The organism is Arenibacter latericius DSM 15913 (genome assembly GCF_000424985.1).
Lineage (GTDB): Bacteria > Bacteroidota > Bacteroidia > Flavobacteriales > Flavobacteriaceae > Arenibacter > Arenibacter latericius.
Map to the genome: position 1 here is coordinate 115,343 of NZ_AUKX01000001.1, position 57,671 is coordinate 173,013.

The following is a 57,671-nucleotide window of genomic DNA, read 5'->3' on the forward strand; positions in this document are numbered from 1 at the left end:
ACACTAATATTTTCTACCAATAATTTCTCGGCATCCAAGCGCGAATCACCAGCAGCAAACATGATATTAAAACTAATAGTTTTCCCTCTTAAATTAAAATATGCCATCCCGTTAGAGATAATATTTACTTTATTGGAATCTAGATTTAAAATAAATTCCCCACTAGTAAATTTAGCTTCCGGATTGTTAAAATTCTCCGATATTAACGCCAAATTAGGAAAGGATAAAACCCCATCGCTTTTAATAGCAAGACCAGTACTGCTTCTTATTTCTGTAATATTAGGCACCGTAACAAACACATGGGTAAGCCCATATTTACGAGTAAAATTACAGGAATTGGTATCGCGAAGCAATAAACGCCCTTCCTCTACAGTAACGGATACATCATTACGTAGATATTTCCCAGTTTCTACTTCTACTTTGGTTTCTTCTCCCTGTTTAATGGTTAGCTTAACATTTTCAAAGACGGTAATTTTTGTAAAATTGGGTACTTCTATTGTTTCCTTGGTAATAGTTCCTGCATTCTGAAAGCAATCAGGGGCACTTTCACTATTGCAGTTCCACAATAGCAATGGCAGAAACATAAGCAGCCCTAATTTTATAAAATCGACTATATTTAAATTCTTCATATCAGTACACCTATCACAATCTTATTCCTACTCCGAATTCTACAGCTTCGGCTTTGGCACCGTGCGATTTTAACGTAATAGCTCCATAAATTTTATCCGAAAAATATCGTTTAAGTCCAATCCTATTATAGACCCTTCCTTCAAAATCAAACGGATAATAGAAATAATAACCCAACTGGGAGATAATCGACATTTTATTGATAAACAATTCATGTCCTACAAACACTCCAACACGCTTATAATCATCCGTAGCCTTAACGCCATACTCTGGAAAGGAAATAGACCTATATCGTATTAATTCTTTTAAAAAGTTTGAAAAGTAAAGATCGGCCCCCAATTGCAAGGCACTCAACCTACTAAACCGTTTATCGGCATAAGCAGAAAATATATAAAACGGAAACTGACCAGACCCTACTATATCACTCTCATTTATACCAGTTCTAAAGGCCATATTTAATTTCACTGGCTCGGTCACCTTCTCCCTTTTTTCTGTTTTTATATACTCTTTCTCCAAGCCTCCATCTAAATCGTAGGTAAGCCCAACATTTAACGCTAAAGTATTAGTAGAGGTATTGGGCGCTTTTACATTTGCATTAGAATAATGGATTAAAGACAATCCAGCTTTAAACCCTAGCCCATCAATAATATTCTCCTTATGATAGTTCAACATCAGGTAGGTAGAACTTAATAAATGCGTTCCATAGGCATTATTCCTAAAATTATGATTCTTATCAAATGGATTGGAATTGTAAGCTATACCCTGCCCTAACCTAAATTGAAGGTTTCTATTTAAGAAGTAAAAATTATAATGTGCATATATCCCAAAATTTTCCCCCAAGGTGCTATTGTTCATATTTTGATAGACAAAAGAAACCCCAGTATCGGGATAATTAAATAGTTGATGCCACTCCTTATCCCCATAAGTCTTACGATTAAAGCTTGCTATGAGTCCGCCTGGATGGGAAGTTATTAAGTGAGAGATATAATTATTATGCAAGAGTACAGATCCATAAAATTGGCTAATATCCAAGGTATATTTCTTGGCATCCTTCCCGTCCTGTGAAATGCAAAATGCCGTCCAAAGACAGCATATTAGAAAAAAGCGTAGTTTCATGAATAGCAAATGTAGGGAAAATTTAAAAAGAACCTCTTTTATTACATACTCAGCTTTAGCTCCTTAATTAAAACCTAAACCCCCGGACTTATCCAGGGGTTGTAAAAAAAAATATGAGTGCTATTTCCAAATATGGCAATACCTATTCAGCGGAGCAATTCCAACAAATTCATACTACCACTAATAGAAGTATCTGCCTTAGCCCAAAGACTTCTAAAACAGCTCTTTAGCGATGGATTTTATATTGTCCGATTTTCCCATGGAGTAGTAGTGCAGTACAGGAACTCCGGCCTCTTTTAGCTCCTTAGATTGCTGAATGGCCCATTCAATTCCCACCTGCCTAACAGCAGCGTTATTGGCACAAGCATCCACAGCATCTACTAAGTCTTGCGGCAAGTCTATTTTAAATACCTGAGGCAATATTTGCAAGTGTCGCTTTACTGCAATTGGTTTTATACCTGGAATAATAGGGACTTCAATTCCCATCTTTCTAGCTGCATCTACAAACTGAAAAAATCGATTATTATCAAAAAACATTTGGGTCACCACATAATCGGCACCCGCATCCACTTTTTCCTTCAATCTTTTTAAGTCCGACTTTAAGGAAGGGGCCTCCATGTGTTTCTCGGGATACCCAGCCACCCCAATACAGAAATCACCACAATTTTCGCTCTCCACGGTTTCATGTAGATATTTCCCAGAATTAAGGTCTCTAATCTGCCCAACCAGTTCGGAAGCATAACAATGGCCGCCAGGTGTAGGAGTATAATATTGCTCCCCTTTACGTGCATCGCCTCTTAGAGCCATAACATTATGAATTCCTAAGTAGTGGCAATCCACCAGTAAATATTCAGTTTCTTCTTTGGTAAAGCCACCACATAGCACATGGGGAACCGTATCTACTCCATATTTATGCTGTAAAGAAGCACAGATCCCAACTGTACCCGGCCGCATCCGCGTTAACTTTTTATCGAATAACCCATCTTTTTTCAGATACACAATCTCCTCTCTGGAGGTAGTTACATCAATAAAAGGCGGATTAAACTCCATTAACGGATCAATGTTGTCATACAATTCCTGAATATTTCTCCCCTTAACCGGTGGGATAATCTCAAACGAAAACAAGGTTTTACCCTTGGCCCTTTCTAAATGCTCTGTTACTTTCATGCTCTTTCCCATTGCCCTCCAAAAAAGAGGGTGTTTATTTTTATAAATTTAATCTCTCTTAATCTCCTTTGCCCCAAAATGGATCTATTCTTATTAATTCTCACAAGCCGAATTTGGATTTGGGCGTTTCCCAAAAGGGACCGGGCTATCCACTTAATTTTTTTAGGCAGAAAACCTAAAAAAGATATCGTTCCTATCCCTAACGCAGTGAAAAATCATTAAATAAAATCAATAACCTATTTAAATTATTGACCTAATTATATGTATTGAAATTCCAATATCTCCAAATCAACACCTTAACTCATTATCAAATTAATCATCTGCAATATTAGGAGCCAGCCATTTACTAGCCTCTTCCACAGGGATATTTTTTCGGGCGGCAAAATCGGCCACCTGATCTTCCTTAATTTTTCCTAGTCCAAAATAACGCGCTTCTTCATTAGCAAAATAGTATCCACTAACACTAGCTGCAGGCCACATCGCCAAACTATCTGTTAATTTCACACCTATTTTTTCCTCTACCTGCAACAGTTCCCAAATGGTTAATTTCTCCAAATGGTCTGGACAGGCAGGGTAACCAGGGGCTGGTCTAATTCCTTTGTACGATTCTTTAATTAATTCATCATTAGTTAGCCCTTCATCGGAAGCATACCCCCAATGTACCATTCTCACTTCCCTATGTAAATATTCCGCAAAGGCTTCAGCAAACCTGTCTGCTAAGGCTTTCACCAAAATACTGTTATAATCGTCCAAATTCTCACGGTACTTATCGGCCAGCTCATCGGTACCAAATCCGGCAGTAACACAAAAACATCCTATATAATCTTCAATATCATTTTCTTTTGGCGCTATAAAATCGGCTAAAGCAATATTAGGTTTACCTACGTATTTTTTAGACTGTTGCCTAAGGGTTCTAAAAAAAGTTTTCTCGCCATTATGGGTCAATTCTATATCATCTTCATTAACCATATTAGCCGGAAACAGACCAAAAATCCCCTTAGCTTTAAAAAGCTTTTCATCCAAAATCTTATTCATCATAACCTTGGCATCAGCAAATAGCTCCTTCGCCTGTTTCCCAACTACCTCATCCTCCAAAATATTTGGGTACCTACCATGCAACTCCCAGCTTCTAAAGAAAGGAGACCAGTCAATATAGGGCACCAAATCCCTTAGATCCATATTTTCAATAACTTGAATGCCTAAATGATTAGGCTTCACAATAGTAGTATTATCCCAATCTACTTGATACTTGTTTGCCCTAGCAGCTTCTAATTTTATATACTCCCTACGCCTACCTCTTTTTAGGAAACTCTCCCTAAATTCAGCATAGTCCATTTTAATATCTTCCTTGTATTTGGCAGCACTATCTTTCTGCAAAAGATCTCCAACCACAGTCACCGCTCGCGAGGCATCGTTTACGTGTACCACCGCATTCTTATACTGAGGGTCTATTTTAACTGCTGTATGTGCCTTACTTGTTGTAGCCCCTCCAATTAATAAGGGAACGGTAAAGTTTTGTCGCTCCATCTCCTTGGCAAGGAATACCATCTCATCTAAAGAAGGAGTAATAAGGCCACTTAATCCAATGATATCTACCTTCTCTTCTTTGGCTGTTGCAATTATTTTTTCTGGCGGCACCATTACTCCAAGGTCAATAATTTCATAATTATTACAAGCCAAAACAACACTTACAATATTCTTTCCTATATCGTGTACATCCCCTTTTACGGTAGCCATTAAAACTTTCCCGACAGCGGTTTCCTCTCCTTCTGGAACCGGATTTTTTAATTTCTCTTCTTCAATAAATGGCAATAAATAAGCTACCGCCTTTTTCATTACTCGGGCCGATTTAACTACTTGAGGCAAGAACATTTTACCGCTTTGGAACAAGTCTCCAACCACGTTCATTCCTTTCATCAAATTCCCTTCAATAACTTGAATAGGTGCAGCAACGTTTAGTCTTGCTTCTTCAACGTCTTCTACAATAAATTGATCTATCCCCTTTACCAAGGCTCTGGTAATCCTATCTTGTAAAGGTTCTTCTCTCCAAGAGAGATCTATCTTATTTTCTTTGGCTTTCCCAACTACAGTTTCAGCAAAATCTAATAACCTTTCTGTGGCATCTTCCCTTCGGTTCAGCATTACATCCTCCACATGCTCTAAAAGGTCTTTAGGAATATTGTCATATATCTCCAACATACTGGGATTTACGATCCCTATATTCATACCTGCTTTTATGGCATGGTAAAGAAAAACCGAATGCATAGCCTCTCTAACTGGGTTGTTACCCCTAAAACTAAAGGATACATTACTCACCCCACCACTAACACTACAGTATGGCAAGTTTTCCTTTACCCAGGCTGTAGCCTTTATAAAGTCTAACGCATTAAGCTTATGCTCATCCATTCCTGTAGCTACTGGGAAAACGTTAAGATCAAAAATTATATCTTCAGGAGGAAAGTCAACTTTATTCACCAATATATCATAAGAACGCTTAGAAATTTCTATACGTCTCTCATAATTATCGGCCTGCCCTACTTCATCAAAAGCCATCACAATAACGGCGGCACCATAACGTCTAATTAGTTTTGCATGACGGATAAACTCTTCCTCTCCTTCTTTAAGGCTTATAGAGTTAACTACACATTTTCCCTGCACTACTTGCAGCCCAGCTTCTATAATTTCCCATTTAGAACTGTCTATCATTATGGGGACTCTAGCAATATCGGGTTCGGAAACAATAAGGTGTAAAAATTTCACCATGGCTTCCTTTCCATCAAGGAGGCCATCATCCATATTTACATCTAAAATCTGTGCTCCGTTTTCTACCTGTTCTCGAGCAATATCTAATGCTTCCTCAAACTTCTCTTCTTTAATAAGCCTGAGAAATTTTTTGGAACCAGCCACATTGGTACGCTCCCCTACATTAACAAAATTGCTGTCCGGAGTAATCACTAAAGGCTCTAACCCGGAGAGCTTTAAATATCTATCTGCATTTTTCTGCTCAGTATAGCCCATGTATTTTTATATAATGTGATTTTAAAATCGCAACTAGCGATTCAAAAATGATATTTTTAATAAATCCACATTCCCTCCAGAGAGGATAATGCCTATATGTTTATTTTTAAATAGTTCCTTCTCTCGTAATACGGCGGCAAAGGGAACAGCGCTCGAGGGTTCTATTATAATTTTCATTCGTTCCCAAATCAGCCTCATAGCATCTGTAATCTCTTCCTCATCCACTCTAATAATCTCTGATACTAAGGACTTTATAATAGGAAAATTAATATCGCCCAAATGGGTTCTTAAACCATCTGCTATGGTATTGGTGTTTGTATTATCCTCAATCTTCCCGCTCCTTAAAGACCTGTAAGCATCATCTACTGCAAATGGCTCCCCGCCTATCACCTCACAATCTTTTCCAAAATAATGGGCTGCAAGTGCGGTACCAGCAATAAGTCCGCCTCCACCAACAGGAGTCAATATACAATCTAAATCTGGGTAGTCTTCTAGCAACTCCAAAGCTGCGGTACCTTGACCAATAATAACATTTAAGTCATTAGAGGGATGTATAAATACAGCTCCCGTTTCCTTTACAATCTTGTTTGCTTCCCGTTCCCTAGCTTCTAAAGTAGGTTCAGAAATTACTATCCTTGCTCCATAGGCCTTAACGGCTTCTATTTTCACTGCCGGTGCACTGCTTGGCATAACAACATAGGCGGTAACCCCTAAATTATTTGCTGCCAATGCTAGAGCCTGACCGAAATTCCCTGAAGAATGGGTAACCACTCCTGCTTTTCTTTCTTCCTCTGTTAATTGCTGAATAGCATTAATGGCACCCCTCATTTTAAAGGCTCCCATTTTCTGAAGATTCTCACATTTGAAATATAGTTTTGCTCCAGCAATATCATCCAATAATCGGGACGTTAGCACCGGAGTTCTATGAACATACGGAGCCACGCGATTACCGGCCTCTAAAACCAATTCCTTAGTGGGTATCATTAGTTTAACGCTATCAAAGAGTTTAATGTTCTAGGACTATAATCCTTTACTATATCTGCCATTGCTGTAATGTGCTCTGGAGTAGTTCCACAACATCCCCCAACAATATTCACCAATTTCTTTTCTGCATATTCCTTAATCTGAGCGGCCATTTGCTCTGGAGTTTCATCGTATTCTCCAAATGCATTAGGCAACCCCGCGTTAGGGTGTGCCGATACAGCATGTTCTGTTTTAGTAGACAAAACTTCTAAATGAGGAACTAGCTGACTTGCTCCCAAGGCACAATTGAATCCTACTGATAAAATAGGAATGTGACTAATGGAGATTAAAAATGCTTCTGCAGTTTGCCCAGATAAAGTACGTCCAGAAGCATCGGTAATAGTTCCACTAACCATGATTGGAATAGTTATATTTCGTTCTTCCTTAACTTCTTCAATAGCAAATAATGCTGCCTTAGCATTTAGAGTATCAAATATCGTTTCCACCAGTAGTATATCACAACCACCGTCTATCAATGCTTCTACCTGCTGTTTGTACGCCACTCGTAGTGCATCAAAAGTTATTGCTCTATACCCAGGGTCATTTACATCTGGAGACATACTAGCAGTTTTGGTTGTAGGTCCTATACTGCCCGCAACAAATCGTGGCTTATGAGGTTCTTTTGCTGTAAATTCTTCGGCTACCTCTTTAGCTAATTTGGCCGACTCGTAATTTAGGTCATACACTAGCTCTTGCATTCCATAATCTGCCATACCTATTGTAGTACTACTAAACGTATTTGTTTCCACAATATCGGCTCCAGCCGCAAAATATTGACGGTGTATATCGGCAATAGTATCTGGCTGGGTAAGAGACAAAAGATCATTATTCCCTTGCACTGGACTTGGCCAATCCTTAAATCGGTCTCCTCTAAAGTCCTCCTCGGTAAACTTATGGCGCTGAATCATAGTACCCATAGCCCCATCCAAAATCAAAATCCGTTCTTTTAATACTTCCTGAATATTCTTCATCTACTTTATAAATATAATCGGCCCAAATGGCATCTAACTTAAAAATGAAATTCCCCCTATATTTCCTAAGAACTATAGAGAATATCCCACCATCTATTAATCATGGCATACACCATGTTAAAAATTGTATTGGAATAGTACGTAATCAAGTAAGGAAGAGTTTAGGGCAAAGGCCTTTCTTTCCGTTATCTATTCCGAATTTAAAACGGATACCATCGTCTTTCGTACGGATTAGAACGTAGCACCTTCTTTATACTTCCTAAAAGCTTGGGAAAAAACAAAGGGTTGCTAAGGCTTCATTGGGTCTAGTCCCTCCGCCTTTCTTGATAACGTTTTCAATTTGATAATGAACAAAGTACAAAGTAACGCAACAGTATCTGCAAAAACAAGCAAAGCCCTACTTTTTTTGACCCAGAGGGCTGTCAACTGAATCATAAAAATCCCGTTGAATTCTAAACATCCAACGGGATTAATTATATCTCTTAAAAGGATTTGTTACCTATTAAGTACAGGACCTAATTTGCTTAAGCAGTGATACTTTGGACGACTTCTTTTTTAGCCTCCTTTTTACTACCGTCAAATCCTTCTACTCCGCCAACGGTAGTATATTTCATAACATAACGTTTCCCTGGATTTATTTTTTGGTAGGCACTTTGGCACATAACTGCCGCCTCATGAAATCCAGAAAGAATTAATTTTAGTTTCCCAGGGTACGTATTCACATCACCTATGGCATACACACCGGCGATATTAGTCTGATAATCATAAGCATTGTTTACTTTAATAGCGTTCTTTTCTATCTCTAAGCCCCAATTCCCTATAGGCCCAAGTTTAGGTGACAACCCAAATAATGGAATAAAGTAATCTGTTTCCACATAAGATTCCCCTTTTCCTTCATCGTTGTGTTTTACCACCACAGCTTCTAGATTATCATCTCCATATAAACGAACCACCTCTGCCTGGGTAAATAATTTAATTTTCCCCAACTTGGCTAATTCAGAGGCTTTTTCAACCGAATCTAAAGCACCCCTAAATTCATTTCTTCTATGCACCAATGAAACTTCAGAAGCTACATCTGCCAAGAAGATAGCCCAATCTAATGCAGAATCCCCACCCCCAGAGATCACCACCTTTTTGTTGCGATAAACTTCAGGGTCTTTTATCATATAGACTACTCCTTTGTCTTCAAAATCAGCTAAATTAGAAATTAGGGGTTTCCTTGGCTCAAATGACCCCAATCCCCCGGCAATAACTACCACCGGAGCATGGTGTTTAGTTCCTTTATTGGTAGTAACTATAAAACTTCCGTCATCTAATTTCTCTAAAGTTTCTGCCCGCTCTGCAAGAGTAAATCCCGGCTCAAAAGGCTCAATCTGCTGCATTAAGTTCTCTACCAAATCTCCTGCTAATATCTCGGGAAATGCAGGGATATCATATATAGGTTTTTTAGGATAAATTTCTGCACATTGCCCTCCAGGTTGCGGTAGTGCATCTATAATATGTGTACGTAACTTTAACAATCCCGCTTCAAAAACGGTAAATAATCCTGTTGGCCCTGCTCCTATTATTAGAATATCTGTCTCTATCATTTTGCTATAATTAACTCTTGTTATATAAAAACCTTTTCGTGAACTAAATTCTTTTGATGTTGTGATCTACTTATTATATGCTCTGCATGTTCCATTACTATAGATCGATGTCTTACTACTTCCCCAATAATTATGATTGCCGGATTGCTTAATTCCTTTTTGGCCCCTACCTCTTGGATGGTGTCAATAGTCCCAATCCCTACCTTTTCGTTTTTACAAGTTCCGCTTTGTATTATAGCAATTGGAAGCTTGCATTTCCTCTCTCGTCTAAACAACGCTACTATCTCCGGAAGTTTACTCATCCCCATCAAAATTACTACCGTAGCACTAGACTTTGCCGCCAATGCCACATCAGTAGACAACTTATGATCTTTTGTCGTCCCAGTGATTACCCAAAAACTTTCGGAAGCCCCTCGCTTAGTAACAGGTATATTTTGCAAAGCCGGTACAGCCGTAGAGGAGGATATTCCTGGAACCATAGCTACTTCTAAACCATTGTTAGCAGCATATTCCATTTCTTCGGCTCCTCTTCCAAAAACAAAGGGATCACCACCTTTTAACCTCACCACATGTCCATGCGTTAGAGCCCTACTCACAATAAGTTCATTAATTTGATCTTGCTGATAGGCATAACACCCCTTCCTTTTCCCCACAAAAATATGCTCGGCATTAGGGGCGTATTCTAACAATGAGGTGTCTACTAGAGCATCATATAGAACAACATTAGCTGCCTTTAAAGCGTTTATTGCTTTTATTGTTATGAGTTCTACATCACCTGGACCAGCACCTACTACCGTTAATTTTGCAATACCTGTGGCACTTTCAACAGGCAAGGTGTTTGCACCTGCTATTCTTTCTATTTTACTTATCATAGTCTTAGGCTGTTGTTAGTTCCAATTGTCTATACGCTTCCACTCCATTTAAAAAAGCTTCAGCATCTTTTAAGTACGATTTCGCAAATGCTTCTGTAGGGGCATTTTCTTTTAGCTGAAGTACAGTTTTCTCAAATCCTTCCTCTAGCTTAAATTTCCCTGTGGCTACAAACAACCTATCAAAATCCTTGATAATACTGATATGTGTATTCACCTTGGTTTTTTCTGAGGTTAAAAGTGCTTTTGCCGTGTTTACCATAGAAGAATAAGAATGGTAGATACTTGCCGCCCATTTTTCCTCGTCCAAATTTAATTTTGCCGTTTCTAGTTTTTCCTGACTATCAAATAATAGCGTCGCTATTAAATCGATTACCACCCCTGCACATTCTCCTACACCAATAGCTTGCTTATATTTTTCCGTATTTCCCCAATCAATGAAATCTGAGGAGGTGAGGTCGTCCACATTAGACAAAGGCTTTAGAAAATCATAAAAATACATTTGTCCTTTTTCTTCATAATAATCCACGAAGGCCTGCCCTTCTCCATTTTTATCAAAATCATCTAATATTAAACGTAGCGCCTGGGGTCCACGTTTACTAGGTATTTTGATAACTTTATCTGCATATCGACCATTACCATTTCCTAGGTTTCCACCTCCCAATAATACCTGTAAAGCTGGAGCCACTAATTTATCTTTGGTTCTAATAGACATTCCTTGGAATCCTATATTGGCCATATTATGCTGCCCACAAGCATTCATACACCCACTTATTTTTATTACAACATCTGGATTATCAATGTAATGTGGATATTCTGCCTTTATCACTTGCTCCAATTTTTCGGCAATCCCCGTACTACTTGCAATTCCCAAGTTACAGGTATCGGTTCCAGGACAGGCGGTAATGTCTACTGCTGAATTATATCCAATCTCTACAAAACCAAGCTTTTTCAGTTCCTGATAAAAGAAAGGCAATAAAGACTCCTTTACATAGGGTATTAATATATTTTGACGCAATGTCATCCTAAACTCACCAGCTGCATATTTCTCCACTAAATCTGCTAACTGCCTTGCCTTATCTATATAAAAATCGCCCAGCAGAACTTTAATTCCGATCGCCACATAGCCCTTTTGTTTCTGTGGTACTATATTAGTTGATTTCCAAAGCTCAAAATTGTTTGGATCTTCTATAATCACCTCTGGAACCTCTACCTCCGGAATAGAAACTTTTGGATAGGAATCGGCGTCAATTTCATAGGTTTTAAATGGAATTGCTAATTGCTCTTCTTCTAGCAATTTTTTAAATCCGTCCAAACCAACATCCTTCAGTAAGAATTTCATTCTTGCCTTAGCTCTACTTTTACGTTCCCCGTAGCGATCAAAAACACGCACAACACCTTCCATTAAGGGAATAATCTGGTCTGCTGGTAAGAAAGAATACATTTCATCGGCATGCCTTGGTTGAGACCCTAAACCACCGCCCAACATCACTTTAAAGCCTCTTACACCATTTTCAATTTTAGCGATGAAGCCAAGATCGTGCATATAGGAAAGACCAGAATCAGCATCCGAAGCGGAAAAAGAGACCTTAAACTTTCTTCCCATTTCCTGACTTATAGGATTTCTTAAAAAGTACTGAAACAAGGCATGCGCATAAGGAGAAACATCAAAAGGTTCGTTTATATCTATACCTGCCGTTTCACTAGCCGTAACGTTACGTACAGTATTACCACAAGCTTCTCGGATAGTTATGGCATCCCTCTCTAACTGAGCCCATAGTTCTGGAGTACGATTAATATCCACATAATGAATTTGAATGTCTTGCCGAGTAGTGATATGCAAACGTCCAGTAGAATACTCCTCGGAAACCTCACAGATTCTTCTTAGCTGTTGGGAAGTGACTTTTCCATATGGTAATTTTATCCTAATCATTTGGACCCCTGGTTGCCTCTGGCCATAAATTCCCCTGGCTAAACGCAGACTACGGAATTTCTCCTCGTCTAGCTTTCCTCCATTAAATTCATGGATTTTTTCGGCTAGGGCGATGATGTCCTTTTCTACTACCGGATTTTCCAATTCTGTCCTGAAACTTTGCATGATCCTAAATTTATGTATTCAAATAATTAATATTTTCATTCGTATTGTTATCCTATAGACTTAATAGATTTATGAGACAACAACTTCAGCCTTAAGATTAGGCTTAGAGTAACAGTTACTCAATAAACCCTACTCCAGCTGTGTTATTGGTCTGATTATCTATAAGGATAAAAGAGCCATTCGTACGGTGCTCCTTAAAAGTATCGTAGAAAATAGGCTTGTTCAATCTAAATGTTACCTGCGCAATATCATTCATTGCCAAACCACTTACCTCAGTATCTACACCCGAATAGTCAGGCTTTATTTTGTGATGGATATTCTCTACTTTGGCCAATACTTTATTCACTCCATGTTGTAGCACATATTTATTTCCTAGGCTTAAATTTTGGGAATCCATCCAAGAAACTGTTGCGGTAAATTGCTTATCTATAGTTGGTAAATCACCCACTTTCACTAACATATCTCCCCTACTCACATTCACCTCATCTTCTAAGGTTATGGTTACGGACGATCTTCTTGTAGCGGTTTGGTACTTCTTATCATAAAAGTAAATCTCCTTTATTTTAGATCTAGTCATAGATGGTAGTACTACAACTTCATCCCCTACGCTTAATTCACCTCCATAAACCTTTCCCGCAAAGCCTCTAAAATCATGAAATTCCTCTGTTTTAGGTCTTATTACGTATTGTACAGGAAATCTTGGCGTACCAATATTATAAACATCATCCTTATCCAAGGCTTCAAAATGCTCCAACAGCGTCTGCCCCTTGTACCATGGCATATTAGTAGAAGGATTTACCACATTATCACCTTTAAGAGCACTAACAGGAATAAAAGTAATTTTCTGATCCTGATAATCACGTTTCCCCATCAACTCTTCAAAATCGGACTTAATTTCCTGGTAGCGTTCCTCTGAAAAATCTACCAAATCCATTTTATTTATGGCAACAATGACCTCTTTTATCCTAAGCAAGTTATTTATAAAGAAGTGTCTGTTAGTCTGATCTATCACTCCTTTACGTGCATCTATCAAAATAATTGCCGCTTGGGAAGTAGAGGCACCAGTAACCATGTTCCTAGTGTATTCCAAATGACCAGGAGTATCGGCTATAATATAACTCTTATTAGGAGTAGAAAAATAGATATGGGCAACATCAATAGTAATTCCCTGCTCCCTTTCTGCCACCAAACCATCGGTCACTAAGGAGAAATCTAAATAATCATAACCTTTTTGTTTACTAGTTTTTTCTATAGCCTCTAACTTATCGTCAGTAAGCGATTTTGTATCGTACAACAGACGCCCAATAAGGGTACTTTTCCCGTCATCTACACTTCCTGCTGTTGCTATTTTTAGTACTTCCATTTTTATTTCTTAAGTAATGAATAGTTAGTTTTAAATATTAAGAGACTTTTAAAAGTATCCTTGCTGCTTTCTTTTTTCCATGGCAGCTTCGGATCGCTTATCATCTATCCTAGCCCCTCTTTCCGAAATCTTAGATTCTCTTATCTCTCCTACCACTTTTTCTATAGTATCAGCATCGGAGAGTACTGCAGCAGTACAACTCATGTCACCCACTGTTCTAAAACGCACTATTCTTTCTTCTACCAATTCATCCTCGGCACGAAAAACTACATCATCCTCTGCAGACCAAATAAAGCCATCCCTTAAAAACACTTTCCTTTTATGGGCAAAATATATCGATGGGATCTCTATACTTTCTTTTTGAATATAGCTCCACACATCCAATTCTGTCCAGTTGCTAATAGGAAAGACTCTAACATTCTGCCCCAATTCAATTTGCCCATTCAGCATATCGAAAACTTCTGGCCGTTGGTTTTTTTCATCCCATTGCCCAAAATCATCACGAACAGAAAATATACGTTCTTTAGCACGGGCTTTCTCTTCATCCCTTCTAGCGCCACCAATACAAGCATCAAACTTAAACTCTTCTATAGCATCTAATAAAGTGGTTGTTTGCAGCGTATTCCTACTAGCATACTTTCCTGATTCTTCTACTACTTTTCCTTGATCTATGGAATCTTGTACATTTCTCACTATCAATTCTAGGTCTAGCTCTTTTACCAATTTATCTCTAAAGGCTATAGTTTCAGGGAAATTATGTCCTGTATCTATATGCATTAAAGGAAATGGGATTTTGGCAGGATAAAACGCTTTTTGCGCCAGTCTTACCAAGGTAATGGAATCCTTACCGCCTGAAAAAAGAAGAACAGGCCTTTCAAATTGAGCTGCCACCTCTCTAAAAATATAGATCGCCTCATTCTCCAAGTCGTTATTTCTAAGTGCTCCATGCACCTTTGATTGCTCAACGTCTATTACTGTGTCCAAATCTGATTCTATTATGCTCAAAATAGTATTGTTAATTGTTTGATTCTAATTCTTAAAATATATACATCCAAGGTTTCATTTATCCTTAGGTATGCAATCCACACTCCCTATGTTCTAACACCTTAGTTGGGTCAAAATACGTATGTTCATTGGGTAGGTTTCTTACATTTAAATACCCATCTAATTGAACATCGCTATAATGATAAAACGGGCTAACTTTTAAAACCCCATCCTTACTAAGGCTTAGGATATCCAAGGAATCTCTAAGAGCGGTCTGCCCCTTCCTTAGATTAGTAAACCAAACATCGGGCTTATACTCTTCCATTGCCCTTTTAAAAGGCTCTAGTTTCACTTGTTCAGTAAAAAGTGAATGTCTGGGATCATCTATTCCAGGAATTCCCATTACGGCATCTCTATGTGCCGATGTTTGTTTTGGCACATATAATTTTATATTCAATTGTAGCCTATCTATCAATTCCTCAGCATGCCTATAAGTTTGCGGGGTATTATACCCCGTATCACACCAAATTACCGGTATATTAGCATCCACCTCAGTAACAGCGTTAAGAATAGCCACCTCGTAAGGCCTAAAATTAGTAGTTACTACAGGCCTTTCTGCGTATTGTATGGCCCATGAAATAATCTCTGCTGGCGGTATGCCCTTAAATTGCAGATTTAAATTATGTAGTTGTTCCTCTGTAAATGCCATGCTCTAATTGTTTTAACCCTTATTTTCTTTTCATTATTACTTTCCCCATTGGATTTTGTTCCACATTCTTTCATGAAAAAAATACAATATCATCTTAGTAAAAAGTTCAACCACTCCTATAGAAAATGCTACCGTTAGTTCCCCTGTAACTATCCAAGAGATTAACATGGTATCTAAAGTTCCTATTACCCTCCAACTAACGGACTTTACAATACTCCGCTTTGGATTTTCAGATCTCTTATCTGCTTTATAACTTTTTGAAACCGACTTACTATTGGCTATTAATTGTTCTGCAATCATGTGCAAAAAAGTATTTCTTATTATCCTATCGATTTAATAGAGTAAGCAAATGTAAAATTATTTTTATAATGAAAAACTAAAAAGGGAAAAAAAATTCCAATTACCCTATAGTTTTAGTAGATTAATAGAATTTAGATACAGAAATTATAGATTTAGCACCACAATAATGGAATTAAACCTTAATCATCTAAAAATAAAACACATATAGGAGTGCCTAATTATGGCACTAGATCAGCTAGGGTATTGTTTTTATACACTTCTAAGGCACTATCCCTTACCTGAAGCATTAACATATGCACGGAACAACTTGCCTCATCTGGACAGTCGTCGCATTTTTCGTAGAAATTTAAGCTAACACAAGGGACCATTGCTATAGGACCTTCCAAAACCCGCATTACTACGGTCATAGGAATATCTTTAGGCTCCTTAATAAGATAGTATCCCCCACCCTTTCCTTTTTTTGAACCAAGGATGCCCGACTTTCTAAGAGTAAGAAGAATACTCTCCAAAAATTTTCTCGAAATATTTTCTTGTTTCGCTATTTCTGAAATTTGCACGGGCTGACGTCCTTTTTGTGACGCAAGAAACGTAAGGGCCTTTAATCCGTATTTAGTTTTTTTGGAAAGCATGGAGCGAAGATAAGGAAAATTGGATATTTAAGGTGTAAAAATTTAAACCCTAGAATATACAACATTCCTTATCGTTTACAACGCAATTAACTAGCCAACGCTTGTTTAATATCGGCAATAATATCATCTATATGCTCTAGACCTACAGACACCCTAACCATTCCATCTGTAATCCCGGTCGCCATTCTATCTTCTGAAGATAATTTGCTATGGGTGGTAGATGCTGGATGAGTAACTATACTTCTAGCATCTCCTAGGTTAGCAGACAAAGAAAGCATTTTTATAGCATCAAAGAATTTACGTCCGGCAGCTACTCCACCATCCACTTCAAATGCCACTACACAACCCCCGGCCTTCATCTGCCGTTTGGCAACTTCATGCTGAGGATGCGATTTTAGAAAGGGGTATTTTACCCAATTTACTCTAGGATGCCCCTCTAAGTACTCCGCTAATTTTAGCGCGTTCTCACAATGTTTGTCTACCCTAAGAGAAAGAGTTTCCAAACTTTTAGAGAGCACCCAAGCATTAAAAGGTGATAAAGAGGGACCTGTAATTCTTGAAAAGCGGTATATTTTATCGATTAGCGCTGCACTCCCTACTGTAATTCCTGCCAATACTCTACCTTGACCATCCATCAATTTAGTTCCGGAATGGATTACTAAATCTGCACCAAATTTTATAGGCTGTTGCAAATAAGGCGAAGCAAAACAATTATCAACTATAAAAATTAGATTATGTTTCTTAGCAATCTGCCCCAATAACTCTAAGTCTAATACATCTACTCCTGGATTAGTTGGTGTTTCGGCAAATAGAATTTTAGTATTAGAAGTTACTAACTCTTCAATCTTATCTAGTTCATCTATTTGAAAGTAACTATGGTCTACATTCCATTTAGGAAATACCTGAGCAAACAGGCTATGGGTAGATCCAAAGATATTTCTAGAGGAAATAATATGATCCCCACTATCTAATAAAGCTGCAAAGGTAGAGAATACCGCTGCCATCCCCGAGGCAAAGGCAAAACCGTTTTCCGCACCTTCCATTTTGCAAACTTTATTGACAAATTCAGTGGAATTTGGGTTCCCATATCTAGAGTATATATCACGATCTTTTTCTTCTGCAAAAGAGGCTCGCATATCCTCGGCGTCTTCAAACACAAAACTAGAGGTTAGATAAAGAGGGGTTGAATGCTCCAAAAACTGACTCCTTTCTGTTTGTGTCCTTATTGCCTCTGTTTCAAATTTATGTTGATCAGCCATAATTTTATTTTTATTCTTTTATCAATACTATTATCCAATCTTTTATACTCGCTAAGACTAAAAATCACTATACTACCTAGATAGCGAAGAAAACAATTAATTACGGAGTCGAAGCCATAATTCAAATATCTTCGCAGCAATTGTTACCCGATTTGGACTACGCCTCCCTATCTGAAGACAAGCTCAATCTCCTTATATCACGGAGGAGTTTACCTACACCAAGAAAACCATGTCAATATCACATTCAACTACCCCTTATCTGCTATTCGCAATATATCTCCGAAAACACCCCTGGCGGTAACGGCCGCACCTGCACCGGCACCCTGTATTACCAATGGGTTTTCTCCATAAGATTCAGTATAAATTTCAATGATAGAATCAGATCCTTTAATCTGCCCCAAGGCACTCTCCTTAGGAACAGAAATTAATTTCACTTCTAAATTCCCTTTTTCTTTTTGTAAGTCACCGGAAAGATCTCCCACATATCGCAATACATGTCCTGGCTTTTGAGCTTCTTTAATAGCTCTGAATTTTTCATCTAAAACCGATAACTCATCTAGAAAATTATTCACAGATCCCTTTTGCAAGGCTTCTGGTATAAGATTTTCAATATTTATATCGGAAAACTCATTGCTTAAGTCCAGCTCCCTCGCTAATATCAACAACTTTCTACCTACGTCATTCCCAGAAAGGTCTTCTCGTGGATCTGGCTCCGTAAACCCTTGCTCCATTGCTTCCTTTAAAATAGTAGAAAACAATGCATCTTTTTCTGAAAAAGTATTAAATATAAAACTCAAAGATCCAGAGAACACGCCTTTTATTCCAGTGATATTCTCACCAGATAGATGTAACAATTTAATTGTATCAATCAGTGGCAATCCTGCACCCACATTGGTCTCATACAAATATTGTTTTTGATTTTTATCCAACTCTTCCCTCAGTTGCTGATAGTAATCAAAACTAAGCGTATTCGCTATTTTATTAGAAGAGACCAAATCAAATCCATTCTTCACCAACTCCACGTATGAGCCTACAAAATCTTCATTAGCGGTATTATCCACTGCAATAAGATTCTCTAAATGATTATCCTTAGCGTATTTAATAACGTCCACTAATTTATAAGGCACCGCCTTAGATTCCATAGAAGCCTTCCAATGTTTGGAAACCCCTTTTTTGTTTAGTAAAACTTTTTGGGAATTAGCTACAGCGAAAATATTAAGGTGAATTCCCTTTCTCTTCTCTATAGATTTATTAGATCTTAATATTTGATCTATAAGGGTACCTCCCACTGTTCCATGACCAAAGATTGCAATATTCACTTTTTTACTTATTCCAAAAATCTGACCATGCATTACATTTAATGCTTTATGCAAATCTGTTTTCTTAACTACTAAACTCACGTTTTTCCCGGAAATAGTATTGTTGAAAAGAAGGGGTACTATTTGATTTTTAATCAAGGAATTATAAGGCTTATGGAAGGTGCTTAAATCCTGCCCCACAATGGAAATCACAGAAACCTGATCTACCAAAGTAATATTATTTATATCCTGACGCTTGAAATCGGTTTGAAACTCCTCTTCTAAGGACGACTTTGCTAAGGCGGCGTTTTTAGCATCCACTACCAAACCTATTCCCCTTTCAGATGATCCCTGTGAAATAATACTAACACTGATGTTATTATTCCCCAAAGTCTTAAAAATACGGGCATCTACCCCAACTTTACCTAAAAGACCACGTCCTTCTAAATTAATCATCGCCATGTTTTCTATAACAGACAAGGACTTTATACCATCCTTACTTGTTTTAGCGCTGATTAAAGTTCCCTCAGTATCATTATTAAAAGTATTAAGAATCCTGAGTGGAATATTTTTCTCGATTAACGGGATAATCGTTTTAGCATGTAGAATAGTGGCACCAAAATTGGCAAGCTCATTGGCTTCTCCATAGGAAAGCTGTTCTATGCGTTGCGCTTCGGCCACCAAATCGGGGTTAGCAGTAAAAATCCCATCTACATGGGTATAATTCTGCAATTCTTCCGCATTTAAATAATTGGCCAATAAAGCAGCAGAATAGTTACTTCCGTTTCTTCCTAAGGTAGTAGTTTCATTAAGTTCGTTAGAACCAATAAAGCCGGTTGCAATAAACACCGTGTCCCCATCCTGTTCCGCAAATTCACGCACAACATTTTCTTTAGACAGCGAGTCAAGTACTTTTGCTTCCCCAAAATTGCTATCGGTCTTTATTAACTTACGGGTATCCACAAATCTTGCTTTAATCCCTTTATCTAATAAGATTTGAGTCAATAATTTGGCCGATAAAATTTCACCATAGGCCAAGACCTGATCTTTTATTTTTAAGCTGTAGTCACCCAAAATTGCCACACCTTCAAACAATTTCTTCAATCCCTTTATTTCTGCAGAAGTGTCTATGTTGTTAAACTGATGCTTTTGATACTTCTCAAACTCCTTTAAATCTTTACTATAATCTACCCCTCTAGCAGCCTTATCCAAGATGCTTTCTAATTCATCTGTAGCTTTATTTCTAGCAGAGACCACTACAGCCATATGTTCACCTGCGGCAACTTTTCCAGAGATAATTCGCACAACGGAATCTAATCCCTCTCCATTTGCCAAGGATTTACCCCCAAACTTCAGCACTTTAATCTTTTTGGCCCTACCGTTTAAATCAAAGATTCCTTTTAGCAGTGCTTCCATCTGCTTAAATTCAATTAAAAACGCATCGTGACCATGAAGAGACTGAATTTCACCATAGGTTACATTACTATTGGCTTGTGCTAATTTTTTAAAGGTGTCCTTATTCTCCTTTGCCGTAAAAAACAAATCAGAATCTACACCAATAATATGAATATTAGTATTGCTATTTTGTAATGCTTCAAAAGCTTCCTCCCCATTCCTAGTAATATCTATGGTCTTCAGCAATTGGTTCATTAATTTGTAAGCAGATAGCTGAAAACGCTCTTGTAATTTATTACCATGATGCGTTAACCAACTCTCCACATTAAATACGTTTAGCTCCTCATTGGTACTCCTTTTAAATCGTTCTTTAAAAGATTCTGGGGTTCTATAACATAACATAGCATGCATACGAGCATCATGTACCGGTTGCTTTGAATTTACCAAAAAGCGTTCCTGTATTTGGCAGTTACCAATTAACCAATCGGTAGATTTCCAATCAGATGCTACTGGAATTAAGTGTTCTATTAAATTGGGATCAAGAGCTGCCATCTCCCAGGCAATCCCTCCCCCTAAAGAACCACCAATTAGCGCATAAAGCTTATCTATTTTAAGCGCTTCTAAGCCTTGAAGAAAGATTTTGGCTATATCTCGCGCTACAAATTCCTTATAATTATCTATAACAAATCCGTCATAACCGTTCCCAGGAATATTAAAGGATATTATAGTATATTTTTCAGTATTAATACATTTACCGTCTCCGATAAGGGTTTTCCACCAACCTTGCTCTCCCGCTACATTGGAATTACCGGTTAAGGCATGGTTAACCATAATTATTGGAGCTGTATGCAATGGGAGCCCAAATAATTCGTAAGACAGATTAATATCCAATTTATATCCGCTATCGGTAACGTAATCCTGAATCGAAAGTTGATGTAGCATAAACAAAGGTTGAAAGTAAATTTCTTATTAAAGTAATTTGGAAGTTTCTAAAATTAGGGAGCGTTTTGCCGTTAGTATTTTACTTAAACGCTCCCTAGCTTCCATTTTGATTATATTTTATTTCGGATGGTTAAATTGTTAGGCCAAGTGCGATTTATCGATAACCGCAAATGCCTGATCTAAATCCGCTTTTATGTCTTCTAAATCTTCTAATCCTACACATATACGTATCAAATCTTTGGTTACCCCTGTGGTCTCTTGGGCATTGTCATCCAATTGCTGATGTGTAGTACTTGCTGGATGGATTATTAAAGACTTAGTATCTCCAATATTTGCTAGAAGAGAAAATAGTTTTGTCTCGTCCACAACTTTCTTGGCCGACTCATATCCTCCTTTTAATCCGAAAGTAACAATACCACTTTGTCCATTAGGCAAGTAGCTTTGTGCAAGTTTGTAGTAAGGACTAGATGGCAATCCTGGATAATTCACCCAAGCTACTTCTTCTCTATCCTGAAGCCATTCTGCAACTGCCAAGGCATTTTCACTATGTGTTTTCATTCTGATTTCTAGCGTTTCCAAACCTTGTATAATTTGGAATGCGTTGAATGGACTTAAGGAAGCACCAAGGTCCCTTAACCCTTCTATTCTAACCTTAGCTATAAATGCTGCCGCACCCAACACGTCATGATACACCAACCCATGATATCCCGGAGAAGGCTCTGTAAACTCTGGAAATTTACCACTACTCCAATCAAAAGTTCCTGCATCTATAATCACTCCCCCCATGGATGTTCCATTTCCGTTAATGTATTTTGTAAGGGAATGGATTACTATATCAGCACCATGTTCTATTGGTTTTACCAAAGCAGTTGTAGCTACGGTATTATCTACAATAAACGGGATTTTAGCATTTTTTGCTACGCTAGATATCGCTTTTAAGTCTAAAACATCCAATTTAGGATTCCCTAAAGACTCCACGAAAATAGCACGGGTATTCTCTTTTATCGCTTTACTAAAGTTCTCTTTATCTCCTGGTTCTACGAAAGTAGTTGTAATCCCAAATCTAGGTAGCGTAACTGCCAATAGGTTATATGTACCACCGTATAGACTACTAGATGCAACAATATGATCGCCCGTCTTTAACAACACTAATAATGCGGTTGAAATAGCAGCAGTACCAGATGCAGTTACTACACTACCGATTCCTCCTTCTAAAGCAGCTAAACGCTTTTCTAAGATATCATTGGTAGGATTATTTAATCTTGTATAAATATACCCTGGTTGAGAAAGATTAAACCTACCAGCTGCATGGTCTGTATCATCAAACACATAGGCAGTATTCTGGTAAATAGGAACCGCTCTAGTTCCTTCGGTTAATTTGGTATCGTGACCAGCGTGTAGCGCGTTAGTAGCAAATTTTTGATTACTCATGATTCTTTTGTTTTTATTAAATTATTAATTTATCAAATAAAAATCCAAAGCCAATAAGACGGACAATGCCTTATTATAAAAATCAAAGAGTTAAAAAGAAAGTCAATTACAGGAGTAATTGTTTGTGTTATCTGCCTTTGCTATATTAGAAACGTTTAGGAATCTAATTATTAGCTGCGGTAGAATGTAGCACCTTCATTGACATGGGGGTCAAAGGGTTGCTAAGGTTTCAAAGGGTCTATTCCCTCCACCTTTCTTGATAACAATTCAATAAGTGCTTGAACTTTAGTTATACAAATATAGTTACGGAAAACTTTATTTCCCTACTATTTACAGAAAATTATAAATTAAACGCCTTTTTCACCTCGTCCAAAGCGTCTAGTTTCTCCCACGTAAACAATTCCACTTCCTTTTCTACTCTTCCATTATACGGTGACTCGTACACTTTAGTAACTTTTTGAGGTTCTCTCCCCATATGTCCATAGGCTGCGGTTTCCAAATAAATTGGATTTCTCAGCTTTAAACGCTCTTCTATAGCAAAGGGACGCATATCGAACAAATGCGCAACTTTCTTAGCAATTTCCCCATCGCTAAGATTTACCTTAGACGTACCATAAGTGTCCACCAATATAGAGGTAGGCTCTACCACCCCTATGGCGTAGCTCACTTGTAGTAACAGCTCATCGGCAACTCCAGCAGCAACTAAATTCTTGGCTGCATGTCTTGCTGCATAGGCAGCACTTCTATCTACCTTACTTGGATCTTTTCCACTAAACGCACCCCCACCATGGGCACCTTTCCCTCCATAAGTATCCACAATAATTTTCCTTCCTGTAAGCCCGGTATCTCCATGTGGACCACCTATTACAAATTTTCCGGTTGGATTTATGTGAAATTTAATATCATCATTAAAAAGCAACTGAATATCTTCTGGTATTTGTTCTTTTACCCTCGGAATTAAAATAGAAACTATGTCTTCTTTAATTTTAGCCAACATTACCGAATCGTCCTCGTCAAATTCATCATGTTGGGTAGAAACCACAATGGTATCTATTTTCTGAGGCACGTTTTCATCAGAATATTCAATAGTCACCTGTGCTTTAGCATCGGGGCGCAAATAGCTAATTTTTGTTCCTTCCCGTCTTAACTCTGCCAAAACCTGCAAAATTTTATGAGAAATATCCAAAGCTAAAGGCATATAATTATCGGTTTCCCTAGTAGCGTAGCCAAACATCATCCCCTGGTCACCAGCACCTTGATCTTCTTTTTCACCTCTATCTACACCTTGGTTGATATCTTGAGATTGTTCATGAATTAAGGAAATAACCCCACATGAGTCACCACTAAACTTATATTCCCCGTTGGTATAACCTATCTTGTTAATTACGTCTCTAGCAATCTGCTGAACGTCTAAGTAGGTGCGACTCTTAACTTCCCCGGCCAGTACTACTTGCCCAGTGGTTACTAAGGTCTCACAAGCAACTTTGCTGTCGGGATCGAAGGCCAAAAAATTATCTAAAAGTGCATCACTTACCTGGTCTGCAATTTTATCGGGATGTCCCTCACTAACGGATTCTGAAGTAAATAAATATGCCATATTCGTTCTATATAACTAATAAAGGCAAGGATCTGATGAATTCTAGAGAAGAGTAGCTGTCAGCGTTGTAAAAACAACGAACAACATAAACTGCTTTAGCATTTTGTTAGACCAAAATTAGTATTGGTCTATAGAGGTTGCAATCAGTCAAATCCTTCCTCCTAAATTTTACAGGCACAAAAGTACAAGAATTACTGACGAATCAAAATAGGTTTAACAAGATTTTTTTATGCAGCGATATAAAGCCTATAGATTATAATTTACTTTAACCACCGCAAACCCAGGCAGAACAGAGCGAGAACAGATATTTAATGTAATTCATAAGATCTACTTTTCCGAAGCAAAAAGAACAGAAGTAAATTGATGATATTGTGATTTTAGCAGAAAATAACAAAATTTACACAGCCTTATGGTCTTCCTCTTCTACCTCCATTTCCTGAGCGAAACCGAGCTCTCATTTCGGAAACTTTTTCCTTATAAATTTTATCGTATTCCGCTTGAGTCAATTTCTTACCTCCGGCAGGAGCATTTATCTCTTTTTTCTCTACTGGATTGAGCACTATTTTATTACAACGAATAACGGTAATGTCATCACTAATCTCCAAGATTAACCCTGGCAACCCCCAATATTCACCGGGACCTTGGTTAACAGGTATATCCATGGTATACCATGCAACTATTTCCACTTCCTTTTCCAAAAACACATCTTCCTCACTTTCAGGATTATCCTCACCTCTACGAAAAGCGCCTCGTAAATTTGGTCTAGCAATTACTTTTTTAGCAGTAGCCTTTTGAGCAGTATAATTCCCTATCTGTTTCGTCTCTGCTTCTAACTTCCAATCTAATTTAGGTAATTTATCTTCTATTAAGAACGACCTCCCTAGAAGCTCATTTTGAACCAAATACTTACCTTCTTTCACGTCTTTATAATAGTTCTTACTTGCACCGTCCATCATACCAAACCTCATTCTACCCCTTCCTCTTCTTGATTGTTCTTCACGTTCTTCCTCATTATAATTTGAGGTGAATCTGTCAAAAGTTAAAATATAAGTTCGCTCATTGGCTTCTTTCATCCTTTGGATTATTTGCTCCTTTCGCTCTTCCGGAATTTCTCTTTCACTTAAATCTATATCCACGGTGGTATTACTCACATAGGTAGCCTCTCCTTGAAAATCCTGAGAATAGATATTAAACGTAAATAATAACAATGGTAAAACAAATAAGATTCTCATAATTATATTATATTGTAATTACAGCTAAGACTACCAAAAAGAGATTTGGTTTAGTCTAGCTCTAGAAAAAATTAGCTTAAACCCCATTTACAATACTTTTGAACAGATTATATTATTCAAAGATTTTAGCATACACAGTATATCTCGTATATTGCACCCATTATTTGGATAAGCCCAAAAATCACTAACCTTAATATAAAATCACCTATGCATATTGCTGTTGCTGGAAATATTGGAGCTGGTAAAACAACCTTAACCAGACTACTGTCCAAACATTACAAATGGGAGGCACAATATGAAGACGTTGTGGACAATCCCTATTTAGATGACTTTTACAATCAGATGGAACGTTGGAGTTTTAATCTCCAAATATATTTCCTCAACAGTAGATACCGCCAAATTTTAGATATTAGAAAAAGTGGCAAGGAAACCATCCAAGATAGGACTATTTATGAGGATGCTCATATTTTTGCTCCTAACTTACACGCTATGGGCTTAATGACCAATAGGGATTTTGAAAACTATAATAGTCTTTTTCAATTGATGGAAACTTTAGTACAGCCACCAGATCTACTAATATACCTAAGAAGTACTATCCCTAATTTAGTAAGCCAAATTCACAAAAGAGGCAGAGAATATGAGAATACTATTTCCATTGACTACCTAAGCCGACTAAACGAACGCTACGAAGCATGGGCTCAAAGCTATGAAAAAGGAAATTTACTTGTAATAGACGTAGATAAATTAGATTTCGTTGACAATCCTGAAGATCTAGGACTAGTTATCAATAAAATAGACGCAGAAATAAACGGCCTATTCTAGGCTTATCCAAGACAAAAACTCCAGTTTAATAAAGCACAGCCTCTTCAATTTGTTTTTACTCGATAATCGAGATTTAAATGCTCCGAGGCTTGCTTGCCCGAATCTTTTAGGCGGGCCTCGAAATCAATATGTTTTATTCTTATAATGCCTTGTGGGCCTGCCCGAATTTTTCAGGCGGGCTTGCCCCGAGGTAGTTTACTATAGCGAATCGAAGGGGCTTCTAGCGAATAAAGCCTTCTGCCCTAGCATGAATTATTGCCTCATCGGAATTTTCCACAAACAATACAGGAACGGTTTTAAAACCTGTAAACAGGCTTTTAACCCGAAGCATTCTCCGCCTATGAGCAACACTACGTAAATATATAGCCTTTATCCTATCTGGGAATCTTTGGGCGATATCTAGATAAATGTCAGCATCTTTCTCTCCACTATCCCCAATTAAAATAAAAGACAACTCTGGATACATCTTCAAGATATTCAAGATCTCATGAGGCTTGTGAGAAAGGCGCTCCCCATTTACAATCTTAGGCTTTTTAAAAAAAGAACTTAGACTTCGTAGAAGTATAGGCCCTTTAGGGAAATTGTTATTCCTTAAAAAGAATTCTAGATAGCGATATAAATTCCAAGGGCTATTACTTACATAAAAGATAGGGTTAGATGCCTTCCCTGATTTCCCCCTATGTAGCAGATGATAAAACTCCGCAGCACCAGTAAGAGGCAACCGCTTCCCCGGAGTCTTAAACAAAGTATTATAAATTACGCGCCATTTTAATAGGGACACTATTCCCGTGTGCAAAATTGTATCGTCTATATCACTGATAACCCCAAAATCTGATGCTGAGGAGGGCACTAACATTTCTCCTGGAAATCTATTTTCTAACTGAATTTCCCTTTTAAGTTCAGTATCTACAAAAGAAAGCTCATAGGCTAACCACCCTTCTTCGTTACACTCTATTGGGGATCCAACTATTTTAATCTTCTCCAAAAAATAACCTTCCTTATCTGTTTTAAACTGATGTTTAAATCCATTGGAAAGTTTCAATTCCACTTTGGCATTACCAACCTCATCCGTTTCGAATCGCTTCCACGAATTAATAATTAAATGATAGATATTCTTTTTAGAAAGATCTATATCCTCATCTTCCAAGGCACGCCCTTTTATATAGAGCTTACGAGAAGTACCATAGGTCTGAAAAGCAATAATCTGCAAGGGATCTCTTTTAAACCAACCCATAACCTAAAAATGCCAAGTTGATGGCCACAGCCAAATTAAAAACATCCCTGCTACAACTGCAATCCCAAAGGAAAAAGCGATCCATTTTGCTAGTTCCCTTGTACCCATAACAGCTGCCAATATTCCTTTAAAAACCAAATTGGAAAGGGAAGCCAACAATATTAGCCTCCACCCTGCAGTAGTTTCCAGAGTGCCACCTTTTACAAGTTGGGATAACGAGAGGGTAATAGCATCTACATCTGTGAGCCCACTAATTATAGCAACAACATATAGCGCCTCATTTCCAAACTCCTCTTTCGCAAAGGCCACGGCCAATAAAATAAGACCATAGAGCAATCCAAAAATCAAAGCACTCTTAAATTGTGCAGGGTTGCTGGGCTCAGGCATCCTTTCATCAGAATTGTCCTTCGTTATCGTATAAAATAACACCACACACACCAAAGCCATTATCACAAATTGAGACATTAAAGGCAAAAGCATTTCGGGCAGTTTATCAGGCACAACTACTATCACCTCTACCATTACCCTTGCCAATGCAATTGTAGAGGCTGTTGTGATCACAAAAGCAGCTAGTTTGCCTATACTAGGGGTATCCGCAGTCTTTTTAGCATAGCTTACCGTAGTTGCCGTACTACTTATTAACCCTCCTAGAACCCCATTTGAAATTATCCCTACTTTTTTCCCTACAAACTTGTAAATAAAATACCCTATTACACTTAATCCTACTATAAGAGTAATCATCAACCAAATATTCTGCGGGTTTAATACATCATAAGGTCCAAAGGTCTTGTTGGGTAAAATAGGTAGCACCACTAATGAGATACCTACAAAGGTCATTATAGCAGCGATATCCTTATCTTTTAATCGATCTATAAAACTATGAAGCCAATCCTTAAGGTGCAGCAAGACCGCCATGGAAGCGCCCATTATCACTCCCAACACCCTATCGCCCATTACTAAATAGGCACCAATAGCGAACATCAATAAAGCAGCCACTTCTGTTGTCTGACCAATATCGGGTTGCGTAAGCGACTTAAACTTAACCAAGTTTGCAATTACCAAAAGAGCTGATACTGCAATACCCAGCGCTGGCAATATATAGGGATTCCCATAATCTCGGGTTAAAAACCCCGCTAACACACCTAGAACTCCAATTAGGGTAAATGTCCGAACACCGGCCATTTCATCATTAGATTTCTGCCGCTGAAGTCCAACCAAAAGTCCTAACCCGAAGGCAATCCCTAATGTCACTAAATCATTATAGTTCATTTCACATTAATATTTCCTTTAGAAAAGAAAAACCCCGCTTTTTAAACGAGGTTTTAATATAGTATTAAAATATTAATTTTATAACTTATTTTTCAATTTCTACCTTATCAATGACCATTTTAATATTAGCATCTTCACTGTTAACGGTAGTTTTTTCAAAGGCTTTCAACTGCGCTTCTACCTCATCATGAGTTCCACTAAATATCACCTCTTTTTTCTCTGAGATATTATCTTCAATAACTGTATAATTTACCACAGCCTGCGCCATACCTTCAAAATCCGAATTCACTTCTATCTGTATTTCTTTCTTGACAACCCCAGATTCTATTTCATGGCCACCTAAGATAGGAGCAATCACCAATCCGATTAAACAGGTAAGTTTTATAAGGATATTCATAGAGGGACCAGAAGTGTCTTTAAAAGGATCTCCTACGGTATCTCCGGTAATAGCGGCCTTATGGGCATCGGATCCTTTATAGGTCATCTCCCCATTAATCTCTACTCCCGCTTCAAAAGATTTTTTTGCGTTATCCCATGCACCACCAGCGTTGTTCTGGAATATAGCCCACAATACACCCGATACGGTAACACCAGCCATATACCCTCCTAACATTTCTGCTATCAACTGATTGTCGCTTCCATAAACTAATTTTCCTAAAAGAACGATAGCGATAGGAAACCCTATTGTCAATATTCCAGGCAGCATCATTTCACGTAAGGCAGCTTTGGTAGATATATCTACACATTTCGCATAGTCAGGTTTTCCTGTTCCTTCCATTATTCCAGGAATTTCTTTAAACTGCCTCCTCACCTCATACACCATATCCATAGCTGCTTTCCCAACAGAGTTCATTGCTAAAGCAGAAAACACCACAGGAATCATCCCCCCAACAAAAAGCATAGCTAAAACAGGGGCTTTAAAGATATTTATTCCATCTATTCCTGTAAAGGTAACATAGGCTGCAAACAAAGCTAAAGAGGTTAACGCCGCAGAAGCAATAGCAAATCCTTTTCCTGTTGCCGCAGTGGTATTTCCTACGGAATCTAAAATATCTGTACGTTCCCTTACAATTGGGTCTTGCTCACTCATCTCAGCAATTCCTCCTGCATTATCAGCAATAGGCCCAAAGGCATCAATTGCCAATTGCATAGCAGTAGTAGCCATCATAGCCGAAGCTGCTAATGCCACTCCATAAAAGCCTGCTAAAGCATAAGAAGACCAAATTGCAGCAGCAAATACCAATACTGTTGGGAAGGTAGAAATCATCCCCGTTGCCAAACCAGCAATCACATTAGTTCCTGCCCCTGTACTAGATTTCTGAACAATAGCTAGCACGGGCTTAGTACCTAAACCAGTATAATACTCGGTAATAGAAGAAATTACACCCCCTACAACCAATCCGATTACAGTGGCATAAAACACTCTAATAGAGGAAATATCTTTTAACCCCTCACCAAAAAATTCCATTTTCATGGTCTCTGGCAACATATAGATCACCAAAACATAAGAAGTAATTAAGGTTAGCCCTATAGAAACCCAGTTTCCAACATTTAAAGCACCTTGTACCTGCTTCTCTTTGGCATCATTACTTTTTATTTTCACTAACATAGTACCGATAACAGAAAATAAAATTCCAAAGCCAGCAATAGTCATTGGCAACAGTATAGGGCCTATACCGTTAAAGGCATCATCTATAGCACCCCCCATATCCCTTATCACGTAGTTACCCAATACCATGGCCGCCAAAACAGTAGCAACATAGGAACCAAATAAATCTGCCCCCATCCCAGCAACATCTCCAACATTATCTCCAACATTATCTGCAATGGTAGCAGGGTTACGAGGGTCATCTTCAGGAATCCCCGCCTCTACTTTACCAACCAAATCTGCACCTACATCTGCCGCTTTAGTATAAATTCCGCCTCCTACTCTAGCAAATAGAGCAATAGATTCTGCACCTAGAGAAAATCCAGCTAAGGTCTCCAATACAATAGTCATATCATCTGTAGAGCTCCAAGTGCCATTCATAAAAAATTGAAACAAAAGGATAAAGGCCGCAGTAAGCCCAAGAACTGCCAGACCAGCAACACCAAGCCCCATTACAGTACCACCTCCAAAGGAAACCTTTAGTGCCTGTGGCAAACTTGTACGTGCCGCCTGCGTAGTCCTTACATTGGTTTTAGTAGCGATTTTCATTCCCATATTTCCAGCTAGAGCCGAGAAAAAAGCTCCAAAAATAAAAGCTACTACGATAAGAATATGCGTGGTTGGCACAATAAAGGAAACTACCGCCAAAGCAATACTAGCTCCTATTACAAAAAAGGTTAATAATTTATATTCTGCTTTTAAAAATGCTAAGGCCCCCTCATAGATATACTCCGAAATTTCTTTCATTCTACCGTCTCCTGCATCTTGTTTTAATACCCAAGATCTTTTTGCCGCCATAAAAGCAAGGCCAATAAGCGCCATAATTATTGGCACATAAATAATTATTGATTCCATTTATTAAGTTTTAGTTGATTGGTTCGTTGTTAAATGTAGTAAAATAAGACAGAATAAAAAAAGCAATATTACCTAGATAATATTGCTTTTTGTGTTTGTAAGAAATTAAAAGATCTAATACTTAATGCTCACATCTTTTGCTGGAACATCACTATCTTTAAATCTTTGGATACATTTAGCTACAATTTCCTTAGCGGCCTCTAACTGACCCCATCCACCTACATCTACTTTCTTCTTCTCTAAATCCTTATAAACCTTAAAAAAGTGTTCTATCTCTTTTATCAAATGCGGATTTAACTCAGAAAGATCATTAATTCTATTCCAAACTGGATCTGAAACAGGCACACAGATCACTTTTTCATCTGGACCTTTTTCGTCTGCCATATGAAACACCCCAATAGGTTTTACTTCCATCACACATCCTGGGAAGGTAGCCTCGGTTACCAATACAAGAACATCTAACGGGTCTCCGTCTAAAGCAAGTGTTTCCGGTATAAAACCATAATCCGCAGGATACATCATAGATGAAAAAATCATCCTATCATAACGTATTTTCTTTAATTCAAAATCGTATTCATACTTGTTTCTGCTACCCTTTGGTATTTCGATCAATACGTCGAACGAGGTAATTTCATCGTTACTCATAAGTTTGTTTTTATTCTAATTACACTATCAATTTAATAAAATTTTTGTTCGAAATGACTAAAAACCGTTTAGAAATAAAATCCAAATGATCCAGTCACCCCAAAAGGCCTTGCCTCGGGAGCATCTAAATAATTACCCCTAAAGTTAAAATCGACCCTTAATATTTTAAAAATATTCCCTACCCCCACAGAATACTCCCAATATGGGGTACCCGAGGGTGCCATAAGTGGAATATTTGCTGGAGCGCTTAAAGCCTTGTTTTCATCAGATAATTCACCCCAAACCCCTCTAAGACCAACAATCTCTCTTAAATTCCAGTTTCTTATCACAGGAATCCTTGAAAAAATCCGCCCATTAAAATTATGCTCTAAATGAACAGAGGCATAGGTATCGGTAACAAATTCATAGAAATTAAGATTAGAGAACGTATTGTATACCGAGAAAAATGTTTGATTCCCAGGAATAGGACTTAACAACCCTAGTGGCACCTCCCCATAAGTCTTACCAATTTCTACTGTACTTAATAGTCTGCCAAAACCTCCTACTTCCCAAGGCTGAGTATAGCTAAACTGAATCTTCTTATAATCGAAATCACTCTCAAGAATATCTTTCACCCCTTTGGTATAAGACAACAGCAAAGTACTGTAATTGTCATTAATATTCTTTCTTTCTACCCCATTCCCAATAGTGCGTTTTCCTGGAGTATAGATTAAAGATGTATTTATATTAAACTGCTTAACCTCAGATTTAACTCCCGTTGGAGACGTTAGATCTACATAGTCCAAATTAAACTTCTCTGGTAATGCCGAGCTAAGCGTTCTAAAGCTACCCCCTACGCCAATCCTTAAATTGGTTACCGGCTCCATTTCCAAATTAAATGTAGACAAGTTTATATTAGTAAGCCTATCATTAGAGCCCACTGTTAAGACCGATGAAGAAGCAACACTCCTTCCCAATACATCATTTGTAGCGGTTAAACTAAGCCCTAATTGCTCTACATCTCTTTGAGTTCCTCCAGAAATGATTAAACGCATAGCCTTGTCTAACAAAAATTTTGCAGATACTCCATACTTTACCTTATCATCTCCAAATCCATAAGCCATATAACCTTCTAAACGCCAAGGATCATTCTGGCCAAAGTAAGTACGTGCTCCAGCCCTTAAGCGAACACCTTCCGCTTCATTATACCCAAAAACGCTGAACACTTCCCCTAAATCTAGGTTCCATTTATCAATCTCTACATATCCTGAACCTAATATGCTAACTAAATTATAGTACGACTTAAATTTAGGAACGGTTTTTAACGTATCTAATAATTTATAAACCCCTCTTTCATCCTTATTTAAAGATTCTAATCGGTTGTTTTCCCAAAAGGTATCTTCTCTATTTAAAACTAAAGGGTCAAATGGATCTGTTTTAGTCTTGTAAAATTCTTTTGGCTTAGGCTCATTAAAACGGTAATTATCATATACGGTAGTTCGTTTACCATATACTCCACGAGACTCTTCTTTCTTAGAAAAACTAAAATCGGATAACATATAGTCTCGCTTCAACAGAAACACAGAATCATTAACCACCTCAAAATCCTGTTCTATATAAATCTCCTTTACCCAGTTGATATTAGCACTCTTGGTTACTGCTAGATTTATATTTTTTACTGCATAGGTGGTATCGTTTACCCAAAAATTACCTTTAAAAGTTAGCTCGTTCTTTCTTCTAGGATAGTAAACAATATTATAACACCACTTATTATCTATAAATGCACTATCAGAAAGCACATAGTTATAGGTGTCTACACCAGTTTTAGACAGGGGACTTGTAAAGCTCTTATCAAAAAATTTCAGGTAGTTGTTATAGATATCATAATCGGAGTAAAGATCTTCTACAAAAGCAATGATAGCTTGGTTATTTTGAAAGCCAGAATTTTTACTACCTAAGACATCTTCTTTAGATATATTAGAAGTATTGTCACCATAGACCTTAGAAAAGGTTTCATCCAAAAATATAGGTAAATAGGTTTTCCCTGTAATTCTAGAGGTATCTAGGTCATTAAAAACAAATTCGAGTCCTTTAAAAACCTTACTCTTTATAAGAGCACTATCTATAGTATTTAGATCAAACTGTATTTTCTCGTACTTATCATATTGGTACTGGTCAAACATGTTTAATCCATTGCTCCGTTTTTTCGCCCAAATCTTCTTAAGGATGTCTATAGCTGGATTGTTCTTTTTGTCTGTTTTACCAAAATACAACACCACCTCATTAAGTTGCTCGCTAGCTTCTAGCATCACTACTCTCATTTTAACAGTAGTCTTTGCCGTTAAAGCTATTTCCTGCGATTCGTACCCAAGAAAAGAAATTAGTAAGGTATCGTGAGTATTGTCAGATTCCATATAGAACCTTCCATCATCATTGGTAATAGTGCCTTCTGTAGAATTTCTAAACAATACATTAGCAAAGGCCACAGGCTCACCTTCCTCATCTACCACTACTCCACCCACCTTAGTTTGTGAAAAAGCGCATTGAAGGGTGCCAAAAAGTAGGAGTAATAAGAATGTTCTCATGGTCTTATTTGTAAAACCTGTCTAAATTTATCTTTTAGTATTAAAAGGACGGAAAACCGCAGCTACCTACTTTATCACTAGAGGGATTTAATATAAAAGCTTCGTTAACAGAAAAATAACGTTAACGAAGCCCAAAGATTTTATTTGTTTTGCTCTTATTTATACATCACTTTTTTAACTGCCTTGATTACATCTTCGTGATCTGGCAACCACTCTGCAAAAAGAACTGGAGAATATGGTGCTGGAGCATCGGCAGTATTAATTTTAGCAATTGGCGCATCTAAATAATCAAATGCATTTGCTTGTATATGATAAGTGATTTCGGTCGCCACGTTTCCAAAAGGCCACGCTTCTTCCAAAATAACCAATCTGTTTGTTTTCTTTACAGACTTTACTATACACTCGTAATCCAATGGTTTCACGGTACGCAAGTCTATTATTTCTATACTAATACCTTCTTTTGCCAATTCATCAGCAGCCTTATCAGCTTCCTTAATAATCTTACCAAAAGAAACCACTGTTACATCTGTACCTTCTCTTCTGATATCTGCCACACCCAAAGGAATAGTATATTCACCTTCAGGAACTTCTCCTTTATCACCGTACATCTGCTCCGATTCCATAAAAATAACCGGATCATCATCACGGATAGCAGATTTCAACAATCCTTTAGCATCCTTAGGATTGGAAGGAACAACTACCTTTAATCCAGGACAATTCGCATACCAACTTTCAAAGGCTTGTGAATGCGTTGCACCCAATTGACCCGCAGAACCCGTAGGTCCACGGAAAACAATAGGACAATTAAACTGACCACCAGACATTTGTCTTATCTTAGCCGCATTATTAATAATCTGATCTATCCCTACCAAGGAAAAGTTAAAGGTCATAAACTCAATAATTGGTCTATTCCCGGTCATAGCAGAGCCTACGCCCACACCTGCAAATCCTAATTCCGAAATAGGTGTGTCAATTACTCTTTCTGGACCAAACTCATCCAACATCCCTTTAGAAGCTTTATAGGCTCCATTATATTCTGCAACTTCCTCCCCCATTAAGTAAATGGACTCGTCCCTTCTCATCTCCTCGGACATTGCTTCCTGAATAGCTTCCCTAAACTGTATTGTTTTCATCTGTAAACTGGAATTCTTTTGTTAAATTCTAAAAGTGCAAGCAAAAATAGGAAATATTATATCAATACTAAGAGCTAAATAATTAAAAAAACCTCAAAAATGTATTATGCATGCATAGTATTTTGAAATTTAATGAGTATCTTAGCTGTGATTCTAAAAAAACCGATTTAAAAAAAACTATTTATATGAAGATTTTAGTGTGCATAAGCAACGTTCCAGATACAACGTCTAAAATTAACTTTACAGATGGCAATTCCAAGTTCGACACCAATGGTGTTCAGTTTGTGATTAACCCCAATGACGAATTTGGTCTTACTAGAGCTATGTGGTTCAAAGAAAAACAAGGAGCTACCGTACATGTAGCTACTGTAGGCGGACCTACTACGGAACCTACAATAAGAAAAGCGCTTGCCATTGGAGCGGACGAGGCTATAAGAGTTAATGCCGAGCCTTTAGACGGCTTTTTTGTTGCAGAGCAATTGGCTGCCGTAATAAAAGATGGGGCGTACGATCTGGTTATTGCCGGAAGGGAATCTATAGATTACAATGGAGGTATGGTACCTGGTATTCTAGCCACCTTATTAGATATGAACTTTGTAAACTCTTGTATAAGCCTAGAAATAGAAGGAGATAAGGCCACTGCAGTAAGAGAAATAGATGGCGGAAAAGAAAAATTAACTACGACTCTTCCTCTAGTAATTGGAGGACAAAAAGGGTTGGTTTCTGAAAGCGACCTTAAAATTCCAAATATGAGAGGAATTATGATGGCCAGACAAAAAAAGCTACATGTTGTGGAGCCTGTTGATGCTAACAGTACAACAGAAGACCTTACATTTGATAAACCAGCGCCAAAAGGAAGTATTAAGATGGTAGACGCTGATAATTTAGACGAATTGATCAACCTTTTACACAACGAGGCAAAAGTGATCTAATTAAAGAGACCACTATAGAAACCTCAGCAAAAAAAAATCAATTTTAAACAAAAAAGATCAAGCAATCCATTACCTTATATATAATGTAGCTATGATCTATAAATAAAAAACAACTATGTCAGTTTTAGTATATACGGAGTCCGAAAACGGAAAACTTAAAAAGAATGCTGCAGAAGTTGCCTCTTACGCCTATGAGGTAGCTCAGCAAATGAACACTACAGCCACTGCGGTTGCTATCAACACCGAAGATTCAGCATCCATAGGCGACTACGGAATTTCTAAAGTATTAAATGTTACAGCGGAAAATTTAAAACCTTTTAATGCAAAAGCCTATGCCCACGTTCTTAAACAAGCGGCAGATAAAGAAGGTGCCAAAGTAATTATCTTAAGTTCTAGCACGGATGCTAAATATTTAGCTCCTATATTAACGGCATTACTAAAAGGAGGATATGTTCCTAATGTAGTAGCAGCACCAGAAAGCACTAGCCCTTTTAAGGTAAAGCGAACCGTTTTTAGTAATAAAGGTTTTGCTCATACAGAACTTAAGTCCGATATTAAGATTATTGGGGTTTCCAATAATTCATTTGGAAATATAGAAAACAAAACTACCGCCAACGCAGAGGACTTTAGCCCTTCCTTAGACGAAAACATCTTTGGCACCACCTCGGTTGATATAGACAAAGTAGTTGGTAAAGCTACTATTGCAGATGCCGATATTGTAGTTTCCGGAGGACGTGGACTTAAAGGTCCAGAGAATTGGGGTATGATTGAGGAGTTAGCGGAAGTACTAGGAGCAGCAACTGCTTGTTCTAAACCTGTTTCAGACCTTGGTTGGAGACCTCACGGAGAGCACGTAGGACAAACAGGGAAACCAGTAGCTACCAATTTATATATTGCCATAGGTATTTCTGGCGCTATTCAGCACTTAGCTGGGGTAAGCGCTTCCAAAGTGAAAGTGGTGATTAATTCCGATCCTGAAGCTCCATTTTTTAAAGCAGCGGACTACGGTGTTGTAGGTGATGCTTTTGAAGTAGTTCCCAAACTAATCGAAAAATTAAAGGAATTTAAGAGTCAAAGCACTTAATTTTTATTAATTTGTGCCCCTAAAGGGCTGTGCAAGTCAACTTGGTCCTTCCAGTTATTTGTACAGCCTTTTATTGTTTAATAATACATATGAGCTTAGTTAGATTAAAAATAAAGGGAATATCTTATAGCCAAACGCAAAATGGCGCATATGCCCTTATATTGAATGAAGTTGAAGGTGACCGCAAACTACCTATAGTTATTGGTGCGTTTGAAGCCCAATCCATTGCTATAGCTTTGGAAAAAGAAATTAAACCACCTCGCCCCTTAACACATGATCTTTTTAAAAATTTTGCAGACCGGTTTGACATTGTTATCAAACAGGTTATAATCCATAAGTTGGTTGATGGTGTCTTTTACTCTAGTATTATATGTGAGCGAGACAAAATTGAAGAAATTATAGATGCAAGAACTAGTGATGCTATTGCTTTAGCATTGCGGTTTAATGCACCTATTTTTACTTATAAAACTATCTTAGACAAAGCCGGTATCTTCCTGAAGTTTTCTTCAAAGGAAAAAGATAAAGATGAAGAAACCGACGATAGTATTATGGTAGATGAAATCTTACAAGAGGGTGAAACAGTAGAGATTAATCCAGGCTCACCAGACAAGTACAAAGAACTTAGTCTAGAAGAACTACATACAGAACTAGATAAGGCAGTTGCTAGTGAGGATTACGAAAAGGCTGCAAAACTTAGGGATGAAATTTCCAAACGCAAATAATCATAACTCAAATCAAGTGCTACTGGATGAAAAATAAGTTTTGGATCCTATTAATATTATTGTTGTTTGCGTTTCCTTCCGTAGCCCAAGAAATTAGTGTTACTGCCAACCCCAGCTCTGCCGAGATAATCCCTAATGAGGGGGTTTCTTTTTACAGTATCGGAAGAGGAATATTGGGTATGGTGGTATTACTCTTTATCTCCTATCTTTTTAGCGCTAACAGAAGAGCAATTAATTGGCGAACTGTAGGTATCGGACTCCTTATTCAGCTTCTGCTTGCCATCTGCATCTTAATAGGCAATAGAATTGGATTTAATGCTTTTGGTTATAGGTTTGATCTGAGTTTTGTATCGAAAATATTTGAGTTTGGCGGACAGCTTTTTGTAAGCGTATTAGACTATACCCGAGCTGGTAGTAAGTTTCTTTTTGAAGGCTTGGTAATAGACATGGATACTTTTGGATTTATCTTTGCTTTTCAAGTTCTGCCGACTATTATTTTCTTTTCGGCACTTACTTCCCTACTATTCTATTTAGGAATTATACAAAAGGTAGTTAAAGGCCTAGCATGGTTATTATCCAAATCCTTAGGAATATCTGGTGCGGAGAGCCTCAGCGTTGCTGGAAATATTTTTCTAGGCCAGACCGAAGCACCTTTATTAATTAAGGCCTATTTGGAAAAAATGAGTCGATCTGAAATTCTACTAGTAATGATTGGCGGTATGGCTACGGTAGCTGGAGCGGTATTAGCCGCTTATATCGGTTTCCTAGGAGGTGACGACCCCTTATTACGACTTCAATTTGCAAAACATTTATTGGCTGCATCAGTAATGGCCGCACCGGGAGCTATAGTAGTCTCAAAAATTTTATATCCTCAGACAGAAGCTGTTAATACCGATGTTCAGGTTTCCTCCTCTAAAATAGGATCCAACATCTTAGACTCTATAGCAAACGGTACCACAGAAGGGCTAAAACTTGCAGTTAATGTGGGCGCCATGCTTTTAGTTTTTGTAGCCTTTATCGCGATGATAAATGGAATATTAAACTGGACGGGAGATGCTACTAATTTAAACGCTTGGATTGCCGCCAGTTCCCCCTATCAAAAACTATCTTTAGAAGCTATATTAGGCACCATATTCGCCCCTCTAATGTGGCTTATAGGAGTTGAATCGGTAGATATAATGTTAATGGGGCAATTATTAGGTATTAAACTCGCCGCGAGTGAGTTTGTTGGATATATACAATTAGCAGGACTAAAAGATATAGCCAATGCAACACACTTCACTTACAACAAGTCCATTATAATGGCTACCTATATGCTATGCGGATTTGCTAACTTCGCTTCTATAGGTATACAAATAGGAGGAATAGGCTCATTAGCTCCTAGTCAGCGGAAGACCCTTTCTGAATTTGGAATGAAAGCGGTATTGGGTGGATCCTTAGCATCCCTTCTTTCTGCTGCCATCGCAGGGATGATTTTAGGGTAAATAAATCCTAGTAATCGTTTTTAGAATTTAGCGTATTTATATCATACTAACCCTAATAGTAATTAAGAAGGGTTTTCATATTTTAATAATACTACATATTTACTTTGAGAAGGTTAACACAAACCAACAACCTGAAAAATCCTATATCATATTTCCCCTTCACAAAACGAAATTATAATTTAGATAAATTTACTAGTAGGTATATTGAGGCTTCTACTGATTTGTTTAAACAATCACTATAGTCTTTAGAGTTAAAATAAAATTCAGCTTTACAATCTATTTTCATCAATTGCCACTATCTTTATATTTTATAACGAGGAATGAAAAAGAAGCAGACAATAATTGTGGTAGGCGGTGGCTTTGCAGGCCTAGAATTGGTAAAAAGACTAGGGAATTCTAGCAAATACGAACTCATTCTAGTAGATTGTAATAACTACAACTTCTTTCCGCCATTAATCTATCAGGTATCTACAGGCTTTATGGAGCCTTCAGCCATCAGCTATCCTTTTCGGAAAATCTTACGAGACAAGAAAAGTGTTCACTTTAGACTGGGAGCACTTAAAGAAGTGGTACCATCAGAAAATAAAATTGTACTTAACAACGGTGAATTAAAGTACAACATATTGGTAATGGCCACTGGTGCAGAATCTAACTTTTTTGGCAATACCAATATTGAAGAAAAGAGTTTACCAATGAAAACAATAAGTGACGCTCTTTCCTTGAGAAATGTAATCCTTACTAGGTTAGATCGCGCAACAAGATTAAAAGATTCCCAGGAACGTAAAAAGCTTCTCACTTTTGTAGTTGCTGGCGCCGGACCTACAGGAGTAGAACTCTCCGGAATTTTATCAGAAATGAGGTCGTTTATTATTACAAAAGATTATCCTGAATTAAGCAAGGAAGACTTAGGCGACATCTACCTCATAGATGGCCAAGATGCCGTACTAGCTGCTATGTCCAAAAACTCGCAAAACTACACCCATAGTCAGCTCAACAAACTAAACGTAAAAATCAAACTCAACACCCTAGTTAAGGATTTTAAGGATGAGACCGTTTACTTATCCGACAATACACAAATTCCCACCAAGAATTTAATCTGGGCTGCGGGGATATCAGCCAAAGCTTTTAAAGGTTTCGCTAAAGAAAGCTATGGCCAAGGGAAACGCTTAAAAACAAACGTCTTTAATTTGGTAGACGGGTATAAGAATATTTATGCTTTGGGAGATAGTGCCCTAGTTATGGGAGACGATAACTATCCTAACGGACACCCTCAATTGGCTCAACCTGCGCTGCAACAAGCAAAAAACTTAGCACACAACCTAAATGTAGCCCCTCAGGAATGGACTCCCTTTACCTATAAAGACAAAGGATCACTTGCCATCATTGGAAGAAATAAAGCGGTAATGGATTTTCCCAAACAAAAATACCACCTCAAGGGATTTTCAGCATGGTTCATATGGATATTTGTCCATATTATGGGCTTAGTGAATTTTAAGAATAAAGTACGCACCCTATACAATTGGATAGGATATTACATCTACAAGGACCAATCTTTTAGAATGATTATTAAGCCAAGCGAAAGAAAGTCCTAACCCCTTTCACTTAAACAAGCATAAGACTCTATTAATACACCAATGCTAAAGGCCTCTAAATAAAACTTAAGTCCCGCCTAATTTAAGACATTCGGTTAATAATTTATGATAACTTAAGGGAAACACCTTCTCCCATACCAGTAGATTTCATTAATTTCGCCTTGCAGACAAATTACAGGTTAATATAGATTTTCTTACGGCTTTTTAAAGCATAATTAGGATAGGAACATGAAACAATATCACGATTTACTTAAACATGTTTTAGATAACGGGATCCAAAAAGGGGATCGTACTGGGACGGGTACTAAAAGCGTGTTTGGATATCAAATGCGATTTAATTTAGCCAAAGGCTTTCCTTTAATTACCACTAAAAAACTACATTTAAAATCAATTATCCACGAATTATTATGGTTCTTAAAAGGGGACACTAACGTTGCCTACTTACAAGAAAATGGGGTAAGGATTTGGAATGAGTGGGCAGATGAAAACGGAAACCTAGGTCCTGTTTATGGTTACCAATGGCGAAATTGGAATGGGGAAGAAATAGATCAAATTAAAGACATCGTTCACTCCCTTAAAAATAACCCAAATAGTAGACGCATGTTAGTATCTGCATGGAACCCAAGTGTATTGCCAGATACCAACGTTTCTTTTTCAGAAAATGTGGCCAACGGCAAAGTTGCACTACCTCCATGTCATGCTTTTTTTCAATTTTATGTGGCAGAAGGAAAGCTATCATGCCAGTTATACCAGCGCAGTGCCGATATATTTTTAGGTGTTCCGTTCAATATTGCTTCCTATGCTTTATTTACTTTAATGCTGGCGCAAGTATGTGATCTACAGCCTGGTGATTTCATCCACACCTTTGGTGATGCACATATTTATAACAACCACATAGAACAGGTAAAACTACAATTAGGTCGCACCCCTAATCCACTACCTAAAATGGTCCTTAACCCAGACGTAAAAGATATCTTTAACTTTAAGTTCGAAGATTTTACATTAGAAGATTACGATCCCTACCCTCACATTAAAGGAGCTGTAGCGGTTTAAAATAAATTTTATCAGGGCGTTAGTCCAACGAAATGGGTCATTGTCGAATTTACCGGATAATGACCCATTTTTATTGATATGAGTCAATACATTCCCTTATAAACCAACCCGATAATCAAATTATTCCGTAAATTTAAAGGACAAAACCAATGTTATACCCATTATTATGGATATTACTGCTTTTTTCCTACAAACAAGGATCCATACTAAGAATTTGTGCAAGCCCTTAGAAATAGAGGATTATGTAGTACAACCTATAGTAGACATATCACCTCCAAAGTGGCATTTAGGCCACACCACCTGGTTTTTTGAAGAGTTTATCTTAAAAGCCCACATAAAAGATTATATAGTATTTGATACAAAGTTTTCCTTTATTTTTAATAGTTACTATGAAACTATAGGAGAAAGAGTAGTTAGGGCAGACCGCGGTAATCTATCTAGACCTTCTGTAAATAAAATCTACGAATATCGTGAATATGTGACTTTACACATGGAAGCACTTTTGAATAATGCCCCAAGTGATGAAGTAATTCAACTTACACAAATAGGAATCCATCACGAAAAACAACATCAAGAATTATTACTCACCGACATAAAGTACATCTTAGGAAATAACCCCTTGCTTCCTATCTACGACTCCTCATTTAAAGAACACATTAACGAAGATCTTAATCAAGAATGGATATCCATCCCTGAAGGGGTTTATGAGATTGGTTACTCTGGCGAAGCGTTTTGCTACGATAATGAGTTGGGAAGACATAAGGTTTACTTATCTCCATATGCTATATCTAACAAATTAGTTACCAATGGGGAATACTTAGAATTTATAAATGATGGTGGATATGATAGATTTGATTTGTGGCATTCAGAAGGCTGGGAGTGGATAAAAACCAATGATATTAAATCCCCACTGTATTGGCATCAAGTTAAGGGAGAATGGCAGCACTACACCATGGAAGGCTTAATAAAACTTGAGGAAGAGCATCCCGTAACCCATATCTCTTATTTTGAAGCCTATGCCTATGCTCAATGGAAAGGTTGCAGGCTACCCACGGAGTTTGAATGGGAAATAGCAGCAACAAAATTTAAGTGGGGTGTGCGTTGGGAATGGACAGAAAGCGCTTATCTACCCTATCCCCAATATAAAAAGGCTCCTGGAGCGCTAGGAGAATACAATGGTAAATTTATGGTAAACCAAAAAGTACTAAGAGGCAGTTCTGTGGCCACCCCTAACTTTCATGAAAGGATTACATATCGCAATTTCTTTCATCCTCATCTAAGATGGCAATATACAGGAATAAGATTAGCCCAATAAAAATCACCATATTAACCTAAACTACCATTTATGGAAGCAGACACCCTAATAAAAATTCAAGCTCAATTTGCTCAAGATGTTTATGAAGGGCTCTCAGCATCTCCTAAACATTTAGCCTCCAAATATATCTACGACCATAAAGGAGACCTGCTCTTTGAGCAGATTATGAATCTTCCTGAATATTATTTAACCGATTGTGAGTTAGCTATACTGAAAAATAACAGGGAAGAGATTACCAACCTATTCCTGAAGAACACCACCTCTTTAAACCTAGTGGAACTAGGGGCTGGAAACGGGAAAAAGACAAAGATTATTTTAGAGGAGCTTCAAAAACAAAGCTCCAACTTTTGCTATGTACCTATAGATATTAGTAATAATGCACTACTAAAACTAAAGAACACCCTATCTATAGAATTTCCAAATCTTAATGTGAGCCCTAAGCAGGGTACTTATTTTAACATGCTTAAAACCATTGAATCTTCTGAATCCACTAAAAATGTAATCCTCTTTTTAGGATCTAATATTGGAAATCTATCCCACAGCCAAGCAATTACATTTCTATCTCAATTAGCAGCTGGGATGCACAGTAATGATATGATTTTCATTGGATGTGACCAGAAAAAAGATCCTCAAACCATATTAAATGCGTATAATGACCCTAAAGGGGTAACAGAAGCCTTTAATAAAAATTTATTGCATCGTATAAATAGGGAATTAGACGCCAACTTTATTCTAGACAACTTCTTGCATTGGGAGTCATACAACCCGCAAAGCGGAACTGCAAAAAGCTTTTTAGTATCCAAAATTGACCAGAAAGTCCAGATTGCAGCCTTGGACCTAGAATTGAAATTTAAAGCCTGGGAAACTATTCATACAGAGATTTCGCAAAAATACGATGATGAGCTAATATCCGAGTTGGCCAAAGCAGCAGGACTACAAATTACTGCCCAATTCTCTGACGATAAAAAGTATTTTAAGAATTACATTCTAACCAAAACTGCACTGCAAAAGCTATAGCTTATTGCGAACGAAGTACTCATTAAGGTACACCAAAAAAAATAATAAGAAATAAGCATCCTTTATCCTTCTATATTTCCAATAGATAAAACATTCCTTCTAGTCCTTATCTAAAAGGGATAAACTTCAGAATTTTAGAGGTATCCTTCTAAAAGCAGTTTATCCCTTAAAAAATGTAATGTTTATAATTCGCAAGGAATTACAATATCAGTAAGGAATTCTCAGCTCCAGCGTAATCATTCCACTTCAAGCCATCTCCTTCTAATTCATTTACAAATTCCCCGTCTACCAGATACTTAAACTCAAAAGTGCTATCTTTCGGCAAATTAACAGCCCCCTTAAAGGTGCCATTTTTCAACTTCTTTAAGGTACTTTCCTTAGGGTCCCAATTATTGAAATCCCCTACAACAGCTACTTTTTTCGCATCCTTAGCTTCAACAGAAAAAGTTACTTTACAAATTGGTTTAGTCTTTAAATATTGTTTAGAAATTGCCATAATTCAAATTTTAAATATTTTACAAAATTACATTATTAAATGCCTCATTGCCAATGACCAAGATCATTTTACCAATTTCATAATATTTGAATTACTCTTGGAGGTAGATTTTCAAATTAGGATACACAATTTCATAAAACTATGATAAAATTCAATTATTTTAAGATTTTCACAATGCTATCTATTTCATTTTCGGTATTATAGAAATGAAATGCCAATCTAACACCACCACCTCGCTCTGCAAAGAGCACATTGTTCTGCATTAATTTAGTGCGACCCTTCTCCCCCACAGAAAGATTAAATGTGGTACTATGATTACCTCTATTCACCACACAGGATTCTAATAGCCCTAAGGCCCCAAATTCCGCTAATGCCTTTTTGGAAAGCTTTTGGATTTGTTCGTTTACAACGTCCATTCCTATAGCAGAAATAAACTTTAAGGAGTAATTAAGGCTTCCAAATGCCAAACTATCTAAATGTCCAGGCTCAAATCTATTGGAAAATTTAACGGCATCTTTACCCTCCAAATTTCCCCTCGCAGCATTAAATCCGATTGCAGCACAACTAAAACGATCTGCAACATCATCAGAAAATAGCATAAAACCATTTCCATGGCCTCCTAACATCCATTTATAACCACTAGCCCCAAGCACATCTATCCCCGAGTTATCAAAATTCACACTTTCAGTTCCGCAGAATTGGGTGCCATCTGCAATAACAATTAGATGTGGAAATTCCTTTTTTAGAGAATTTAGGAATTCTATATCAATCTTAAATCCATTTAACCATTGCACTAAACTTAAGGCAAGTATTGTTATTTTTTCCGATTTTATTTTATTGTAAATATGTTCTTCTATATTCTCCGAAAGATCTACGTAATAAAGGTTAGGAGTTCTTGACTCGAACGGCCAGTTTACAGAAGGGTAATCACTATTTAATAACAATACGTTTTCCTTTTCCCCCATCCCTTCCAACAATATGTTCATCCCTATAGAAAAATTGGGCACCAAGGCAACGTTATCTCTTTTACAATTAAAAAATTGGGACACTGTATTTCTAGTTTCCGATATAATTTTCCCTTGCTTTGTTAATAGTTTTCTCCCACCTATAAGAACATCCAAATCATGTTCTTGTCGCCAATCTAATAACCCTTCGTATAACAAGCCCTGAGTAGCCGTATCTGCATAAACAAATTGATTTAAGACCGGAAATTGTTTAATGATGTTTTTCATAAACTAATTGATGAAGATTTGTATTTTGGTATCTTTACCCCTAAAGATACTTATTAGCATGTTTAACAGAAATAAAAAAGACTCAAAAATAGATTTGGAGCAACACCAAATGCTGGAGGATGCTCAGAAAAGGATAAAACAAAAGAAACGTTTGTTTTCTCATTTCGTCATATTTCTAATAGGCAGTATTTTTATGATTATAATCAATAAAATCCTTGGCTATGGCAAAACCTATGATTGGTTTATCTGGGCTATTATGGTATGGGCCTTTTTATTTGTGATACATCTCTTTGATGTTTTTGTGACCTCTAAATTAATGGGCCCACAATGGGAAAGATCACAAAGAGAGCGATTAGTTGCTAAACAAAAACAGAAGATTGCGGAGTTACAAAAAGAAATAGAAACGGATTTCCCTCTGTCTCGCATCAATAAAAATAACGAGTAATGCAGATTATATCGATGATTGCCGCTGCAGGTGAGAACAATGCCTTAGGAAAAGACAACGACCTTTTATGGCATTTACCTGATGATTTTAAGTATTTTAAAAAGCGAACCTCAGGACATAAGATAATAATGGGCAGAAAAACTTTTGAGAGTTTTCCTAAACCTTTACCCAATCGCGTACATATTGTAATTACAAGGGACCTCAATTATAAGATCCCCCATCCAGATTGTATAGTAGTACACTCACTTGAGGAAGCCTTAAAACTAGTAGAAGGAGAACCCCTAGCTTTTATTATAGGAGGAGGAGAAATATACCAACTTGGATTAGAATATGCCAATCAATTAGAATTAACACGAGTTCATGAATCCTTCGAAGCAGATACCTTCTTTCCTGATTTTGATGAGAATGAATGGAAGCTAACCAAAAAGGAGTTCCACCCAAAGGACGAGAGACACAACTATGATTTCACCTATTTAACCTATGTAAGAAAGCCGTAGAAGACAGTACTAACAAATTCTAGGGACTACATCAAGACACTTAAATATACTTTCACAGCGGATGATATGAGAACTTCCTATAGGCGTTCCTTTTTCCACAAATCTATCAGTTAAAAATCTAAAAAGGAGACCTTATAGGGTACTCTGGCGTCTTTAACAAAACTATCTAGCACTTTCACATCCTTATTAGTGAAAAATTGAAAATCTGCTTTAGAAACAGAAGGGTCGATAAGATTATATTTTTCCAAAATATATTTGGTTTGCCTAGCCACTCCGTCACCAGAATCTATAATCTTAACATTATCTGGTAAAATATCTTTTAGCAAGGGAATTAAATAAGGGTAATGAGTACATCCTAATACCAGCTGATCTATACCCTGGTTAACCATATGAGATAAATAACGTTCCAAAAGAGCTTTAGTTTTAGGAGAGTTAAGCTCCCCGTTTTCTATCAATTCCACCAAGCCTGTACCTCTTTGCTCCATTATCTGTATACCACTAGCATGACTCATAGAAGTGCTGTGAAAAAGACTACTAGACAAGGTACCTTTTGTAGCCAAAACCCCTACTCTTTTTGTTTTGGAATTTAGAGCTGCTGTTTTTATAGCAGGTTCAATCCCTATAAACGGAAGGTCAAAATTATCTCGGAGTTCTTTAATAGCATTCGTAGTAGCTGTATTACAAGCCACAACAATAAGCTTACATCCTTTATTGATAAGGAATTCCGTATTCTTAATACTTAGGCGTAAAATCTCTTCTTTGGACTTTTCACCATAAGGTGCATTTTTACTATCAGATAAATAGATGGTGGATTCATTTGGCAACAACCTATTAATTTCTCGCCATATAGAAGTGCCTCCAATTCCCGAATCAAAAATACCTATTGGACCTAAACTCATTAAATGAAATTTAAAATCTAAAGTTACATTATTATTGCTTTTACCAAAATGATTCGCACAGCATTGAGCACCTTAATTACTATAATATTAAGGACTGCTAGGATCTTTCACCAATAACTATTTAACAAAAAAAAGAGCCATACGATTGCATGACTCTTTTTATAAAATTTTATATCCGTTTTGCTTAGAAACCTAAATGCTTCTTAACTGCTGGTAAAAGGTCTTTTCCTTTCGCCACAATAAGACCACCGCCTTGGGTAGCATCAATAACGTAGTCTACTCCTTCAGCAGCTGCAACAGCTTCTATAGCTTTTTTAGCCTTTTCTGTAATAGGGCCTAAAAGCTCTGCCTGTTTCTTTTGCAATTCTTGCTGCGCAGTCTGTTGTGCCTCTCCAATATTTTTTTCAAAACCTTGCAATTCTAAAGCTCTCTTTTGGTTTTCTTCTTCAGATTTAGAAGCAGATTCGTTCTGATATTGAGTGTATTTGTTTCTAAGTTCAGTCATAGAACTTTCAATATCGGCTCTATACGTTTCAGATAGCTTTTTAAGTTCTGCATCAGCAGCCTTCATCTCAGGCATTGAGGAAAGCAATTCTTGTACATCTATGTGTGCAATCTTTGCTTGGGCGTTAACAAACCCAGTTGCTGCTACGAACAAAACTATGGCTACCGCAATTTTCTTTATTTGTTTCATGTTTCTCATTAATGTTTGAATGTTAATTTTAAAAAATTTAGTTATATAATTGATTGAATTATTCCTAGTACTATCTTATTAAACTGTGGTTATTCTTCCTCTTTTTTACCAGTTCTTTTTTCTGCTTCTTTTTTCCTTTTAGCTTCTCTTTCTTCTAGCAGTTGTTTTCTCCTTGCCTCATAAGCTTTCCTTCGCTCTTCCCTAACTCTTAACTGCTCAGCTCTTCTTTCATCAGCAGTTTTAGCTCTAGCTTCCTCTGCTTGTTTCATCCGCTCTTGACGCTCTAAAAGCGCATCGCTTAACTCCTCTTCTTCATCTTCAAAGTCATCTAAACTACTTTTAGAGTCTTTCTTGGCAGGAGGGCTTATCCTCCTAGTTCTAGAGATACCTCTTAAAACCAAGTCGCTAATATCGTGTCTTTTTTCGGAATACAACATTACAACATCTGCAGATTTATCAAAAATAAAATCATATCTTTTATTGGCACCTATTTTTTGCACCTCATTAAAAACCTGATCTTGTATAGGCTGTATTAATCTCCTCTTCTGCAAGACAAGATCACCCGAAGGCCCAAATCTATTTTGTTGATATTCTAACATCTCCTTTTCCAGGATCTGTATTTCCTCTTCACGTTCAGCAATTAACTCTGCAGTTAGAAGCACTTTCTCTGCCATCAGATCCTTTTTCATCTGCTCAATCTCCATTTTCTCCTTTTCCAACTCTTGTTTCCAACGTTGAACTCTATTGGCTAATTGCTCGTTTGCCTCCCTATATTCCTCAACATTTTCTAAGATATATTCCATATCTACATAACCTATTCTAACTCCTCTTTGAGCAGTAAGACTAGCTGTAGTAAAGGCTAAAAAAAGGACTACAAGTAATTTTACGTTAATCTTCATAATATCTTCGTTTTATACTATAGAAAATATCGTGCCAAAAATAATTTTTCATTCTTAAACGCACAGTAAACTGTATAAAACTGCAAAATAATTTTATAAATTAAAACTGTTGTCCAATAATGAAGTGGGTTTGCCATCCGCTAGGCCCAACGGAATTTGGGTTATAATCTTTATCAAATCCATATCCAAAATCAATTCCTAGAAGTCCAAATGCAGGCATAAAAATTCGCAGCCCCACTCCGGCCGATCTTTTTAATTCAAACGGATTAAAGTCATGAAAATTGTTAAAGGCATTACCCGCCTCTAAAAACGCTAATCCATAAATAGAAGCAGAAGGCTTAAGTGTTAGCGGGTATCTAAGTTCTAAAGAGTACTTATTATATACCACTCCACCATCTTGTATCTGCTGACCTGAAACAGGATCTACACTGTATGGAGTTAAAGATTGATTTTCATATCCTCTTAATTGAATTACATCCCTACCGTCTAATGTATAGGTTCCTAATCCATCTCCCCCAACATAAAACCTTTCAAACGGCACCTTACCTACTTTATCATTATAGCTACCTAAAAATCCAAATTCCGCATTAGTTCTAAGAACTAAATCTCCAACTAAACTAGTATACCAATCCCCTTTAAAGTTAACCTTATAAAATTCTAACCATTTAAATCGCTCTTGATCTATACGCTCTATTTCTGCATTGTTTTTTTCCGCAACAGCTACTTCAAGATCAGAATTCAACTTATCGTAATCCTTGTTATTGAATAAAGAAAACGGGGGTGTAAACTTTGCAGTCACTTCAAAATTTGAGCCCGTCCTAGGGAAAATTCGACTCGGTCCTGACGAGTTTCTTGCAATCCCCAAACTATAGGCTATAGAATTAGATTGTCCATTTCCAAAATTAAAAAGACCTAGGTTATAATTTTGGAAATCGTATAACTGATATCCTACGGAGTGTGAAATGGTAAATAAGTCATCTGGCCATTGTACCCTTTTTGCTAATCCTGCTGATAATCCCGTAATAGAAAATGTTCTGCTTTTATCTGGCCTTCTACTTACGTATGGGTTATAATAAAATTGCTGTGTTCTAGAAAGGGACATATTAAAACGTACCGGCTTTTTACCACCTAACCAAGGTTCGGAGAAGTTAAGGCTATACACCCTGTAAGTTCTACTCGCTTGTAAACGCAAAGCAAAAGTTTGGCCATCACCCATTGGAACTGGCTTATATGCCTCGCCATTAAATAAATTCCTAACAGAAAAGTTACTAAAGGATAGTCCAAGGGTCCCAATAAAGCCACCACCACCGTAGCCTCCTTGTAGTTCTATTTGGCTAGAACCAGACTCTACTAAGTTCCAAGCTAAATCCACTGTTCCCTCATTAGGGTTAGCGTTTTGAATGTCTGGTTTAATTTGCTCTGCATCAAAGAAACCAAGCTGACCTAATTCCCTGATACTTCTTATGATGTCTGATTTATTATAACGTTGCCCTGGTCTGGTACGCAATTCTCTAAAGATCACATGATCATTAGTCTTATCGTTACCCGCAACAGTTACATGATTAAGAAAAGTCTCTTTCCCTTCAATAATCCTAATCTCAAAGTCAATAGTATCATTTTCAGCAGACATCTCTACTGGATTAATACTGGAGAATAAGTATCCATTATTTTGATATAAATTCGTAAGATCGTTTCCATCTGGCTTAGTATCATCGGCTATTCGCTTTCTCAAAAGCACCCCATTATAGGTATCTCCTTTCCTTAGTCCCAATATTCTAGATAACTGACGATCTGAATATACCGTGTTACCCACAAAATTTATATCTCCGAAGTAGTATTTATCTCCTTCTTCAACTTTTATTTTAAGATCTATAAGCTTATCACCTGTTCTTACAAATGTATCTGAAACCACTCTAGCATCTCTAAATCCCTTCTCGGCATATTTATCTACTAGGTTAACAAGATCTTCCTTATAATCTTCCTCTATATATTTAGATTTTTTCCAGAAACGATAAAACTTTTTCTTTTTGGTATTTTTTAAGGCCTTTCTAAGTTGTTTATCGGACAACTGCTCGTTTCCTTCAAAAACAATATCATTAATCTTAACCTTTTCACCCTTTTTAATATTGATCACCATTTTCTGAGTATTGGTATCTACAGTATCCTTAGCTGTAGCAATATTAACAGTAGCATTGAGGTATCCTTTCTTTTTATATTTGTTTTGAAGGTAATTTCTGGTGTTAGCAATTAAGCTCTCCGTAATCTTCTTACCTTTCTTAAGATCTGCATCTTTAAGAATTTCCGGGACTTTTTTAGGCTTAACCCCATAAACGGTTACATCTGTAAGTGTAGGCCGTTCAATAATATTTAACTCCAGGTATACATTCTCTCCTTCTATATTGGTGATATAAAAACTAATATCTGTAAAAAGTTCTAGCCCCCATAATTTATTAATTACAGCACTAATTTCATCGCCTGGAACCGTTATAGGCTGCCCTATCCTTAATCCCGTATAGGTTTTAACCGTCTGCTCGTTATAGCTTTGCAGACCAGTAACCTCCAAGCCAGCAAGAATATACTGCTTCCCATCATCATAGGAGGGATCCTGTGCGTAATTTATAGTAGTAAAAAAAAAGAAGGTAAGTGCAGTAATGAAATTCAGGGTCATGATTCTTCCCATGCCTCTAGATAAGTTGTTCGCTTGTTTTTCCAAATCGTCGTTCTCTGTTCTGGTAGTTTTTAATAGCTTCCAATAAATGGTGTTCCGTAAAATCGGGCCAAAATACATCAATAAAATATAATTCCGCGTATGCAATCTGCCAAAGTAGAAAATTACTAATCCTTTGCTCGCCACTAGTGCGTATCAGCAGGTCTACATCTGGCAAATTATGCGTGTAAAGATGGTTATTTATAATGGTTTCGTCAATATTTTCAGGAATAATTATATTATTTTTAACTTTGGTTGCAATCTGTTGAATAGCACTCTTTAATTCTTCCCTAGCACCATAACTCAACGCCAAAGTTAACACCATTCCGGTATTTTCACTTGTTTTGGCCATCACATCTACCAATTCCCTATGAGCTCTTTTAGGCAAGGTGGCGATATTACCAATAGTGTTTAATTTAATATTATTCTTATTCAATGTTACTAGCTCTTTTTTAAGAGAAGATACTAGTAAGCGCATCAAAGTTTCAACTTCCAATTTGGGTCTGTTCCAATTTTCGGTAGAAAAAGTATAAAGAGTAAGATACTCTACCCCTAATTTTGCACAATCCTCTACTGTTCTTCTAACGGTCTTCACACCCTGTTCATGGCCAAAAACGCGAAGTTTACCCTGCTTCTTCGCCCATCTTCCATTACCATCCATAATAATGGCGATATGCTTGGGCAGTTCTTTTTTGTTTTTTGTTGTGATATCCATATATGTATTATCGGAAAGAATCCTGACATGGTTTTCTACCAAAAGTATAAGTAAGTGTTATACCAGAAAAAACATACCAATCATCACTCAAAATATTTCCAAATTTATAATCTTTTAATTCATTAGGAAAAGAAGGATTGCTAGCATCTAGATTATCTGTAAAAGTATATCTAGCTCCAATCTCTGCCCCGGCAATCAAAAACTGATTCAACCTTACTTTCATTCCCACGGTCATTGGAATAGAAAACGCTCCATCTTTCTGCCCTTTATCCGTAAATTTTGCATCAGATCCCGAATTATCAAAATAATGATACCCATACCTAAAATAAGTGACCCCCGTATATAGATAAGGAGTAAAAGCCGGACCCAATCTATGTAAATTATACTCTACAAAATTAAATTCTAGCCCCGCAGACACCTCTAAGATACTGTTATCCATCTTATAGCCCCTTTGAACCCTAGACGACATACTCGACTTGGAATCATCGGCTGTAAACTCACCATAAATTACACTTCCACGCCATGCGTATCGCTGACTAATATTCCATTTAAAAAGTCCGCCAAAAGCAGGCCCCGAAGGCATTATAAAATTAGTCCTTCCTACATCGCCTATATTGTTAGCCCCTCCTGCAAATATCCCCACTTCATAAGTCTGACTATTTACTCCGGTATATACTAACGCAAGAAGTACTGCAAGAAAAAACCTCATTATTTTAAAAGTTTGCAAATATAACCATTACAATCACTTAGACTGCATTTTAATTACATTCTTGTTCTATCTTGATAAACAAGTTTCACACTTTTTTATTGTTCTAGCCTCTAAGAATCAATTACGTTTATCTTCTCCCCACAACAATTTATTCCTCAGAGTTTTTAAGAAGCTCTCGGAAGTATACTCAATCATTTTTATAGTAAAAGGCGCTTTTCTAACTAAAATCTCCTTTCCATTGGCTACCGCAGCTATACGAGAATCCAAGGAAACCAAATGACTTTCTGCCCTTCCAGACACTTTGAGTCGGATTACCGTATCATCTGAAATAACTAAAGGCCTAGCATTAAGATTATGTGGAGCAATAGGAGTCAAGATAAACGATTTAACCGTTGGCGCCATTACAGGACCACCACAACTTAAAGAATACCCTGTTGACCCTGTTGGCGTAGACACTATAAAACCATCTGCCCAATATGAAGTTAAATATTCATCATTAAGATACGTTTCTACAGTAATCATAGAAGTAGTATCCTTCCTACTGACAGTAATTTCATTCAGCGCAAAATTCAACTCCTCAAACTCGGGAATATCAGAGGACTCGGCAATTTCCACCAAACTTCGCTCTTCAATAGTATAGGCTCCAGCAACAAACTCGCGCACCACCTTTCTTACATCTTCCTTTTTAAAGGTAGATAAAAATCCAAGGCGACCTGTATTTACTCCTACAATAGGGATATCCAAATCCCTAACATAGGTAGTAGCTCTTAAAATAGTTCCATCGCCACCAAAACTAACAAACATGTCGAAGCTGCGATCTAACCCCTTCTTATTGGTAAACGTAGGATAATCGCCTACCCTACCTCTCAATTCCATAAAGCTATAGAATGTTTCTTCGAAATAAATTTCTGCATTTTCATTTTGAAGCTCTTCTATGAGCTCCAAAACATACTCCACTGCAGACTCTTGGTAAGCTATTCCGTAAATGGCTACCTTCATAGTTATTATTATACGTTAAGGTATTTATCCAAGTAATCGGATCTTTCTTTTAAGTCTTCAATAAACTGATCATCGTCGCTACCATATAGAATGGTATAGTTGTAACGTCTAAAAGTTTGTATTACCTCATTGAGATGCTCAGATCCAATTTTAATGGTAATCTGTATAACATCATTCCTACTATCTGTAATAAATGCTCCAATCAGCTTTTGGTTATTACTCTCTACAATCTGCGCTATTTCACTAAACGAATAATCTTTAATTCCTTTGGCTAGTACCAAAATACCTCCAGGCTCAGTAAAAAAGGGAGTGTTTATAAACAGATCTACTATATCAATTAGATCATAATAACCCAATACTTTACCTTCCTTATTCACTACAGGCAACACATTAGCTTCATTCTTAGAGAATACCTCCAACACATCTAACCAAGAAGCCTCAGGTCTTGCCAAAAAAGTAGCTAACTGATACCTATACGCTTCAATAATCTTATCTACCTCGTAATTCTCTAAGTCATTTTTCTCTAGCGCCCCTATATACACCCCATTATCCACGACCGCTATATGCGAATAGGTAGTCTGATTAAAGAACAAGATCACTTCTTTTAAAGAGTCCGTCACTTTAAAAACAGGTACTGATGTTAATATGCTGTCTTGGATTTGCATGACTTTGATTTGTATTATAACGCAAAATACTAATAAAATATCCGTAGCACCAAAATTGACACAAGTATTATTGCGTAAGAAATTAACTTCACTCTTATCACTTAGCACAGACTACGCCTATAACTTAGCTGATAACCTTCTCTCAACTCTTCGTCCAAAAAATGCAATTGCTCTTATTGAACGCGTTAGATAAATTCTTTCACTGTATAAATTACAAAAGGTATGCCTAATTTGTATTTTTGTCATCTAAATACAAGAAAAGATATGACTAAGCTTAGCGTTAACGTAAATAAAATTGCAACAATTAGAAATTCTAGGGGAGGAAACGTTCCTAACCTGGTAAAAGCAGCCCAAAATATTGAAGGATTTGGCGCTCAAGGAATAACTATACATCCAAGACCGGATGAAAGACACATCACCTACCAAGACACTAGAGATCTAAAAAAGGTGGTTACAACAGAATTTAATATAGAAGGCAACCCCATTCCTAAATTTATTGAGCTTGTACTAGAGGTAAAACCTACCCAAGTTACTTTGGTGCCAGATGATGTAGATGCCATCACCTCAAATGAAGGCTGGGATACTATAAAACATAAAGATTTTCTTAAGGAAGTTATTCAAACCTTTAAAAATAATGGAATCCGCACCTCTATTTTTGTAGATCCAGATCCAACTATGATTGAAGGTGCTGCATTAACAGGAACAGACCGAATTGAATTATACACAGAAAGCTATGCCATTGAATACGATAACGGCAACAAAGACGGAGTACTTCCCTTTGTAGAAGCAGCTAAACTTGCTCATAAATTAGGCTTGGGAATTAATGCAGGGCACGACTTAAGCCTAGACAATATTCAGTTCTTTAAAGAAAGTGTTCCTCATCTTTTGGAAGTTTCTATTGGGCATGCCTTAATTTCCGAATCGCTCTACTTAGGATTAGAGAACGTTGTAAATATGTATCTAAATAAATTAAAATAACTCATGGAAATACTACATTCTAATATAATTGGCAAAGGAGAACCCATTCATATCTTGCATGGATTTTTAGGAATGCTAGATAATTGGAAAACCATAGGAAATAAATACGCTGAAGAAGGCTTTGAGGTTCATTTAATAGACCAGCGTAATCACGGAAAAAGCTTTCACTCCCCCGAGTTTAACTACGATGTTTTGGCAGCAGATCTAGACCGTTACATGACCCATCACAATATTCCTAGCGCCACTGTTCTAGGCCATAGTATGGGTGGAAAAACTGCCATGCTATTTGCGTGCAAGTATCCTGAAAAAGTAAAGAAATTAATAGTAGCAGATATTGCACCAAAATACTACCCACCACATCACCAAGACATCCTTAATGGACTAAATGCCATTAATGTCCGCGAGATAGCTTCTAGACAAGAGGCAGATAAAAGATTGGCCACACACATTAGTCAACCCGGAGTGCGACAGTTTTTACTCAAGAATCTATATTGGGTAGAAAAAGGAGTGTTAGATTTTAGGTTTAATCTAGAGGTCCTAAGCGAACGCATGGAAGAGGTAGGCGAAAATATAGGCACCACCGATTCCTATTCCGGACCAACCTTGTTTTTAAGAGGAGACAAATCGGAATATATTACCGATGCTGATATGACAGAAATAAAAAAGCATTTCCCAAAGGCTAATTTAGAAACTATTGACAATGCCGGACATTGGCTACACGCCGAAAATCCAAAGCAATTTTTAGCAAAA

General features: G+C 37.3%; 48 protein-coding genes and 2 riboswitches (2 of these 50 running past the window's edge). Of the genes, 13 read left to right on the top strand and 35 right to left on the bottom strand.

The genetic code is table 11. The features are described 5' to 3' along the window. From H344_RS0100490 to H344_RS0100585, 19 genes are all read right to left on the bottom strand, one after another. Positions 1–629, bottom strand: partial view of a head GIN domain-containing protein gene (locus H344_RS0100490; RefSeq protein WP_051253984.1) — the 5' portion only. 151 nt of this gene lie to the left of the window's left edge; the window shows 629 of its 780 coding nt (coding positions 1–629); the start codon lies at positions 627–629; its stop codon lies off the left edge, out of view. A 13-nt stretch (positions 630–642) separates the two neighbouring features. Next, a complete protein-coding gene (locus H344_RS0100495) occupies positions 643–1,743 on the bottom strand; it encodes an acyloxyacyl hydrolase (RefSeq protein ID WP_026808486.1) in 1,101 nt (366 codons plus the stop codon). A gap of 213 nt (positions 1,744–1,956) precedes the next feature. Further along, entirely contained in the window at positions 1,957–2,910 is a 954-nt protein-coding gene (metF, locus tag H344_RS0100500) for a methylenetetrahydrofolate reductase [NAD(P)H] (RefSeq protein WP_026808487.1), read from the bottom strand. Between the two features lie 312 nt (positions 2,911–3,222). Beyond that, complete coding sequence (gene metH / locus H344_RS19480) at positions 3,223–5,928, bottom strand: methionine synthase (protein ID WP_084148710.1); 2,706 nt, start codon at positions 5,926–5,928, stop codon at positions 3,223–3,225. A gap of 33 nt (positions 5,929–5,961) precedes the next feature. Then, entirely contained in the window at positions 5,962–6,912 is a 951-nt protein-coding gene (locus H344_RS0100510; protein ID WP_051253988.1) for a threonine ammonia-lyase, read from the bottom strand. Further along, positions 6,912–7,922 carry a homocysteine S-methyltransferase family protein gene (locus H344_RS0100515; protein WP_026808489.1) on the bottom strand — a complete coding sequence of 337 codons (1,011 nt, stop codon included), beginning with the start codon at positions 7,920–7,922 and terminating at the stop codon, positions 6,912–6,914. Before H344_RS0100515 ends, H344_RS0100510 begins: the two co-directional genes overlap by 1 nt. A gap of 182 nt (positions 7,923–8,104) precedes the next feature. Beyond that, positions 8,105–8,255, bottom strand: a riboswitch (SAM riboswitch). Between the two features lie 191 nt (positions 8,256–8,446). Next, the gene (locus tag H344_RS0100525; protein WP_026808490.1) at positions 8,447–9,511 is read right to left on the bottom strand and encodes an NAD(P)/FAD-dependent oxidoreductase; all 1,065 of its coding nucleotides are present in this window, start codon (positions 9,509–9,511) and stop codon (positions 8,447–8,449) included. 20 nt (positions 9,512–9,531) lie between these two features. Continuing rightward, the gene (gene cobA / locus H344_RS0100530) at positions 9,532–10,383 is read right to left on the bottom strand and encodes a uroporphyrinogen-III C-methyltransferase (protein WP_084148711.1); all 852 of its coding nucleotides are present in this window, start codon (positions 10,381–10,383) and stop codon (positions 9,532–9,534) included. 4 nt (positions 10,384–10,387) lie between these two features. Further along, positions 10,388–12,478 (bottom strand): HEPN domain-containing protein, encoded by a 2,091-nt coding sequence (locus tag H344_RS0100535; protein WP_026808492.1) that lies wholly within the window; start codon positions 12,476–12,478, stop codon positions 10,388–10,390. Between the two features lie 115 nt (positions 12,479–12,593). Beyond that, a complete protein-coding gene (locus tag H344_RS0100540) occupies positions 12,594–13,841 on the bottom strand; it encodes a sulfate adenylyltransferase subunit 1 (protein ID WP_026808493.1) in 1,248 nt (415 codons plus the stop codon). A gap of 48 nt (positions 13,842–13,889) precedes the next feature. Further along, on the bottom strand, positions 13,890–14,792 hold the full coding sequence (gene cysD / locus H344_RS0100545; RefSeq protein ID WP_026808494.1) for a sulfate adenylyltransferase subunit CysD: 903 nt from the start codon (positions 14,790–14,792) through the stop codon (positions 13,890–13,892). Positions 14,793–14,910: 118 nt separating this feature from the next. Then, positions 14,911–15,534 carry a phosphoadenosine phosphosulfate reductase domain-containing protein gene (locus tag H344_RS0100550; protein ID WP_026808495.1) on the bottom strand — a complete coding sequence of 208 codons (624 nt, stop codon included), beginning with the start codon at positions 15,532–15,534 and terminating at the stop codon, positions 14,911–14,913. Between the two features lie 36 nt (positions 15,535–15,570). Then, positions 15,571–15,834: a DUF2061 domain-containing protein gene (locus H344_RS0100555; RefSeq protein WP_026808496.1), complete on the bottom strand. Its 264-nt coding sequence runs from the start codon at positions 15,832–15,834 to the stop codon at positions 15,571–15,573. A 218-nt stretch (positions 15,835–16,052) separates the two neighbouring features. Continuing rightward, the gene (locus tag H344_RS0100560) at positions 16,053–16,463 is read right to left on the bottom strand and encodes an RrF2 family transcriptional regulator (RefSeq protein ID WP_026808497.1); all 411 of its coding nucleotides are present in this window, start codon (positions 16,461–16,463) and stop codon (positions 16,053–16,055) included. An 86-nt stretch (positions 16,464–16,549) separates the two neighbouring features. Further along, positions 16,550–17,722: a trans-sulfuration enzyme family protein gene (locus tag H344_RS0100565; protein ID WP_026808498.1), complete on the bottom strand. Its 1,173-nt coding sequence runs from the start codon at positions 17,720–17,722 to the stop codon at positions 16,550–16,552. A 248-nt stretch (positions 17,723–17,970) separates the two neighbouring features. Then, complete coding sequence (gene thrA, locus H344_RS0100570) at positions 17,971–21,357, bottom strand: bifunctional aspartate kinase/homoserine dehydrogenase I (protein ID WP_026808499.1); 3,387 nt, start codon at positions 21,355–21,357, stop codon at positions 17,971–17,973. A gap of 138 nt (positions 21,358–21,495) precedes the next feature. Then, positions 21,496–22,788, bottom strand: a complete 1,293-nt coding sequence (locus tag H344_RS0100575; RefSeq protein WP_026808500.1) for an O-acetylhomoserine aminocarboxypropyltransferase/cysteine synthase family protein — start codon at positions 22,786–22,788, stop codon at positions 21,496–21,498. 167 nt (positions 22,789–22,955) lie between these two features. Continuing rightward, positions 22,956–23,054: riboswitch (SAM riboswitch) on the bottom strand. 74 nt (positions 23,055–23,128) lie between these two features. Beyond that, the gene (gene metK / locus H344_RS0100580) at positions 23,129–24,385 is read right to left on the bottom strand and encodes a methionine adenosyltransferase (RefSeq protein ID WP_026808501.1); all 1,257 of its coding nucleotides are present in this window, start codon (positions 24,383–24,385) and stop codon (positions 23,129–23,131) included. A gap of 407 nt (positions 24,386–24,792) precedes the next feature. Beyond that, a complete protein-coding gene (locus H344_RS0100585) occupies positions 24,793–25,617 on the bottom strand; it encodes a GLPGLI family protein (protein ID WP_026808502.1) in 825 nt (274 codons plus the stop codon). Positions 25,618–25,824: 207 nt separating this feature from the next. Here H344_RS0100585 and H344_RS0100590 point away from each other — a divergent pair, with 207 nt between their 5' ends. Next, positions 25,825–26,439 (top strand): deoxynucleoside kinase, encoded by a 615-nt coding sequence (locus tag H344_RS0100590; protein WP_026808503.1) that lies wholly within the window; start codon positions 25,825–25,827, stop codon positions 26,437–26,439. A 220-nt stretch (positions 26,440–26,659) separates the two neighbouring features. Here H344_RS0100590 and H344_RS0100595 read toward each other — a convergent pair whose 3' ends face one another. The 6 genes from H344_RS0100595 to H344_RS0100620 all read right to left on the bottom strand — a co-directional run bounded on the left by H344_RS0100595 (position 26,660) and on the right by H344_RS0100620 (position 35,787). After that, positions 26,660–27,673: an App1 family protein gene (locus H344_RS0100595; protein ID WP_026808504.1), complete on the bottom strand. Its 1,014-nt coding sequence runs from the start codon at positions 27,671–27,673 to the stop codon at positions 26,660–26,662. A 3-nt stretch (positions 27,674–27,676) separates the two neighbouring features. Beyond that, a complete protein-coding gene (locus tag H344_RS0100600) occupies positions 27,677–28,942 on the bottom strand; it encodes an MgtC/SapB family protein (protein WP_026808505.1) in 1,266 nt (421 codons plus the stop codon). An 85-nt stretch (positions 28,943–29,027) separates the two neighbouring features. After that, a complete protein-coding gene (locus H344_RS0100605) occupies positions 29,028–31,445 on the bottom strand; it encodes a sodium-translocating pyrophosphatase (RefSeq protein ID WP_026808506.1) in 2,418 nt (805 codons plus the stop codon). A gap of 114 nt (positions 31,446–31,559) precedes the next feature. Then, complete coding sequence (locus H344_RS0100610) at positions 31,560–32,090, bottom strand: inorganic diphosphatase (protein ID WP_026808507.1); 531 nt, start codon at positions 32,088–32,090, stop codon at positions 31,560–31,562. Between the two features lie 68 nt (positions 32,091–32,158). Further along, the gene (locus tag H344_RS0100615; protein WP_026808508.1) at positions 32,159–34,654 is read right to left on the bottom strand and encodes a DUF5686 family protein; all 2,496 of its coding nucleotides are present in this window, start codon (positions 34,652–34,654) and stop codon (positions 32,159–32,161) included. A 155-nt stretch (positions 34,655–34,809) separates the two neighbouring features. After that, positions 34,810–35,787: a pyruvate dehydrogenase complex E1 component subunit beta gene (locus H344_RS0100620; protein ID WP_026808509.1), complete on the bottom strand. Its 978-nt coding sequence runs from the start codon at positions 35,785–35,787 to the stop codon at positions 34,810–34,812. Between the two features lie 185 nt (positions 35,788–35,972). On the opposite strand from H344_RS0100620, the gene H344_RS0100625 reads away from it, so the two are divergent. From H344_RS0100625 to egtD, 8 genes are all read left to right on the top strand, one after another. After that, on the top strand, positions 35,973–36,719 hold the full coding sequence (locus H344_RS0100625) for an electron transfer flavoprotein subunit beta/FixA family protein (RefSeq protein WP_026808510.1): 747 nt from the start codon (positions 35,973–35,975) through the stop codon (positions 36,717–36,719). A 115-nt stretch (positions 36,720–36,834) separates the two neighbouring features. After that, a complete protein-coding gene (locus H344_RS0100630; RefSeq protein ID WP_026808511.1) occupies positions 36,835–37,803 on the top strand; it encodes an electron transfer flavoprotein subunit alpha/FixB family protein in 969 nt (322 codons plus the stop codon). Between the two features lie 89 nt (positions 37,804–37,892). After that, the gene (locus tag H344_RS0100635; RefSeq protein WP_026808512.1) at positions 37,893–38,525 is read left to right on the top strand and encodes a bifunctional nuclease family protein; all 633 of its coding nucleotides are present in this window, start codon (positions 37,893–37,895) and stop codon (positions 38,523–38,525) included. Between the two features lie 26 nt (positions 38,526–38,551). Further along, on the top strand, positions 38,552–40,009 hold the full coding sequence (locus H344_RS0100640) for a NupC/NupG family nucleoside CNT transporter (RefSeq protein WP_026808513.1): 1,458 nt from the start codon (positions 38,552–38,554) through the stop codon (positions 40,007–40,009). 320 nt (positions 40,010–40,329) lie between these two features. Further along, on the top strand, positions 40,330–41,601 hold the full coding sequence (locus tag H344_RS0100645; RefSeq protein WP_026808514.1) for an NAD(P)/FAD-dependent oxidoreductase: 1,272 nt from the start codon (positions 40,330–40,332) through the stop codon (positions 41,599–41,601). Positions 41,602–41,829: 228 nt separating this feature from the next. Further along, positions 41,830–42,654, top strand: a complete 825-nt coding sequence (locus H344_RS0100650; protein ID WP_026808515.1) for a thymidylate synthase — start codon at positions 41,830–41,832, stop codon at positions 42,652–42,654. A gap of 166 nt (positions 42,655–42,820) precedes the next feature. Further along, on the top strand, positions 42,821–43,969 hold the full coding sequence (gene egtB / locus H344_RS0100655; protein ID WP_034255911.1) for an ergothioneine biosynthesis protein EgtB: 1,149 nt from the start codon (positions 42,821–42,823) through the stop codon (positions 43,967–43,969). 30 nt (positions 43,970–43,999) lie between these two features. After that, positions 44,000–44,986, top strand: coding sequence for an L-histidine N(alpha)-methyltransferase (gene egtD / locus H344_RS0100660; protein ID WP_026808517.1), 987 nt, complete (start codon positions 44,000–44,002; stop codon positions 44,984–44,986). A gap of 199 nt (positions 44,987–45,185) precedes the next feature. Here the strand turns inward: egtD and H344_RS0100665 are convergent, their stop codons facing one another. Together H344_RS0100665 and H344_RS0100670 are read right to left on the bottom strand one after the other, a co-directional pair. Beyond that, positions 45,186–45,482, bottom strand: a complete 297-nt coding sequence (locus tag H344_RS0100665) for an isoamylase early set domain-containing protein (RefSeq protein ID WP_026808518.1) — start codon at positions 45,480–45,482, stop codon at positions 45,186–45,188. A gap of 155 nt (positions 45,483–45,637) precedes the next feature. Next, a complete protein-coding gene (locus H344_RS0100670) occupies positions 45,638–46,714 on the bottom strand; it encodes an aminotransferase class V-fold PLP-dependent enzyme (RefSeq protein WP_026808519.1) in 1,077 nt (358 codons plus the stop codon). Between the two features lie 58 nt (positions 46,715–46,772). On the opposite strand from H344_RS0100670, the gene H344_RS19485 reads away from it, so the two are divergent. Continuing rightward, positions 46,773–47,159 (top strand): 2TM domain-containing protein, encoded by a 387-nt coding sequence (locus H344_RS19485; RefSeq protein WP_034255914.1) that lies wholly within the window; start codon positions 46,773–46,775, stop codon positions 47,157–47,159. Continuing rightward, the gene (locus H344_RS0100680; protein WP_026808520.1) at positions 47,159–47,656 is read left to right on the top strand and encodes a dihydrofolate reductase; all 498 of its coding nucleotides are present in this window, start codon (positions 47,159–47,161) and stop codon (positions 47,654–47,656) included. Before H344_RS19485 ends, H344_RS0100680 begins: the two co-directional genes overlap by 1 nt. A 110-nt stretch (positions 47,657–47,766) precedes the next feature. On the opposite strand, the gene murI is transcribed toward H344_RS0100680, so the two are convergent. The 8 genes from murI to H344_RS0100720 form a co-directional block, all read right to left on the bottom strand. Then, positions 47,767–48,555 carry a glutamate racemase gene (gene murI / locus H344_RS0100685; RefSeq protein ID WP_026808521.1) on the bottom strand — a complete coding sequence of 263 codons (789 nt, stop codon included), beginning with the start codon at positions 48,553–48,555 and terminating at the stop codon, positions 47,767–47,769. A 184-nt stretch (positions 48,556–48,739) separates the two neighbouring features. Further along, a complete protein-coding gene (locus H344_RS0100690; RefSeq protein ID WP_026808522.1) occupies positions 48,740–49,249 on the bottom strand; it encodes an OmpH family outer membrane protein in 510 nt (169 codons plus the stop codon). 89 nt (positions 49,250–49,338) lie between these two features. Further along, positions 49,339–50,148, bottom strand: a complete 810-nt coding sequence (locus H344_RS0100695; protein WP_026808523.1) for an OmpH family outer membrane protein — start codon at positions 50,146–50,148, stop codon at positions 49,339–49,341. 100 nt (positions 50,149–50,248) lie between these two features. Next, positions 50,249–52,816, bottom strand: coding sequence for a BamA/OMP85 family outer membrane protein (locus H344_RS0100700; protein ID WP_240484925.1), 2,568 nt, complete (start codon positions 52,814–52,816; stop codon positions 50,249–50,251). A 16-nt stretch (positions 52,817–52,832) separates the two neighbouring features. After that, on the bottom strand, positions 52,833–53,570 hold the full coding sequence (locus H344_RS0100705; protein WP_026808525.1) for an isoprenyl transferase: 738 nt from the start codon (positions 53,568–53,570) through the stop codon (positions 52,833–52,835). A gap of 7 nt (positions 53,571–53,577) precedes the next feature. Continuing rightward, positions 53,578–54,279, bottom strand: a complete 702-nt coding sequence (porG, locus tag H344_RS0100710) for a type IX secretion system protein PorG (protein WP_026808526.1) — start codon at positions 54,277–54,279, stop codon at positions 53,578–53,580. Positions 54,280–54,396: 117 nt separating this feature from the next. After that, entirely contained in the window at positions 54,397–55,278 is an 882-nt protein-coding gene (locus H344_RS0100715; RefSeq protein ID WP_026808527.1) for an NAD kinase, read from the bottom strand. 8 nt (positions 55,279–55,286) lie between these two features. Continuing rightward, the gene (locus tag H344_RS0100720; protein WP_026808528.1) at positions 55,287–55,943 is read right to left on the bottom strand and encodes a CBS domain-containing protein; all 657 of its coding nucleotides are present in this window, start codon (positions 55,941–55,943) and stop codon (positions 55,287–55,289) included. 264 nt (positions 55,944–56,207) lie between these two features. Between H344_RS0100720 and H344_RS0100725 the strand changes: the two genes are divergently transcribed. Then, on the top strand, positions 56,208–56,921 hold the full coding sequence (locus H344_RS0100725) for a pyridoxine 5'-phosphate synthase (RefSeq protein ID WP_026808529.1): 714 nt from the start codon (positions 56,208–56,210) through the stop codon (positions 56,919–56,921). Positions 56,922–56,924: 3 nt separating this feature from the next. After that, positions 56,925–57,671 carry the 5' portion of an alpha/beta fold hydrolase gene (locus H344_RS0100730; protein ID WP_026808530.1) on the top strand. 24 nt of this gene lie beyond the right edge of the window, so the window shows 747 of its 771 coding nt (coding positions 1–747); it begins with the start codon at positions 56,925–56,927; its stop codon lies off the right edge, out of view.

Bases quoted from the DNA above. Each gene is read 5' to 3' on its own strand.
- H344_RS0100700 (WP_240484925.1), bottom strand. From the start codon at position 52,816: ATGACCCTGAATTTCATTACTGCACTTACCTTCTTTTTTTTTACTACT.
- metH (WP_084148710.1), bottom strand. From the start codon at position 5,928: ATGGGCTATACTGAGCAGAAAAATGCAGATAGATATTTAAAGCTCTCC.
- H344_RS0100595 (WP_026808504.1), bottom strand. From the start codon at position 27,673: ATGGGTTGGTTTAAAAGAGATCCCTTGCAGATTATTGCTTTTCAGACC.
- H344_RS0100725 (WP_026808529.1), top strand. From the start codon at position 56,208: ATGACTAAGCTTAGCGTTAACGTAAATAAAATTGCAACAATTAGAAAT.
- H344_RS0100540 (WP_026808493.1), bottom strand. From the start codon at position 13,841: ATGGAAGTACTAAAAATAGCAACAGCAGGAAGTGTAGATGACGGGAAA.
- H344_RS19485 (WP_034255914.1), top strand. From the start codon at position 46,773: ATGTTTAACAGAAATAAAAAAGACTCAAAAATAGATTTGGAGCAACAC.
- H344_RS0100585 (WP_026808502.1), bottom strand. From the start codon at position 25,617: ATGAGAATCTTATTTGTTTTACCATTGTTATTATTTACGTTTAATATC.
- H344_RS0100525 (WP_026808490.1), bottom strand. From the start codon at position 9,511: ATGATAGAGACAGATATTCTAATAATAGGAGCAGGGCCAACAGGATTA.
- metF (WP_026808487.1), bottom strand. From the start codon at position 2,910: ATGAAAGTAACAGAGCATTTAGAAAGGGCCAAGGGTAAAACCTTGTTT.
- H344_RS0100560 (WP_026808497.1), bottom strand. From the start codon at position 16,463: ATGCTTTCCAAAAAAACTAAATACGGATTAAAGGCCCTTACGTTTCTT.
- H344_RS0100575 (WP_026808500.1), bottom strand. From the start codon at position 22,788: ATGAGTAATCAAAAATTTGCTACTAACGCGCTACACGCTGGTCACGAT.
- H344_RS0100645 (WP_026808514.1), top strand. From the start codon at position 40,330: ATGAAAAAGAAGCAGACAATAATTGTGGTAGGCGGTGGCTTTGCAGGC.
- H344_RS0100715 (WP_026808527.1), bottom strand. From the start codon at position 55,278: ATGAAGGTAGCCATTTACGGAATAGCTTACCAAGAGTCTGCAGTGGAG.
- H344_RS0100555 (WP_026808496.1), bottom strand. From the start codon at position 15,834: ATGATTGCAGAACAATTAATAGCCAATAGTAAGTCGGTTTCAAAAAGT.
- H344_RS0100565 (WP_026808498.1), bottom strand. From the start codon at position 17,722: ATGGCTGATCAACATAAATTTGAAACAGAGGCAATAAGGACACAAACA.
- H344_RS0100515 (WP_026808489.1), bottom strand. From the start codon at position 7,922: ATGAAGAATATTCAGGAAGTATTAAAAGAACGGATTTTGATTTTGGAT.
- porG (WP_026808526.1), bottom strand. From the start codon at position 54,279: ATGAGGTTTTTTCTTGCAGTACTTCTTGCGTTAGTATATACCGGAGTA.
- H344_RS0100605 (WP_026808506.1), bottom strand. From the start codon at position 31,445: ATGGAATCAATAATTATTTATGTGCCAATAATTATGGCGCTTATTGGC.
- H344_RS0100705 (WP_026808525.1), bottom strand. From the start codon at position 53,570: ATGGATATCACAACAAAAAACAAAAAAGAACTGCCCAAGCATATCGCC.
- egtB (WP_034255911.1), top strand. From the start codon at position 42,821: ATGGATATTACTGCTTTTTTCCTACAAACAAGGATCCATACTAAGAAT.
- H344_RS0100690 (WP_026808522.1), bottom strand. From the start codon at position 49,249: ATGAAACAAATAAAGAAAATTGCGGTAGCCATAGTTTTGTTCGTAGCA.
- H344_RS0100600 (WP_026808505.1), bottom strand. From the start codon at position 28,942: ATGAACTATAATGATTTAGTGACATTAGGGATTGCCTTCGGGTTAGGA.
- H344_RS0100695 (WP_026808523.1), bottom strand. From the start codon at position 50,148: ATGAAGATTAACGTAAAATTACTTGTAGTCCTTTTTTTAGCCTTTACT.
- egtD (WP_026808517.1), top strand. From the start codon at position 44,000: ATGGAAGCAGACACCCTAATAAAAATTCAAGCTCAATTTGCTCAAGAT.
- H344_RS0100670 (WP_026808519.1), bottom strand. From the start codon at position 46,714: ATGAAAAACATCATTAAACAATTTCCGGTCTTAAATCAATTTGTTTAT.
- H344_RS0100720 (WP_026808528.1), bottom strand. From the start codon at position 55,943: ATGCAAATCCAAGACAGCATATTAACATCAGTACCTGTTTTTAAAGTG.
- H344_RS0100630 (WP_026808511.1), top strand. From the start codon at position 36,835: ATGTCAGTTTTAGTATATACGGAGTCCGAAAACGGAAAACTTAAAAAG.
- H344_RS0100650 (WP_026808515.1), top strand. From the start codon at position 41,830: ATGAAACAATATCACGATTTACTTAAACATGTTTTAGATAACGGGATC.
- H344_RS0100680 (WP_026808520.1), top strand. From the start codon at position 47,159: ATGCAGATTATATCGATGATTGCCGCTGCAGGTGAGAACAATGCCTTA.
- metK (WP_026808501.1), bottom strand. From the start codon at position 24,385: ATGGCATATTTATTTACTTCAGAATCCGTTAGTGAGGGACATCCCGAT.
- H344_RS0100590 (WP_026808503.1), top strand. From the start codon at position 25,825: ATGCATATTGCTGTTGCTGGAAATATTGGAGCTGGTAAAACAACCTTA.
- H344_RS0100610 (WP_026808507.1), bottom strand. From the start codon at position 32,090: ATGAGTAACGATGAAATTACCTCGTTCGACGTATTGATCGAAATACCA.
- H344_RS0100625 (WP_026808510.1), top strand. From the start codon at position 35,973: ATGAAGATTTTAGTGTGCATAAGCAACGTTCCAGATACAACGTCTAAA.
- thrA (WP_026808499.1), bottom strand. From the start codon at position 21,357: ATGCTACATCAACTTTCGATTCAGGATTACGTTACCGATAGCGGATAT.
- H344_RS0100535 (WP_026808492.1), bottom strand. From the start codon at position 12,478: ATGCAAAGTTTCAGGACAGAATTGGAAAATCCGGTAGTAGAAAAGGAC.
- H344_RS0100550 (WP_026808495.1), bottom strand. From the start codon at position 15,534: ATGGCATTTACAGAGGAACAACTACATAATTTAAATCTGCAATTTAAG.
- cobA (WP_084148711.1), bottom strand. From the start codon at position 10,383: ATGATAAGTAAAATAGAAAGAATAGCAGGTGCAAACACCTTGCCTGTT.
- H344_RS0100640 (WP_026808513.1), top strand. From the start codon at position 38,552: ATGAAAAATAAGTTTTGGATCCTATTAATATTATTGTTGTTTGCGTTT.
- H344_RS0100635 (WP_026808512.1), top strand. From the start codon at position 37,893: ATGAGCTTAGTTAGATTAAAAATAAAGGGAATATCTTATAGCCAAACG.
- H344_RS0100510 (WP_051253988.1), bottom strand. From the start codon at position 6,912: ATGATACCCACTAAGGAATTGGTTTTAGAGGCCGGTAATCGCGTGGCT.
- H344_RS0100620 (WP_026808509.1), bottom strand. From the start codon at position 35,787: ATGAAAACAATACAGTTTAGGGAAGCTATTCAGGAAGCAATGTCCGAG.
- H344_RS0100495 (WP_026808486.1), bottom strand. From the start codon at position 1,743: ATGAAACTACGCTTTTTTCTAATATGCTGTCTTTGGACGGCATTTTGC.
- murI (WP_026808521.1), bottom strand. From the start codon at position 48,555: ATGAGTTTAGGTCCAATAGGTATTTTTGATTCGGGAATTGGAGGCACT.
- H344_RS0100615 (WP_026808508.1), bottom strand. From the start codon at position 34,654: ATGAGAACATTCTTATTACTCCTACTTTTTGGCACCCTTCAATGCGCT.
- H344_RS0100665 (WP_026808518.1), bottom strand. From the start codon at position 45,482: ATGGCAATTTCTAAACAATATTTAAAGACTAAACCAATTTGTAAAGTA.